The following is a 56,639-nucleotide window of genomic DNA, read 5'->3' as shown; positions in this document are numbered from 1 at the left end:
CCGCCGCCGCGATCCGACCTAGAGATGGAGAACCCGTCAGCAACCGTAGGACCACAAGGCGCACGAAGCACGAGACACCCCATCAAGACCATTAGACCCGCGCCGCCCAACGAAGTAGGGATCGATCCAAGGACCGAGGGCCGCGCACGCGCGGCGGCGCCGGCCGGTCGCCGCCGCGCCGCCTCCATGTCTCCGCCACCGGCCGCGCACCGTCGCCCGTCGCCACCACTCAGCGGCCAAGAACCCAGCACCGGGCCATCAGGTACAGGGGATTGCCGCACAGCAGGCCACAGACGCTTTGTGTTACCGAAGAGGCCGGATCGCGGCGGCGGTTCCCCGCGGGCTACCTCGCTACCGTGGCCGTTGCCCCGTGGCTGGGGCGGTCGGCTCCACGACTTTAGCCAGCCACTTTGGGGCGAGCCTCGAAGATCATGGCCCCAACGTCGTGCTTTACGGGCAGGTCCACAGACTGCCCGACTCGCGATGAGCTTACGGGGCCATGATCACTCGCCCCAAAGCAGCTCCCGGCCAAAGTCGCTCCGCCGACCTCGACATGGCTCAGGGCGCCCGACTGTCAGTGGTGCCGGGTATCCTGAGAGATTCGCCTTAGAGCCAACTCCACTACTACATATAGGGGTTGCTACCTGCGAGTAGCACAACTGGTAGTGGTGCGCCGTCAACTTCGACAGTTGCTGATGGTCCGTCTGAGGTGCTTCACTTAGATCGTCAAACCCAAGCAGGCCCCACTCGGGGCTCGACTTGAGGTCGGGCTGCCGCGTGAGGCCTAGTGCGTTGGTCGCGCTCTGGGACCCTACAACTTCCCCTCCTTGACTCCAAGGTGGGGGGTCAGGCAGTCCGCCTCGGAAACGGAAATTTAATGTCCGGACAGGCGAACTCCCGCGATGTGGTACGTCGCGACGACGGAACGTGGGCCGTCACCAAGCCGGGATCTGAGCGTGCCAGCGCGGTAACCGGCACCCAGGCCGAGGCCGTCCAGCGCGGATCTCAGATCCTCACGAACGACGGGGGCGGGGAGCTCCGCATCCATGGCACGGACGGTCGCGTCCGGGATCAGCGCACCATCAGCCCGGGCAACGACCCGCACCCCCCGAAGGGCTGATCTCGGTGGCTCACTTCTGGATCAACCATGATGTGCCTGGCGGCCAAGAGCATCAGGTCCATGCCCACTCCTACGTAGTCGAGGGCGAGTATGTGCACTTCCTCGATGAGGCGAAGCGCAAGGTGATGAGTATCCGTAAGGAGCGAGCACACCTCATCGAGCGTAACGAGGGATAGCCCACGGGCCCCCTACGTGTCCGCATACGTGGGACCGTAGGGGGCGCCACGGGGAACAGAGGACAGAACATGTGAGGCAACTATGAGCGAGCAGCGGCCGACCATCGATGTCAATCAGTTCGACAAGCTTTGCGCAGAGATCCGCCGCGTCGTCGACGAAGGGGCGGACGGGTTGAGCGGAGAACAGTGCTTTGAGAGTGCTCTCAACATCTGCGAGGCACTTGGGATCGGCGTCTTCGTGGACGGTGCCGGTGCCTGGCATCAGTTCCGGGCAGCAGGAAGATCACCGGACCCGAACGTTAATACCTCTCGGAAGTGGTGACTGCTGTACCGCAGCGAAGTACAGCAACCTCCCCGACGGTTAGCAGCCATTGGCGTTCTCCGCAGCTTGGCTGACCAGCCCAGCAGACCTCAGCGACCGCACTGCCCATAGTTCGCATCGAGGGGCGCAACCGACAGCTGCTGACATGAGTCGAAGGAGCTCGCGTATGAGCCTCTGGCGTGACTGTGATGGCGCCCCTGACACCGCCGATCAGTCTCATCCGTAGAAGTTCACGCCCGTTCAGGGCCGTGTCGGCAGAAGGCGACACTCAGGATCTGAACGGGCCTGAACCACCAGGAACAGAAACCAGCAGAGTTGGAAAGCGTGTTGGGGGCAACCCCTCACGAGTTCGAATCTCGCACCTCCACCGCCTGACCTCGCAAAACCATGGACCCTCCCTGGAAGGTTCCGAATCAGGGCGGAGGCCTTTCTGATGACGGAGCGCGACGGGACCGGGCCGCACCTGGAGGGCACAACACCTTCCCGCGCGTTCAGCAGCAACCAACGCCAGCAAACGGCATTTTTCCTGGTCAGCAGCATTGCTTGACAGTCTCCGCAGATGATGCCCGAAGGGGCGGCACCTCCGCACAAGGTGCCGCCCCTTCGTCTTTCGTGCGCCGGGGCCGCGATCCACCGGTGAGGGTGGGATGGCGGACTACAGCCCCGGAGTTCTACAGTCCGGCCCGCAGGTGGGCCGGAGCCATTCAGCCCCGCCCTACCGGTGGTCACTCCCCTGCGAAGACGACGCCGCCCGCCCCGCCTCCAGCCGTGCCACCGGAATCCGGAACGGGGAACAGGACACGTAGTCGAGTCCCACCTCGTGGAAGAAGTGGACCGACTCCGGGTCGCCGCCGTGCTCGCCGCAGACGCCGAGCTTCAGGTCGGGCCGGGTCTCGCGGCCGGCCTTCACCGCGGACTTGACCAGGGAGCCCACGCCGTCGCGGTCGATCGTCTCGAAGGGGCTGACGCCGAAGATGCCCTTCTCCAGGTAGGCGGTGAAGAACGAGGCCTCCACGTCGTCCCGGCTGAAGCCCCACACCGTCTGGGTCAGGTCGTTCGTGCCGAAGGAGAAGAACTCCGCCGCCTCCGCGATCTGACCGGCGGTCAGCGCGGCTCGCGGCAGCTCGATCATCGTGCCGATGGACAGCTTCAGGTCCGTACCGGTCGCGGCCTGGACCTCCGCGATGACCTGGTCGGCCTCCTCGCGCACGATCTCCAGCTCCTGGACCGTGCCCACCAGCGGGATCATGATCTCCGCGCGCGGGTCGGCCTTGGCGGCCTTCCGCTCGGCGACGGCCTCGGCGATCGCCCGTACCTGCATGGTGAAGAGACCGGGGATCACCAGACCCAGGCGTACACCGCGCAGACCCAGCATCGGGTTCTGCTCGTGCAGGCGGTGCACGGCCTGGAGGAGCCGCAGGTCGTTCTCGTTGGAGTCCTTGCGGGACTCGGCGAGCGCGACGCGGACCGACAGCTCGGTGATGTCCGGCAGGAACTCGTGCAGCGGCGGGTCCAGGAGGCGGACGGTGACCGGAAGGCCGTCCATGGCCGAGAACAGCTCCACGAAGTCCTGCTTCTGGAGCGGCAGGAGTGCCTTCAGCGACTCCTCGCGCTCGGCCTCCGTGTCCGCGAGGATCAGGCGCTCGACCAGCTCCCGACGGTCGCCGAGGAACATGTGCTCCGTACGGCACAGACCGATGCCCTGGGCGCCGAAGCGGCGGGCGCGCAGCGCGTCCTCGGCGTTGTCCGCGTTGGCGCGCACCCGCAGGCGGCGCTTGCGGTCGGCGAACGCCATGATCCGGTGCACGGCCTCGACCAGTTCGTCGGCGTCGTTGGCGCCCGCGTGCATCCGGCCCTCGAAGTACTCCACGACGGGAGACGGGACGACCGGGACCTCGCCCAGGTACACCTTGCCACTCGAACCGTCGATCGAGATCACGTCGCCCTCTTCGACCACGTGTCCGCCCGGCACCGTCATCCGGCGCCGCTTGGTGTCGACCTCCAGCTCCTCCGCGCCGCACACACAGGTCTTGCCCATGCCGCGTGCGACCACGGCCGCGTGGGAGGTCTTGCCGCCGCGGGAGGTGAGGATGCCCTCGGCCGCGATCATGCCGTCCAGGTCGTCGGGATTCGTCTCCCGGCGGACCAGGATGACCTTCTCGCCCGAACGCGACCACTTCACGGCCGTGTACGAGTCGAAGACCGCCTTGCCGACCGCCGCACCCGGCGAGGCGGCGATGCCCCGGCCGACCTGCGACACCTTCGCCTCGTCGTCGAAGCGCGGGAACATCAGCTGGGCGAGCTGGGCGCCGTTGACGCGCTGGAGCGCCTCGGCCTCGTCGATGAGCCCCTGGTCCACCAGCTGCGTGGCGATACGGAAGGCCGCGCCCGCCGTCCTCTTGCCCACCCGCGTCTGGAGCATCCACAGCTGCCCGCGCTCGATGGTGAACTCGATGTCGCAGAGGTCCTTGTAGTGGTTCTCCAGCGTCGCCATGATCTTCATGAGCTGGTCGTACGACTTCTTGTCGATCTGCTCCAGCTCGGCGAGCGGGACCGTGTTGCGGATGCCCGCGACCACGTCCTCGCCCTGCGCGTTCTGCAGGTAGTCGCCGTAGACGCCCTGGTGGCCGCTGGCCGGGTCGCGGGTGAAGGCGACACCCGTGCCGGAGTCGGGGCCGAGGTTGCCGAAGACCATCGAGCAGACGTTGACCGCCGTGCCGAGGTCGCCCGGGATGCGCTCCTGGCGGCGGTAGAGCTTGGCCCGGTCGGTGTTCCAGGAGTCGAAGACCGCGTGGATGGCGAGGTCCATCTGCTCGCGCGGGTCCTGCGGGAAGTCCCGCCCGGCCTCGGTCTTGACGATCTTCTTGAACTTGGTGACGAGCTTCTTGAGGTCGGCCGCTTCGAGGTCCGTGTCGACGGTGACCTTCTTGGCGTCCTTGGCCGCCTCCAGCGCGTCCTCGAAGAGCTCTCCCTCGACGCCGAGGACCGTCTTGCCGAACATCTGGATCAGCCTGCGGTACGAGTCCCACGCGAAGCGGTCGTCCCCGGCCTGCTTGGCGAGGCCCTGCACGGACTTGTCGGAGAGGCCGATGTTCAGGACGGTGTCCATCATGCCCGGCATGGAGAACTTCGCCCCGGAACGGACCGAGACGAGGAGCGGGTCGTCGGCCTGACCGAGCTTCTTGCCCATCTTCGCTTCGAGGGCGTCGAGGTGTGCACTCACCTCGTCACGCAGTGCCGCCGGCTCGTCGCCACTGTCGAGGTAGGTCTTGCAGGCCTCGGTGGTGATGGTGAAGCCGGGAGGGACGGGGAGGCCGAGGTTGGTCATCTCAGCGAGGTTGGCACCCTTGCCACCAAGGAGATCCTTGAGGTCCTTGTTGCCCTCGGTGAAGTCGTAAACGAACTTCACGCCCGCGACGCCGCTGTCGCCGGTCTCAGCTACGTGGGGATCTTTGTTTTCCGACACGGGTCTCGACTCCTCGAGGACGCGGTGGCTGCCCTGACGTCGGGGAACATACCCAGATCGAAGGCGCCTGGGTACGTCCACTTGCGCGTCATACGGCCGTAACCACTCGTCCGCCAGCAGATCGAAAGTCAAGGAGAGGTAAGCCGGGCGACCCGACAGCGTTCACCTCTTGAACGCGCCAGCGCCCCCAGACCCGGAATATCGCTCACATGAGCGACACTCGGCACGCCTGAGTTCACGCCGTAAATGATCAAAGGGTGGCACTCAGTGCCACCCTTTGAGAAGTGCAGCCGCTCAAGATCCGCTCATCTGAGCGAAACCCCGATCAGGCGTGGCGAGAATCACGCAGTTTCCGGCGCCCGGATTTCACCATGCGGACCGGTACGGAGACGGAAACGTGACCGTCACACGCTCATGGCGAGTGACCGGCGGGTGACCAGCGAGTCACCGTCACACGCCCATGGCCAGCAGCCGCTCCTCGACCCGTTCGGGCGCGTACAGATGCTCCACGACCATCGCACCGGCCCCGACCAGACCCGCCCGCTCGCCGAGCCGCGAGGTGACGACGTCCAGGTGGGCGGTGGAGCGGGGCAGGGCCCGCTGGTAGAGGAGCTCGCGGACGCCGGTCAGGAACGCCGTCCCGGCCAGGTCTCCGGCGATCATCAGGACGCCGGGGTTGAGCAGCGTCACCACGGTCGCCAGTACGTCACCGACATGCCGGCCGGCCTCCCTCGCGAGCGCGGCCGCGCCGGGATGCCCGGAGGCCAGCAGGTCGCGCACATCTGAGCCCGACGCGGCCGGAACGCCCGTCTCCGCCAGCCGGCGCGCGACCGCGCCACCGCTCGCGACGGCGGCGAGGCACCCGAACGACCCGCATCTGCACAGCGCGTCGGCGCCCTCCGGGACCCGGATGTGCCCGATGTCCCCGGCGCCGCCGTCGATGCCCCGGTAGATCGAACCGCCGACGACCACACCGGCGCCGATACCGGTGGAGACCTTCACCAGCACGAACGCCGAGCAGTCGGGGTGGCCGGTGCGCTGTTCCCCGTACGCCATGAGGTTGGCGTCGTTGTCGACGAGGACCGGGACGGCGCCGGCGCCCGTGTGCTCGGTGAAGGCGCGGGTGAGACGGCCCCGTATGTCGTAGCCGTCCCAGCCGGGCATGATCGGCGGCTGGACGACACGGCCGGTCTCGCTGTCCACGGGCCCCGGCACGGCGAGCCCGATGCCGCACACCTCGTGCGCCTGATGCCCGGCCTTCTCCAGGAGCTCGGCGAACCAGCGGCCGAGCTCGCCGAGGACGGCGTCCGGGCCCTCCTCGATCAGCAGCGACCCCGTGTGCTCGGCCAGCAGCTCACCGGTCAGGGACAGCACGGCGGCGCGGGCGTGCCGGGTGTCGAGGTCGGCGGTGAGGACGACGGCGTGTGAGTCGTCGAACTCCAGGCTGACCGAGGGGCGGCCGCCGAGCGGTGAGTCCACCGGGCCCGCGGCGCCCTCACGGAGCCAGCCGGCCCGGAACAGCCGGTCGAGCCGCTGCCCGACCGTGGCCCGCGACAGCCCGGTGACCTGCTGCAAGGCCCCGCGCGTGGTCGCGCGCCCGCTGCGCACCAGCTCCAGCAGGTCGCCGGAACTCGCCTGGCTCCCGGTCCTCCCGGCTCGTGTCGCCATCCCGCTACTCCCTGTGGTTCCGGTCATACGGACCCCTTGCGCTCACCAACTCTGCATTACATATTGAGTTTTGCGTGTTAAATAGACGTAACCCTACGGTAGCTACTGCCGAACTGGTCGGCCGCATGTCTTCGGGGAGACCTGAGTGGACCGCACAACCCAGCTCACCGCCCGTCGCACCGGGATCGTGGATCCCGTACGCACCGCGACCTCACCGCCGTTTTCCGGCCATGGTGAGATCGACCCTTCCAGGGTGGCCGTATACGATCCGGTCCGCCCGGCGGGATCACTGCATCTCAGGGCGGCCGAGGTACTGCACGGCAACTGGACCGGCACGTCCACGGTGCCCTCCCGCGGTCTGTACCCGCACCAGTGGTCCTGGGACTCCGCGTTCATCGCGATCGGCCTGCGCCATCTGTCGCCGCTGCGGGCGCAGGTCGAGCTGGAGACGCTGCTCGACGCGCAGTGGGGCGACGGCCGGATTCCGCACATCGTGTTCAACCCCTCCGTCCCCCTCGACGCGTACTTCCCGAGCCCCGACTTCTGGCGCTCCTCGACCGCGGGGCGCGCTGCGGGCGCCCCGCGCACCGTACAGACGTCGGGCATCGTGCAGCCACCGGTGCACGCGCTCGCGGCCTGGCTGGTGCACGTCTCCGACCCGGGTCTGTCCCGGGCGCGGTCCTTCCTGTCCCGGATCTACCCGCGGCTGGCGGCCTGGCACCGCTATCTGCTGCACCGCCGGGACCTGGGCGGCGGGGGCCTCGCCTCGGTGGTCCACCCCTGGGAGCAGGGCATGGACAACGCGCCGAGCTGGGACGCCCCGCTGTCCCGTGTGACGCCCGCCCCGGCCCGCTCCTTCCGCCGCGCGGACCTCGACCACGGCGCCGCGGAGGACCGGCCGACGGACCTGGACTACGGACGGTACGTACGGCTGGCGACGGACTACCGGGACGGGGAGTACGCGGACGGCACCGCCGGCACCGACGGCTTCGCGGTGGAGGACCCGGCCTTCAACGCGCTGCTGATCGCCTCCGAGCACGCCCTGGCGCGGATCGCGCGGGAGCTGGGCGCGACGGGCACGGCCCGGCACGCGCGCGCGGAGCGGCTGACCGCGGCGCTCGTCGACCGGCTGTGGGACCCGGCCGAGGGCATGTTCTTCTGCCGGGACGTGCGCACGGACGAGCTGATCCCCGAGCGCGGCGTCTCCGGCCTCGTCCCGCTGCTGCTCCCCTCGCTCCCCCGCGACACGGCCGCCACGCTCGTACGGACGCTGTACGGGCCGCACTTCGGGCTCGGCGGATCGACCCGGCTCGTCCCGAGCTACGACCTGACCGGGCACGCCTTCGATCCGCACCGGTACTGGCGCGGTCCGGCCTGGTTCAACACCAACTGGCTGGTGGAGCGCGGGCTCAGGCTGCACGGGGAGCACGCGCGCGCGCAGAAGCTGCGGGGCGCGCTGCTGGAGACGGCGGACACGTCCGGGTTCGCGGAGTACGTGGATCCGTACACCGGCGAGGCCTGCGGAGCGCTCGGTTTCAGCTGGACCGCGGCGCTGACGCTGGACCTGCTGCACGAGGCACCCGAAGCGGTGCACAGCACGACGGAAGAGTTCGGCAAGGGCGCCAAGGGAGGGGACCGGCGATGACGGACCGGCATCATCTGCTCGTGCACGGTGGGACGTTCGCGGCCGTGGGCGACGGCGGGGACATCAACGGAGTGCGCGGCGCCAGTTCGCCCCACGGGCTGTTCGTGCGCGACGCCCGGCATCTGAGCCGCTGGCAGCTGACCGTCGACGGGGCGGTGCCCGAGGCGCTGACGCCCGTCGCGGACGGCGACACGGCCCGCTGTGTGCTCGTACCGCGCGGCGGCCGGCAGGAACCGCCCGCGTACACGATCTTCCGTGAACAGGCCGTGGCGGACGGCGCGTTCGTCGAGTCCCTGCGCGTCACCAGCAACCGTCCGGCGCCGACGACGGTCCGGATCGCGGTCACCGCGGACGCCGACTTCACGGACCAGTTCGAGCTGCGCTCGGACCACCGTACGTACACGAAGATCGGCGTGGTCCGCTCCCGCCAGGTCCTCGACGACGGCGTGGAGTTCACCTACCAGCGCGGGGAGTGGCGGTCCAGTACGACCGTGACCTCCGAGCCCGCGCCGGACGGCGTGGAGGAGACCGGCACGGGCGCGCGTCGCCTGGTGTGGACCCTCGAACTCCAGCCGCACGAATCGGCCGAACTGGCCCTCCGGGTGGCGGCGCGCCCGCACGGTATGCCGCACCCGGAGGTGCCCTCCTCCCCGGCTGCCGCCAACGCCCGACTCCTCGCGCTGGAAGGGGAGTTCGCGGAGGGCGTGCCCTTCCCGACGGGCTGGCCCGAGCTGGCCGCGGCCTGTGCGCGGGGCCTGTCCGACCTGGCCGTGCTCCAGGTGCCCGCAACGGGCCCCGACGGAGAGGAACTTCGCGTCCCGGCGGCCGGAGTGCCGTGGTTCCTGACCCTGTTGGGCCGCGACGCCCTCCTCACCTCCCTCTTCGCGCTCCCCTACCGCCCCCAACTGGCCGCCGCCACCCTGCCCGCGCTCGCCGCCGCCCAGGCGACCGAGGTCGGCGTGGGCACGGTCGCCCAGCCCGGCAAGATCGTGCACGAGATGCGGCACGGCGAGCTGGCCCACTTCGGGCAGGTGCCGTACGGGCGTTATTACGGTTCGGTCGACGCGACCCCGCTCTTCCTGGTCCTCCTCGGCGCGTACGTCGAGCAGACGGGGGATGTGGCGCTGGCCCGCCGCCTTGAGTCCAACGCCCGGGCGGCGATCGGCTGGATGCTGGACCACGGCGGGCTGACCTCGCGCGGGTATCTCGTCTACCGCGCGGACGAGGGCGGCCTCGCCAACCAGAACTGGAAGGACTCCCCCGGCGCCATCTGCTCCGGCGACGGCTCGCGGCCGACCGGCCCCGTGATGGCCGCGGGCGCGCAGGGGTACGCGTACGACGCGTTGCGCCGGACCGCGCACCTGGCCCGGACGGTATGGGACGACGAGGTGTACGCGGCGCTGCTGGAGCAGGCCGCGGCGGATCTCCGCGACCGGTTCCAGCGGGACTTCTGGATGCCGGACCACTCCTTCCCGGCGCTCGCCCTCGACGGCGACGGCAACCACGTCGACGCGCTCGCGTCCGACGCGGGGCATCTGCTCTGGTCCGGGCTGCTGGACAAGGAGTACGGGGAGTTGGTGGGGCGGCGGTTGCTGGAGCCGGACTTCTTCTCCGGGTGGGGTGTCCGCACGGTCGCCTCGGGCCAGCCCGCGTACCATCCGCTGTCCTACCACCGGGGTTCGGTGTGGCCCCACGACAACGCACTGATCACGCTGGGGCTGGCGCGGTACGGGCTCCACGACGAGGCCCGCACGGTCGCCCACGCACTGGTGGACGCGGCGACGGCGGCGGGGCACCGGCTGCCGGAGGTGCTCGCGGGGTACGGCCGCGACACCCACGCGGAGCCGGTGCCGTACCCGCACGCGTGCGTCCGTGAATCGCGGTCGGCTGCGGCGCCGTTGGCGTTGCTCACGGCGGTAGGAGGCGCGTGAGGTCGGTGGGCGAGTGCGGGTGGGTGGGGTGCTGGTTGCGCAGTTCCCCGCGCCCCTGAAAACCGGGGCGCGGGGAACTGCGCGAGCAACCCCAACCCACCCGCGCCAATCCCTCAACCCCCGGAGGTATCCAGCTCCGCGTCCTCGCTGATGCCCGCGCAGTCGTACGGGTCCTTGAGCCAACCGTCCGGCAGGACAACCCTGTTGTTGCCGGACGTACGCCCGCGGGGCCCATCGGCGCCGGCCGGCCACGGCTGGTCCAGCTCCAACTCCTCCAGCCCCTCGGAGAGTTCGGCCAGTGACGAGGTGATCGCAAGGCGCTTGCGCATCTCGGAGCCGACCGCGAAACCCTTCAGGTACCAGGCCACGTGCTTGCGGAAGTCGATGACTCCGCGCGCCTCGTCACCGATCCACTCCCCGAGGAGGGTCGCGTGGCGGACCATGACGCCCGCGACCTCACGAAGAGTCGGCCGGGCGTAGTCACCCCCGCGCCCCTCGAACGCCGCCACCAGATCGCCGAAGAGCCACGGCCGCCCCAGGCAGCCACGGCCGACGACCACGCCGTCGCAGCCCGTCTCCCGGACCATCCGCAGCGCGTCGTCGGCGGACCAGATGTCACCGTTGCCGAGAACGGGAATCTCCGGCACATGCTCCTTGAGCCGGGCGATGGCCTCCCAGTCGGCGGTACCGCCGTAGTGCTGGGCGGCTGTACGGCCGTGCAGCGCGATCGACGTCACGCCCTCCTCGACGGCGATACGCCCGGCGTCGAGGTACGTGATGTGGTCGTCGTCGATGCCCTTGCGCATCTTCATCGTGACGGGGAGGTCACCCGCCCCGGACACCGCCTCGCGGAGGATCGCCCGCAGCAGGTGCCGCTTGTACGGCAGCGCGGACCCGCCGCCCTTCCGCGTGACCTTCGGGACCGGGCAGCCGAAGTTCAGGTCGATGTGGTCGGCGAGACCCTCCTCCGCGATCATGCGGACGGCCTTGCCGACGGTCGCGGGGTCGACCCCGTACAACTGGATCGACCGCGGGGTCTCCGACGCGTCGAAGTGGATCAGCTGCATCGTCTTCTCGTTGCGCTCGACCAGCGCCCGAGTCGTGATCATCTCGCTGACGAACAGGCCCTTGCCCCCGCTGAACTCCCTGCACAGCGTGCGGAACGGCGCGTTCGTGATCCCGGCCATGGGCGCGAGGACGACGGGCGGCTGGACGGTGTGCGGACCGATCCGCAGGGCGGAGTTCACCGTGGATGTGGGCGTGGACATTCCCCCATTGTCGCGTACGCCGACCGGTGCCACGAAAGTCGCCCGTGACTGCGGTCGGCAGGCCCTCGGCCCGCCAACCCCGTTCATTAGTTAGGCACACTACCGAAACGGGCGTACCCTGGTCGGCATGCCCGAGCTCAGCCACCGTCGTCGCATGCTGGTGCTCGCGATCTGCTGTATGAGCCTGCTGATCGTGAGCCTCGACGTCACCATCCTCAATGTCGCCCTGCCCGCCATGCAGAAGGACCTGGACGCGAGCCTGGCGGGCATGCAGTGGACGATCGACGCGTACACCCTGGTGCTCGCCTCGCTCCTGATGCTCGCCGGTTCGACGGCGGACCGTATCGGCCGCAAGCGGGTCTTCATGGCGGGCCTGGTCGTCTTCACGATCGGCTCGGTCCTCTGCTCGCTGGCGCCCAACCTCGAATCGCTCGTCGTCTTCCGCATGATCCAGGCGGTCGGCGGCTCGATGCTCAACCCGGTCGCGATGTCGATCATCACCAACACCTTCACGGACCCGCGCGAGCGTGCCCGCGCGATCGGGGTCTGGGGCGGTGTCGTCGGCATATCGATGGCCGCGGGCCCGCTGGTCGGCGGCCTCCTCGTGGACTCGGTCGGCTGGCGCTCGATCTTCTGGATCAACCTGCCGGTGGGCCTGACCGCGCTCCTGCTCACACTCCGGTACGTGCCCGAGTCCCGCGCCCCGAAGGCCCGCCGCCCGGACCCGGTCGGCCAGTTCCTGGTGATCGCGCTGCTCGCCTCCCTCACGTACGCGATCATCGAGGCGCCCTCCTCCGCCATCGGCCAGACCCTCGCCTTCGGCGGTATCGCGCTGGCCGCGCTCGTCACCCTTCTCCGGTACGAGCCCCGCCGCGACGAACCCCTCATCGACCTGCGCTTCTTCCGCTCGGCTCCGTTCAGCGGGGCCACGGTCGTGGCGATCAGCGCGTTCGCGGCGCTCGGCGGCTTCCTCTTCCTCTCGACGCTCTACCTCCAGAACGTGCGCGGCCTGGACGCCCTCCACGCGGGCCTGTGGATGCTGCCCATGGCGGTCATGACCTTCGTCTGCGCGCCCCTGTCGGGCCGGCTGGTCGGGAACCGCGGTCCCCGGCTGCCGCTGCTCATCGCGGGGACGGCGATGACCGCGAGCGGTGTGCTCTTCGCCGGTTTCGAGGCCGAGACGGAGAACGTGACCCTCGTCATCGGGTACTTCCTCTTCGGCCTCGGCTTCGGTTTCGTCAACGCCCCCATCACCAACACCGCCGTCTCCGGCATGCCCCGCGCCCAGGCCGGGGTGGCCGCCGCGGTCGCCTCCACGAGCCGCCAGATCGGCCAGACGCTGGGCGTCGCCGTGATCGGCGCGGTCCTCGCCTCCGGCGTCGGTTCCTCCTCCTACCGGGACACCTTCGTCTCGGCGGCCCGCCCCGCCTGGTGGATCATCGCCGCGTGCGGTCTGGCGGTGCTGGTCCTCGGTGCCCTCACCAGTGGGCCCTGGGCCCGACGAACGGCCGAGCGCACAGCCCGACGACTGGAGTCGCCCGAGATCAAGGAGTCGGCGGGGGTTGTTTGAGGGTGCGGGCCGCTCTTTTAGGGGCGCGGGGAACTGCGCACTCAGCCCCCACCCACCTGCACCAAAATCTCAACCCCGCTCCACAGCAATCGCGTGCAGCTTCTCCAGCCGCTCCCGCGACTCCTCGTCCGCCGGTGCGTACGTGACCATCCGTGGCCCCTCGCCGGGACCGAGCCACAGGTCGGTGTGGACCAGGGTCAACCGCCCGACGTACTGGTTGTCGAAGAACTTGGTCTTGCTGCGCGAGCCGACGACCTCGTGCCGCTCCCACACCTCGCGGAACTGCTCCGACTCCGCCCGCAGCCGCTTGAGCAGCATCTTCCAGGCGGGGTCGGCGAGATGCCCGGCCATCGAGGCGCGGAACTTGGCGGCCATCAGCCGGATCGACTCGTCGAGCATCACGATCGACGAACGCCACTGCTCGTTCGTGGTGATGAGGAGCATGCAGTTGCGGTCCTCGGCCGGAACCTCGTCGAGGTCGCAGAGCAGACGGCCGTACGTGCGGTTGTACGCGAGGACGTCGTACCGGCTGTTCTGGATGCAGGCAGGCAGAGGTTCCAGCTGCTCCAGCGTCTGCAACAGCGCCGGAGTGATCGTCGGGCAGCGCGAGGCCGGGGTGGGGTCGACGGCACCGGCCAGCTGGAAGAGGTGGGCGCGCTCGTTCTGGTCGAGCATCAGCGTGCGGGCGAGGGCGTCGAGGACCTGGACGGAGACCTGGATGTCGCGGGCCTGTTCGAGCCACGTGTACCAGGTGACGCCGACCGCGGAGAGGTGCGCGACCTCCTCCCGGCGCAGACCGGGCGTGCGCCTGCGGCGGCCGCGGGGCAGGCCCACCTGCTCGGGCGTGAGGTGCTCGCGACGGTGCCGCAGGAAGGCGGCGAGCTCGTGGCGCCGGATGTCGGACTCGCGCGAGGCCCGGCTCTCCGACTCACGCGCGCCCTCCGGCTCACGCGCGGGCGCACCCGAGGTCCCCGGAGCCTGGGCCTCGCGCCCCCGCACCCCGGTCGCCCCGTTCTCCCGTACCGCCGTTTCCTCGGCCATGGTCGTCATGCCTCCAGCGTGCCGCCGCCCGGACCCTGTTTCCAGGTACTCCTTGTAACAGGATAAAGAGACTCTGGTACCAGTCTGAGAGGGGGAGCACTCTCGACAGCGTGACCGAAACCCTCGCTTCCCGTACCGCTCGCTCGCCCGTCGCCCCGCCCGTACTCGGTGGGCTCGGGCTGTTCACCGTGCTGCTCGGCGCGGCCCTGCCCCTCATCGACTTCTTCATCGTGAACGTCGCCCTGCCCACGATCGGCCACGACCTGGCCGCGGGCGACGCGGTCCTGGAACTCGTCGTCGCCGGTTACGGAGTCGCGTACGCCGTGCTCCTCGTCCTCGGCGGCCGGCTCGGCGACATGTTCGGCCGGCGCCGGCTCTTCCTCGGCGGAATGATCGCCTTCGGGCTGACCTCGCTGGCCTGCGGCCTGGCGCCGAGCGCCTGGACGCTCGTCGCGGCGCGCGTCGCACAGGGCGCGGCCTCGGCGGCGATGCTCCCGCAGGTCCTCGCCACCATCCAGTCGGCGACCGCGGGCCCGCGCCGCGCCAAGGCGATGGGCCTGTACGGCGCCACGGCCGGGCTCTCCATGGTGGCCGGGCAGATCCTCGGCGGCGTCCTCGTCGCGGCGGACATCGCGGGCACCGGCTGGCGCGCGGTCTTCCTGGTGAACGTGCCGGTCGTACTGGTGGGCCTCTTCCTGGCCGCCAAGGCCGTGCCCGAGACCCGCTCGCAACACCCGGCGCCGGTGGACGGCCCCGGAACGGCCCTGCTGGCCATCGCCCTGGTGTCCCTGCTCGCCCCGCTGACCGAGGGCCGGGCGGCGGGCTGGCCCCTGTGGACGTGGCTGTCCCTGGCGGTGTTCCCGGTCGCGGCGACGGCCTTCTATCTCGTCGAGCGGCGGGCGGAGCGTCTGGGCCGCACCCCGCTGGTCCCGCCGAGCCTGTTCTCGAACCTCCCCCTGCGCCGGGGTCTGGTGATGATCCTCCCCTTCTCGATCGGCTTCAGCGGCTTCATGTTCGTCATCGCGGTGGCGCTGCAGCAGGGAGTCGCCCTGAGCCCGGTCCGCGCGGGCCTCACCCTGGCCCCGATGGCGGTGTCCTTCTTCGTGGTCTCGCTCCTGGGCCCGCGGCTGGTGGCCAGGTGGGGCACGCGGGTGGTGACCGCGGGCGGCCTGGTCCAGGCGGTCGGTGTGGCCGTCCTCGCCCTCACGGTGTGGAGCTCCTGGCCCCACGTCGGCGGTCTCGAACTCTGGCCCGGCGTGATCATCGCGGGCGCCGGTCAGGCCCTCCAACTGCCCATCCTCTTCCGCGTGATCCTCTCCGAGGTGCCCCCGGCCCGCGCCGGCGTGGGCAGCGGCGTCATGATCACCGCCCAGCAGTCCGCCCTGGCCCTGGGTGTGGCCACCCTCGGCACCCTCTTCCTCACCCTCACCCCGGGTCACGGCATGCGGGACGCCCTGGTCACGACGCTTCTCGTCCAGCTCGCCGGGGTCGTACTGACCACGGCGCTGAGCCTGCGACTGCCTCGCGCCATCGCATAGGACCACGGAGCAGTGCACGGAACAGTGCGCGGAATTCGCACACAACTCACCACTGTTGTGTCCCTGTTGATGTTGTTCTTGCTGCACACTCCTTAGGGCCCGCAAGCGGAGCGCGACCACCAGGAGGCGTCATGCTGCAGATCAACACCAGCAAGGTGAGCCGCTGGGACCAGCACGGCCGCGAGCACATCGTCCGAGTCCAACGCTCGGGCGTGCAGCGGACGATCAGATGCGACACCTGCGGCTGGCGGAAGGCCGCCCAGTTCCTGCCCTGGCTCAAGGCCGAGGAGCATCTCGCGGAAGCGCATCAGGCGACAGTGGATCCGTCGGAGGCCTGAGGGAGCACCGACCGGGCACGGTCACAGCGCGGCGCGGCGGGGGTCTTACCAAGACCCCCGCCGCGCCGCGCTCCCGTCTGTTCGGGGCAACATCCAAGCTCTGGTCTCAGCCCTGGTTCAGCGGCAGCGCGACATCCACCACCTGCCGCCCGTGCGGGAACGAGCCCAGCGAACTCAGCTTCCCCGTCAGCAGGTTGACCCGGAACGACTTGTTGCCCGTCACGGCGTACCCGGTGTTGGTCCCGTTCCGCGCCGAACTGTAGATGTCGAACCCGGAGTTCAGGGGCGCGTCCACACCCAGCTTGCCCGTCGGCGCGAGGTTGCCCGCGTTGGCGGGCGACTGCACCGACACCTGGTCCAGCGCTGTGTCGAGGTCGAACAGGGTGGTGGCCGTCGTCGCGTCGAGGTCGTTGTTCGTGTACGCGGCCCCGGTCACACCGAGTGCGGTGGCACCCGGGTTCGGAGGCACCGGCGGGTTGGTGAGGGTGCCGTCGACGGCGGTGGTGCCGGGAGCCGGTGCGCCCGCCGGGTCGTCGAGGTTGTGGCGGAGGTTCTGGCCGGTGTCGCTGATGACCCGGAGCCGGTTGGCGGCCGGGTTGAAGTCGACGCCGAAGGCCTTGCCCTGGAGGGCCACGCTGAGCTGCGAGACCTTGGTGGCGCGGGCGCCCGCCTCACGGATCGTGTAGATGCCACCCTGGTCCCCGACTGCGTACAGCTTTCGGTTCTGGACGCGGTAGTCGATGCCGACCAGCGTCCGGTCGCCCTTGAGTCCGTCGATCTTGCCGAGCGGCACCGCGGCTCCGGGCCGGTCGACGCGGAAGAGGACGAGCCGCTGGTCCGCCGTGAGCCCGACGGCCCGCAGCCCACTGGGCGCGAGTGCCTCCGGCAGAGCGCCCCCACCACCCTTGGCCTCGATCCCGGCCCCGGAGGTCCCCTTCTCCGCCGACCCGCCGAGCGCCCCGGCGCCGACGGCACCGACCGTCCCGAGCGCCACCGCCATCGCCAGTACGCCCATGACTGCTTGCTTGCGCATCCGTACCCCCGTGAAGGTGCCGGCCCGCCCCCTGCGGACCGTCTGCCCCTCCTTCGGAACCCCCGGCCCCCTGGATTGCAAAAACCCCGGTTCCATTACATCCGTTACGGACGTGACAGAACCGGGGCATTTGAATGGAGCCCGCGCCCCTTCTTCCTCAGGGGCGCGGACCCCTCCGCTTCAGGGCCGCGGCAACCTACTGCTTTTAGGGGCGCGGGGAACTGCGCAACCAGCCACGACGAACCCGCAGTCGGCAGCGAACACCAGCCACGCAGACGCCCACCCGCAAAGCAGCCGGCAGCTAGCAGCCGATGAGGCGGCTGGCCAGGTACCCCTCGATCTGGTCCAGCGACACGCGTTCCTGCTTCATCGAGTCCCGCTCACGAACAGTCACAGCGTTGTCGTCGAGCGTGTCGAAGTCCACGGTCACACAGAACGGCGTACCGATCTCGTCCTGCCGCCGGTAACGACGACCGATGGCCCCGGCGTCATCGAAGTCGATGTTCCAGTTCTGACGAAGCGCGGAGGCGAGCCCCTTCGCCTTCGGCGACAGCTCGGGGTTCCGCGACAGCGGGAGCACCGCGACCTTCACCGGCGAAAGACGGGGGTCGAGCCGCAGAACGGTCCGCTTCTCCATCTTCCCCTTGGCGTTGGGCGCCTCGTCCTCGACGTAGGCGTCCAGGAGGAACGCCAGCATCGCGCGGCCGACACCGGCCGCGGGCTCGATGACGTACGGAGTCCAGCGCTCGCCGGCCTCCTGGTCGAAGTAGGAGAGGTCCTGGCCGGAGGCCTTGGAGTGGGCGGAGAGGTCGTAGTCCGTGCGGTTGGCGACGCCCTCCAGCTCACCCCACTCGTTGCCGCCGAACTGGAAGCGGTACTCGATGTCGGCGGTGCGCTTGGAGTAGTGCGAGAGCTTCTCGGCCGGGTGGTCGTACCAGCGCATGTTCTCCTCGCGGAGGCCCAGGCCGGTGTACCAGTTCCAGCGCTCCTGCATCCAGAACTCCTGCCACTTCTCGTCCTCGCCCGGCTTGACGAAGAACTCCATCTCCATCTGCTCGAACTCGCGGGTGCGGAAGATGAAGTTGCCGGGCGTGATCTCGTTGCGGAAGGACTTGCCCATCTGCGCGATGCCGAACGGCGGCTTCTTGCGCGAGGTCTGCTGGACCTGGGCGAAGTTGGTGAAAATACCCTGCGCGGTCTCGGGGCGCAGGTAGGCGACGGAGCCACTGTCCTGAGTGGGGCCCAGGTGCGTGGAGAGCAGGCCGGAGAACTGCTTGGGCTCGGTGAACTGGCCCTTGTTGCCGCAGTGCGGGCAGTTGACGTCCGCGAGGCCGTTCTCGGGCTGCTTGCCGTGCTTGGCCTCGTACGCCTCTTCAAGGTGGTCGGCGCGGAAGCGCTTGTGACACGAGGTGCACTCGGTGAGCGGGTCGGTGAAGGTGGCGACGTGACCGGAGGCCACCCAGACCTCCGTCGCCAGGATCACGGACGAGTCGATACCGACGACGTCCTCGCGCGACGTCACCATGTAGCGCCACCACTGACGCTTGATGTTCTCCTTGAGCTCGACACCCAGCGGCCCGTAGTCCCAGGCGGCTCGCTGGCCGCCGTAGATCTCACTGCACGGGTAGACGAAGCCACGGCGCTTGCTCAGGCTGACGATGGTGTCGATCTTGTCGGCGGCCACGGTGCTCTCTTCATTACGACGACGGGCGACGAAGCGGTTGCTTCACAGCGATTGCTTCAGAGCGAATGCTTCAGATTACCGGCGGCCCCTGCCCCCGGATCAAATCGGTTGGGGTCCTGGCCGGACACCGTTCCCCGGAGTGCCGTCGCACCCCTCCCATACCGGGATGAAGCCCAGATCACAAGACGCGTTATTGACAATCGTTTCCAGACTTGTTGAAAATGGGTGTCATGAACGTACGACGACGTCTTGTAACCGGCACCGCGGTCGCCGCGGCCACCGCCCTGGGTCTCGGGCTCCTCTCCGCCTGCTCGTCCGAGTCCGACGCGGCCGACGGCAACAGCGGGAAGCTCGACGTCGTGGCGTCGTTCTACCCGTTGCAGTTCATAGCCGAGCGAATAGGCGGCGACCACGTCAGCGTGAGCACGCTGACCGAGCCCGGCCAGGAGCCGCACGACCTGGAGATCAGCGCCAAGCAGACCGCGCAGCTCCAGGAGTCGGACGTGGCCCTCTACCTGAAGAACCTCCAGCCCTCCGTCGACGACGCGATCGCCCAGTCCGAGATCAAGACGAAGATCGACGCGGCCGGCCTCACCAGCCTGGAGAAGCACGGCAACGAGGTCGGCGGCCACGCGGCCGAGCACGACGACCACGAGGGCGAGGAAGGCACCGGCGAGGACCCGCACATCTGGCTCGACCCCGTGAAGTACGCCGAGGTCGCCGAGGGTGTGGGCAAGGCCTTCGAGAAGGCCGACCCGGACAACGCGGCGGACTACAAGAAGAACACCACCGCCCTGGTGAAGAAGCTGGACGCCCTCAACACGCAGTTCGAGGACGGCCTCAAGAACACGAGGACGAAGGTCTTCATCACCACGCACGCCGCCTTCGGCTATCTCGCCGAGCGCTACGGCCTCACCGAGGAGGCCATCAACGGCCTGGACCCGGAGAACGAGCCCAGCGCCAACCGCGTCAAGGACCTTGAGAAGATGGCCAAGGCCGACGGCGTCTCCACGGTCTTCTACGAGACCCTCGTCAGTGACAAGACCGCGAAGACCATCGCCGCGGACGCGAACCTCAAGACCGATGTGCTCGACCCGATCGAGGGCATCACGGAGAAGTCCCGCGGTGACGACTACTTCCAGGTGATGGAGTCCAACCTCAAGGCGCTGCAGTCGGCACTGGGCGCGAAATGACCAACCCCCGGAGGGTGGCGGCATGAAGGACGGCGGCATGAGGGACGAGCCCGGCGCATCGGCCGTCATATCCCTGCGCGGTGTGACGGCCGAGCTCGGCTCACGCCCCGTCCTGCGCGGTATCGACCTCACCGTGAACCGCGGTGAGGTCGTCGCGCTGCTCGGCGCCAACGGCTCCGGCAAGTCGACGGCCGTCCGTACTGTCATCGGCCAGGTGCCGGTCTCCAGCGGCGAGATCGAGCTGTTCGGCACCCCGCGGCGCCGCTTCCGCGACTGGTCGCGCGTGGGTTACGTACCGCAGCGCACGACCGCCGCCGGCGGGGTGCCCGCGACGGTGACCGAGGTGGTGTCCTCCGGGCGGCTGTCCCGTGCCCGCTTCGGTGTCCTGCGCAGGGCCGACCGCGAGGCGGTCCAGCGTGCCATCGCCCTGGTCGGCCTCGCGGACCGTGCCAAGGACTCGGTGAACGCGCTGTCCGGCGGGCAGCACCAGCGCGTACTCATCGCCCGTGCCCTCGCCGCCGGGCCCGAGCTGCTGATCATGGACGAGCCGATGGCGGGTGTGGACCTGGCCAGCCAGGAGGTCCTCGCGGAGACCCTGCGCGAGCAGGTCGCCCAGGGCGCCTCCGTCCTCCTCGTCCTGCACGAACTGGGCCCGCTGGAGCCGCTGATCAACCGCGCGGTCGTGCTGCGCGACGGCTGCGTCATGCACGACGGCCCGCCTCCGCAAGCGCTCGGCCAGCACGCGCTGCCCGGCCACGACCACGTACATCCCCACGCGGCTCACGACGCCGAACCGATCCGGACGGGACTGCTGAGCTGATCGCCATGAACCTCGAAATCCTCGACTACGCCTTCATGCAGCGGGCCCTGCTCGCCGCCGTCCTCGTCGGCATCACCGCGCCCGCCGTCGGCATCTACCTCGTGCAGCGCCGCCAGGCCCTGCTCGGCGACGGCATCGGCCATGTCGCGATGACCGGCGTCGGCCTCGGCTTCCTGCTCTCCTGGTCCCCGGTGTGGATGGCCACGGCCGTCTCCGTGGTCGGCGCGATCCTGATGGAACTGATCCGCTGGTACGGCAAGACGCGCGGCGACATCGCGCTGGCGATGCTCTTCTACGGGGGCATGGCGGGCGGCGTGATGTTCATCAACCTCGCGCCCGGCGGCTCCAACGCCAACCTGACCTCGTATCTCTTCGGCTCGCTCTCCACGGTCTCCGAGGAGGACGTGACGGCGATCTGTCTGCTCGCGGCCTTCGTCGTCCTCGTCACGGTCGGGCTGCGCCGGCAGCTGTTCGCGGTGAGCCAGGACGAGGAGTTCGCGCGGGTCACCGGGCTGCCGGTGCGCGCCCTGAACCTGCTCACGGCGGTCACCGCGGCGGTCACCGTCACGGTCGCCATGCGGGTCGTCGGCCTGCTGCTGGTCTCCGCGCTGATGGTGGTGCCGGTGGCCGCCGCGCAGCAGCTCAGCCGCAGTTTCGCCGCCACGTTCGCGATCGCGGTGGCGATCGGGGTGAGCGTGACCATCGGCGGCACGGTGACCTCGTACTACCAGGACGTACCGCCCGGCGCGACGATCGTCCTGCTGACCATCGGCGTGTTCATCCTGCTCACGGCGTTGGCCACACCACTGGCCCGGCGCAGGGCACGGGCCGCCGCGCAGGCCGCGGCCCAGGAGGCCGGCGATCCGGCGGAGTGCGCGATTCCGGCCACGCGCACCCCCACCGGAAAGGTCGGCGTCTGACTGCGCCCCGTCCGGGCTGGCACAATGGCCCGGCAAGCCGCAGACGTTTGGAGGCAACGGTGACGACCGCTGGACCGCCCGTTCGGGGCCGTTCCACCCGGCAGCGTGCCGCCGTGGCGGCGGCGCTCGACGAGGTGGACGAGTTCCGCAGCGCCCAGGACCTGCACGACATGCTCAAGCACAAGGGCGACTCCGTCGGGCTGACCACGGTGTACCGCACGCTGCAGTCCCTTGCCGACGCCGGCGAGGTCGATGTCCTGCGCACATCGGACGGTGAGTCCGTGTACCGCCGCTGTGAGAGCGGCGACCACCATCACCACCTCGTGTGCCGCGTCTGTGGCAAGGCCGTCGAGGTGGAGGGGCCGGCCGTGGAGAAGTGGGCGGAGGCCATCGCGGCGGAGCACGGCTATGTGAGCGTGGCCCACACGGTGGAGATCTTCGGCACCTGCGCGGAGTGCGCTGCGCGCGCCAAGGGGTAGTACGGCGGGGGTTCGTTTCCGGGTGCGGGCCGGTGGGGGTTGTTCGCGCAGTTCCCCGCGCCCCTTAAAGGGGCGCGGGGAACTGCGCAATCTTTTAGCCCGGCAGGGACGGCGCGGACTTCAGGGGCGCGGGGAACTGCGCAATCTTTTGGGGGCGCGGGGAACTGCGCGATCAGCCCACACCGGGCCGCAGCTTCAATGGATCGCTCAGGCCGCTCAGGCCCCTTCGGGGCGGCCCCGCATGCCCTCTTCCATCGCCAGCAGGTCCTCGTTCGGGACCGCTCCGCCGAAGCGGCGGTCGCGGGAGGCGTACTCCACGCACGCACGCCACAGGTCGCGGCGGTCGAAGTCGGGCCACAGGACGTCCTGGAAGACCATCTCGGCGTAACTGGACTGCCAGATCAGGTAGTTGGAGGTGCGCTGCTCGCCGCTGGGGCGCAGGAACAGGTCGACGTCCGGCATGTCCGGGTAGTAGAGGTACTTCTGGATGGTCTTCTCGGTGACCTTGGCCGGATCGAGCTTCCCGGCGGCGACATCCGCGGCCAGCGCCTTCGCCGCGTCGGCGAGTTCGGCGCGACCGCCGTAGTTGACGCAGAAGTACAACGTCATCGCGTCGTTCTTCTGCGTCTGCTCCTGGGCGACCTGGAGCTCCTGGACGACCGACTTCCACAGCTTGGGCATGCGGCCGACCCAGCGGATCCGGATGCCGAGCTCGTCCATCTCGTCACGGCGGCGCCGGATGACGTCCTTGTTGAAGTTCATCAGGAAGCGGACCTCCTCGGGCGACCGCTTCCAGTTCTCCGTCGAGAACGCGTACAGCGAGAGGTTCTTGACGCCCAGCTCCAGACAGCCCTTGAGGACGTCCATGACGACGCCCTCGCCGACCCGGTGCCCCTCGGTGCGCGGCAGCCCGCGCTCCTTGGCCCAGCGGCCGTTCCCGTCCATCACGCACGCCACGTGGTTCGGGATCAGCTCGCCGGGCAGCTTGGGCGAGCGGGCGCCGGACGGGTGCGGCTCCGGCGTCTTGTACTCGCGGCGCTGGCGCCCCAGGATCCCGCGTACCACCATGTGCTTCTCGTCTCCTCTTACGTGACGTGTCTCGCGTGACGTGTCTTGCGTGACGTGCCTATGGGTACTTCTCTGCTTGCCTATTTCTCTACGTAACGCAGTGAGCGCAGTCCGCGCTCCAGGTGCCAGTGCAGATAGGCCGACACCAGACCGCTGCCCTCCCGGACGTACCGCGACTCGCACGCGTCCGCGGTCGCCCAGTCCCCCGTCAGCAGCGCGGCGAGCAGTTCGAGGGCCCCCGCCGAGGGTACGACGCTGCCGGGCACCCGGCAGTCGACGCAGACGGAACCTCCCGCGGCGACCGAGAAGAACCGATTCGGTCCCGGCATGCCGCACTTCGCGCAGTCGCCGAAGCTCGGCGCGTAGCCGTTCACGGCGAGGGAGCGCAGCAGGAAGGCGTCGAGGATGAGGTGCGGCTCGTGCTCGCCCTGCGCGAGCGTCCGCAGCCCGCCCACCAGCAGCAGATACTGCTGCACGGCCGGCTCGCCCTCGTGGTCGGTGAACCGCTCGGCGGTCTCCAGCATGGCCGTCCCGGCGGTGTACCGCGCGTAGTCGGCGACGATCCCGCCACCGTACGGAGCGATCGTCTCGCTCTGCGTGCACAGCGGCAGCCCGCGGCCGATCAGCTCGCTCCCGCGTGCGAAGAACTGCACGTCGACATGGGAGAAGGGTTCGAGCCGCGCCCCGAACTTCGACTTGGTCCGCCGGACACCCCGCGCGACGGCCCGCACACGCCCGTGACCGCGAGTGAGCAACGTGATGATGCGGTCCGCCTCACCCAGCTTCTGGGTGCGCAGGACAACGCCGTCGTCGCGGAACAGGCTCATGGGCCCATTCTCGCGTACGGAGTCAGCGGGTGTGGTCGGGGTGGCTGATCGCGTGCCAGGGCGCCATGTTCCACGGGCTGGCCCGGTTCGCGGGGTCCAGCAGGGACTTCAGATGGGCGTCCGAGACGGCCTGCGGGGCGGCTGCGTCCGGGGTGCCCCGCAGATTGTCCCGCCAGACCATCCTGCCGAGCAGATAGTGCTCGGCGTACTCGTTCCAGGAGGCGTACGACCTCACCACCGCCGGCACGATGTTCTTCAGCGCGGTCCACGCGTCGGCCTCGCCGAGCATCCCGCACGCGAAGCCCCGGCGGGTGATGTCGACGTACAGACCCGCGTCCCACGCCAGGGGCTCGACGCCGAGCCGCAGCCGGGCGCCTGCGCGGTAGCCGGTCCGGGCGAGGCCGTCGAGCCGGCCGACCAGTTCCGCGCGTGAGGTGATCTCCCACTGGTCGGCCAGCCAGCGCCCGGCCTTGTCGTCGTCGATGCGGGTGAACGGGTACAGGGTCGTCCGCGAGGCATCCCGGTCACGGTTCACCGGCGCGCTGAGCGACACCATCCACAGCTGGTGCATGGTGAGCGGGACGGGGTACTTGCGCACGGCCTTCCGCCTGCGACGTTTCCATATCCATAGCGCCATGGCGCAGCACCCTATGACAGGCTCCTCCGGGCGTTTCAGGGGACCTCGCCGCGGCTGCGTGCGTTGGCGTACGCGGTCGCCGCGCTGAGACGTTCCGCCGCGGTGGCTCCCCGGACGGTGTCCGGTGCGCAGTCCCACTCCTTGCCGCCGCCGTACGGCCTCAGCTGTACGTAGGGTCCCTCGTGCCCCATCACCACGCCCACCCTTCCCGTCCTCGTGTCGACGACGTACGTCCCGACCTTCGGCTTCATCCCAGCACCGCCGCGAGTCGCGCCGCCGTCTCGACGGAACACCGCCCCAATTCGACGAGCGGACAAGGGGCCTCCCGCGCCAAACTTGCCGGGTCGATCCCCAGTGTCGGCAACTTAATTCCTGCCGTTGCCAGTGCCGCGCGCAATTCCTTCACCGTTTCCTCCGCTTGTTCGACACACGCCGCCGAGTGCTGTGCGCCGTGGCCGATCCCGTCAGCCTTCACGGTGTTCCCCTTTCCAATTGGGTTTCACGCTTTTCATCTCCACGGTGACGCCTGCCGCTTAGACTTTGGAAGACCTCTACGCTCAGCAACGTCGGTGCAGTACACGGCAGTACGAGGGGGCTTGGCCATGGCCAACGGTTCGCGGCAGGCTGCTTGGGAGTTCTTCGGCACGGAGCTGAAGAGGCGTCGCGAGGATGCCGGGTTAACCCAAGTGGACTTGGGTCATCGCGTTTTTGTGTCGGGCGGCTACATCGGGCAATTCGAACAGGCCATTCGGAAACCACAGTTGGATGTGGCGAAGCGGATCGACGAGGTCCTACAAACCGATGGCTTTTTCGAGCGCACGTGGCGAAAGCTCATCGATGACCGGCGGTATGCGGAGTATTTCGCGACGGTTGTGGAGTTGGAGCGGCTGGCCACGAGGATCTGCGAGTTCGCGCCCATGGTGATCCCGGGCTTGCTGCAGACGGCCGCGTACGCACGAGCGGTCACCGTTGCCGCCAACCCGTTCGTCACGGACGAGTACGTGGAGGAAAAGGTCGCTGCTCGGTTGGAGCGGGCCCTCATCCTCAAGGACGCTACAAGGCCCGAGTATTGGGTGATCCTGCATGAGAACGCGCTGCAGGTACCGGTGGGTGGTCCCGCTGTCATGGCTGAACAGCTGGCGCACATCACCACGCTGGCAGGCGAGCGGAAGGTTCCGGTGCTGGTGCTGCCGCGCGCTGAGGGAGCGTGCGCCTCCATGGCCGGGGACTTGAGGCTCATGGAGTTCGAGGACGCGCCGCCAACCGCCTATACAGAGACGTCGTTTTCGGGAGACTTGCTGGACGACCCGGCGGTGGTGAAGCGAGTACAGCGCGCATACGATCTGCTCAGGGCCGCCGCTCTGTCGCCGAAGGCGTCCCTGGCCCTGGTCGAATCGGCGGCTGAGGACTACAGACGATGCGCGAGTACGACCTGAGCAACGCCTGCTGGCGCAAGAGCACCTACAGCAACGGCGAGGGCGGCAACTGCGTGGAAGTCGCCTACGACTTCATAGGCGCCGCCCACTGGCGCAAGAGCACCTACAGCGGCGGTGACGGCGGGGAGGACTGCCTCGAAGTCGCCGACGGAGTCCCCGGTGTCGTGCCCGTGCGAGACAGCAAGGTCGTGGACGGGCCCGTTCTGCTGGTCGGCGCCACGGCCTGGAGGCACTTCATCGGAACCGTCGCGGTGTGACGCGTACCGCCCGAAGAGCGGGCGGTACGTCCGCGTTCCTGTACGGAGTTCCTGTGGGAGACGGGTCGCCGGGGTAGCTCAGGACACGTCAGCCGACCTTGCGCAGCTCCCCGTCGTCAAAGACCGCAACCAGGACCAGGCTGCCCCCAACGCCTCGACGTACCGAGCCATGACGTCCGTCCCGGACACCTAGCCACTCTCGATCTGCGAGATCCGCCCCTTGCTCACGCCCATACGCTCGGCCACCTGAGCCTGGGTGAACCCGCGCTCCTGCCGCATGTCGACCAGTCGCCAGGCCCGGGCCTCGGCGAGCATCCGCTGAGCGCCTTCCAAGAACGCGTCCCGACCGCCCGACAGCTCCTCCGCCCGCTCACGATGTCCGCTGGCCGACCACCTGACGTCTCCGCTCACTTCTCCGACTCCTTCTTTCGGTCAGCCACGTATTCCGCATACCGGGCCTCGGCCAACGGGACCGCTTCGTCGTACCAGGCGTTCCAGTTACCGGACTTGCCCCCAGCCATTGAGACTGTGCAAGGCCGAACCCTTGATCCGGTCGGCCAATGGCCTGCCCTCGGCGGGTCCGTGACAGGCGAGGATCCAGATCGCCTGATTAGCATTTACTGAACTTGCTGGAGAAGGAGCTGCAAGCGGAACTCCGGGAGTTCACCCGTCCGAGCCAGTTCGATCGGGAGCGAACAGCGCTTCGCCCCGCCAGAACCTGGCGGGGCTGGACAGCGCCGGGCACGTGTCGGTGGCGGCGTCGCGGCCCCCTCCCCCGCGCGGGGCCGCGCCGGTGCCGGACTCGGACCGCCCGGCGCTGTCACCACCCAGAGTGCGGGGTGGACGAGTGCGGGACAACGCTTTCGAATCTCGTCTAAAAGCACAGGCGCGCCAACAGCACCGAGCGTGGTGACATGACGGTGGGACCACGTGGCCCGGGAAGGGAGCTGTGGTGGAGTCGAGGGTTCGGCTGGGTCGGGTCGATCAGCTGAGGGTCGAGGTCGCGTACCGGCCGGGGACCACGATCGTCTCCCTGCTGGTCGATGCCCTGGGCGGCCGCCCGCAGGGTGTACTCCCGCACGTACGGCGAACCGTCCGCGCCGGACTGCCACGGGACGCAGCCCAGTTGCTGCCCCCGCTGTTCGTCCCCGGGGTGTCGCCCATCCCGGACTGGCTGTCGATGGACACGGCCGGCTCGGACCAGGAGATCCGCGAAGCGCTGGCGCGGATGCGTGACCTGTCGGCCGACACCGTGCTGGAGGGGATCGACTTCACGTTCGGCGGGCGGATACCGGCCCGGTGGGAGCCGGCGCTGCGCGACCCCCGTCGACTCGCGGCGGCCTTCGCGGACGCGCTGGACGCCGTCCGGACGACGTGCGCGCCGGCGCTGCGGCGGACGCGGGCCGTCTACGAACGGGAGGCCGAGCGCGTGGGGATCGCCGCGGTGACGGGGCAGATCGAGGTCGTCCTGTCCCAGCTCAATGCGCTGTGGAGGCTGGACGGCGACGATCTCGTCTACAACGGCGGCCGGATCGGCGACCATGTCCTCGGCGACCGGCGCTTCCTCCTGGTCCCCCTGCTGTCCGGCACCAACGCCTCCATCTTCAGCCTCGACACCCAGGACAGCGTCTCGCTCGGCTACCCGGCCCGAGGCCTGGCGCTCGCCTGGAACGGGCAGGAGCCCCCGGCGGAGTCCCGCGACGCGCTGAGCCACGTCGCCGGCCGGGTCCGGGCGAGGATCCTCCGCTACCTGGCCCACGGCCCGACCGTGAGCGAAACGGCCGCCCACCTCAACTGCGCTCCCGCAACCGTCACTTACCACTGCCACCAACTGGAGGACGCCGGCCTCCTCGTCCGCGAACGCCGAGGCCAGTCCGTCAGAATGAGCCTCACCCCACGCGGCGAGGCGCTCGTCGAGCTCCTGACCTAGCAGGACTCCGTTACCGCTGGGGCCGCTCGGCGCGGGCCGGTTTTATTCGGTTGCCGCTTCGCGCGTCCGAACCTCACCATGGGCGGGACACCGGGAGCTGCCCGGTGCTCCACGAGAGGAGGCACGACTGTGACCACGACTGTCGTCGGCCTGTCCGCAGACCGCCTCTCTCTCGCCTCATGGAGCACCTCCAGCGATGTCTCACGACGATCTCTCGCAGCACCCTCAGCACCCGGCACTTCCTGACGACCCGGCATTTCCCGACGGCTTCGTCACCGACCCCTACCGGCGCATCCCGCCGCCCGACGACCTGGGCGACGTCGACGACCGGTTCGTCTTCGAGTTCCGTTCCTACGACGACCTCGGGGACGGCCAGCGCTGGTCGACCTGGCTCAGCGTGGAACCTCTCTGCCGAGGCCCCGAGCCGCTCCCTGACTGGGTGGTGACCTCGCAGGGCGCGATCGACACCGAGCTCGGCGTCCTCAAGACCGGCAAGGAAGCCGACGTCCACCTCGTCGAGCGCGCCGACCCGCGAGACCCCGCCGGCGGCGGCGTGGTCATGGCGGCCAAGCGGTACCGCTCTCCCGAGCACCGGACCTTCCACCGCTCCGCGTCCTACACCGAGGGCCGCTCGATGAAGCGCTCACGTGACGAGCGGGCCATCAAGCGGAAGAGCACCTTCGGCCGGCAGGTCGCGGCCGGCGAGTGGGCGGTGTCCGAGTGGGGTGCGCTGGTGCGCCTCTGGAACCTCGGACTGCCCGTGCCCTACCCGGTCCAGATCGACGGCACGGAGATCCTGATGGAGTGGATCACCGTCGTCGACGAGGACGGGGCCGTCCAGACCGCGCCCCGGCTCGCCCAGACCCGGCCCTCACCCGAACTGCTGGCGTCGTACTTCGAGCAGCTCACCGATGCGCTGGCGACGATGGTGCAGAACGGCCTCGTGCACGGCGACCTCTCGGCGTACAACATCCTGGCCGCGGGCGAGCGGCTGGTCGTCATCGACCTGCCCCAGATCGTCGACCTGGTCGGCAACCTCAACGGGATGACCTTCCTCCAGCGCGACTGCGCCAACATCTGCGGCTGGTTCCGCTCACGGGGCCTCGACGTCGACGAGCACGCGCTGTTCGCGGAGCTGATGGCACACGCCTTCTGAACCGGGCGGGCGGCCGGCCGACCAGTCGGCCGACCGACACGACGAAGTGCGGGCAGTCGGGGTTCACCGTCACCGGGATCGCCCCTACTGCCCGCACCTGTTTGGGTGCGACTAGCTCAGCACGACGCGGCGCACCAGGCAGCGAACCTCTTGAAGGCGACCGTGGCGCTGGGGCCCCACACTCCGTCGTACGGGCCGGGGTAGCCGTAGTCCGCCTCCAGGAACAGCAGCAAGGCCCGGTCGGTGCTGCCGCCGGGGATTCCGTTGATCGGGCCGGGGTACCCCCAGTCCGCCTGGAGGAAGCGCTGTATCGCCTTCCAGCTCTCGGTGCCCAACTGGCCGTTGAGCGGGCCGGGATAGCCCCAGTTGTCCATCAGCCAGCACTGGACGTTCCTGGCCTCCCCCGTGGACAGACCGTGGTTGTCCACCGCGAGCGGGCTGACGGCCTCGGCGCTCGCAGCCGCCTCCGTGGTCGGCTTCGTGGCCACCTCGGTAGCCGCGAAACCGCTGCTCGCCCCCGCAAGGCTGCCGGCGAGGATCCCGGCGACCGCGGTGGCGCCGACTAACGTTCTCGTCAAGGTCCGCATGTGTTTCCCCCTTTTCGGATTTCCGACTGGTACGAACCCATGTTCCCGGACCCTCGCCGTCGCTGTCATGCTCATACAAGCCTGCTGACACAACGCAGGTCGGAGCTCACGATCACGAGGGAAAGGCTCTGCTTCCCCGGCCGAAAGCGAACGCGTGGAAGCTCAGGACCGCGACGAGTTGAACCCCCGCGGCTGTCAGGAGCGCGGTCGGCAGTGAGTGCGTGGCGAGCGGGCCCGCGACCGCCGCGCCGAGCGCGAAGCCGGTGATCTTGAGGCTGGCGCCTGTCGTGAAGACCTGGCTGCGCAGGCGTTCCGGTGACTCCCGGTGCCGGATCGCCAACAACGCGGCGAGTTGCGGGCCTTCACCCGCGCCCGCCGTCAGGGCCGCCGCGATGACCAGCATCGGGTGGCCCGTCGCGGACACCACGAGCGCGACCGCCAGGAGCAGCGTGCTGCCCCAGATGATCGTGTCCGGCGCGATGGCACGGGGACGGCGTGCCAGTACGGCGTTGGCGGCGAGGGCCGCGACCGCCGTGCAGGACAGGAACAGCGTGCCGTCGGCGGCCGACCCGAAGGCCCTCTCACCGAGCAGCGGGGTGCAGGTGATCAGCATGCCCAGGCCCGTGCAGGAGACGACCGAGGCGAGGGTGGCCCGGGCCAGCGGTCGGGAGCGGGTGATACAGCGGATACCGGCGACGAGGTCGCCGGTCACGGACAAGGACGGGGACGCGGAGGCGGAGGCGGAGGCGGAGGCGGAGGCAGACGGGGACTCGGATTCGGATTCGGATTCGGATTCGGATTCGGATTCGGATTCGGATTCGGATTCGGATTCGGATTCGGATTCGGATTCGGACTGCGGGACCTTGCCCCGATCCCAGCCCGGGTCGCGGTGCCGATCCCGGCCCCGGACGCGGCCCCGGACGCGGCCCCGGTCGCGGCCCCGGTCGCGGCCCCGGTCGCGGCCCCGGTCGCGGTCCAGCTCGCGGTCCCGGTCGCCGTGCCGATCCCGGCCCCGGCCGCGACCCCCCGGCAGCGTCCACGCCGCAGGCAGAGCCAAGGCGATCAGCGCCACCGAAGCCACCACAGCAGCCGGTGCCCCGAGGAGATGCGCGAGCGCTCCCGCAAGCGCCGGGCCGACCAGACCCGCCAGGCTGAACGTCATCGCGTCGAGCGCGTTCGCACGCGGCAGCCGCTCGCGGGGTACGACCCCGGGGAGTTGGGCGGTCCAGCCGCCGGAGAGGGCCGGCCCGAGGAGCCCCGTGAACACCGCGATCAGGACCGTGAGTTCGAAGGGAAGACGGCCGAGGCTCAGAAGGATAGCCACCAGGCCCGTCCCGTAGAGGGCGAGGGCCCGGGCCAGCAGGCGGCCCGGCCTCGGTGACCTGTCGAGGAGCACTCCGAGCAGCGGGCCGCCGACCGCCGCCGAGACCGTGACGCCCGCGAGCAGCGCCGACGCCTCCGTGGCCGACCCTCCGACCTCGTAGCCCGCCAGCAACAGCGCGGGACCGGACATCTCGTCCCCCGCCCGCGCCGCTGCCGCCCCGGCAAGGAATGACCCCATCGCGTAACGCCTCTTCATCGGAACGACGTTACGTACGTAACTCAAACATGCGCAATATGCGTTACATTCGGCCCATGGCAACCCTCTCCGACGACTGGTCGACCCGGCACTCCGTCCTGGCCAACGCCCGGCGCACCGCGGCCCTGATCAACGTCCTGTCCGGTACAGGCGACCGGCAGCCACAGCCCAAAGCAGCAGCCGATGCGGTCGCCGAAGTGCTGCGGGAGTACGGCGAGTCGGAGCCCGTCGAACTCGCCGCGGACGATGTCGTACGGATGCGTGCGGCCGCTCTCCTCCTCCGTGAGGTCTTCGCCGCCGAGGACGTCGACGCCGCCGCGGCGGCCCTCAACCGCCTGCTGGCGGAACAGACCGGACCGCTGCGACTCACCTCGCACGGCGGCAGCACTCCGTGGCACCCCCACCTCGACAGCCACGACGACGCCCCCTGGGACGAGTGGTTCCTGACGTCGTCCTGTCTGGCGCTGACCGTCCTCCTCTGGGACCACCAGCGCCCGCCAGGCGGCCTCTGCGCCTCCCCCGCCTGCCGGAACGTCTACATCACCTCGGGCCAGGGCCCCGCCCGCCGTTACTGCTCTCGCCGCTGCGCCACACGTGAACGCGTCGCGGCCCACCGCCGGGGACAGCGGACGACGGAGACCGGTTCCGGTAGCTCGTAGTACGCGGGCCTTCAGTCGCAGACCGGAAAGTACCGCCGGGGCGTGACCCCCACGATCCGTCGGAACGCCGCCACGAACGAACTGGCGGAGGCGTATCCCACGCGCCGGGCCACCGTCTCCGTCGTCAGGCCCTCGGCGAGGAGCGGCATCGCGATCTGCATGCGCAGGCGTTCGCGCCACTGGCCGAAGGCGAGGCCCGTCTCGGCGACGAAGAGCCGGGCCAGCGTACGGGCGCTCGCGCCGACCTCCCTGCCCCAGGCCTCCAACGCGCGCCCGTCGGCGGGGTGTTGGGCGAGTGCCCGGGCCACCGCCCGTGTCCGGGGATCCCGGGGCTCGGTCACGGACACGCTCGTCACCGGTACGGGACGCAGTACGTCGAGGAGTACGGCCTCGGCCCGCGAACGGGCGTCCGGGGCGAGGTCCCTGCGCACGAGGTGGTCGACGAGTGCCCTGAGCAGCGGGTCCACGCCCACCACCGTGGGCTCGGTCCACGTGATCTCCGGACACGCCGCCGGGTTCACGTACGGACTCCGCATGACGGCGTCGCCCTCCGCCTCGGTCGTATGGGCCAGCCCGGCGGGGATCCACAGCGCCAGCGACGGCGGCAGCAGCCAGGCGCCGCGCTCGCTGGTCACCCGCAGCAACCCCTTTGCGGCCCAGGCCAGTTGGTGGAACGTGTGCCAGTGCCGGCCGAACGCGCTGCCCCTCGGCATCGCGAAGTGCCCGATGAAGATCGCGGTGGCGGCCGGCTGCCCGAACGACTGTCCACCCGACCGCCCGAACGGCTGCCCGTCCGGCTGTCCGTCTGGCGACATGAGACGGCAGCGTAGCCCGTGTCGGACACCGCCGCCCCGCTCGTACCGTCGTCTCATGCCGATGAACCGAGCACACCGCCGACTGTGCAGCTCCGAGAAGTGGGCCCTGACGACCAGGGACCACATCCTCCCCTGGACCCTGAAGGACGTGCCCCTCGGTGACGACGTACTGGAGATCGGTCCGGGCTACGGCGCGAATCTGCGCGTCCTGATCGAACAGGTCCCCCGTGTCACCGCCGTCGAGATCGACGAGGGCACCGCCGCCCTGCTGGAAGGGAAGTGGGGCGACCGGGCCACGATCCTGCACGCCGACGGAGCCGCGATGCCGCTGCCGGACGAGAGCTTCTCCTCCGTCGTCTGCTTCGTGATGCTCCACCATGTGCCGACGGCCGCCCAGCAGGACCGGATCTTCGCGGAGGCACACCGCGTGCTGCGCCCCGGCGGTGTCTTCGCCGGGTGCGACAGCCAGCCGAGCCTCCGGTTCCGGGTGCTGCACTTCCGGGACACGATGAACACGGTGGATCCGGCCGGCCTTCCGGACCGTCTCGCGAAGGCGGGCTTCGCGGACGTGTCGGTGGACCGGCACCCCGACTCCGGTGCCGTCCGCTTCCGCGCCACCCGCCCGTGAACCCCCCGCCCGTGAACCCGGCCGGCCACGGACCGCTCAGCAGCCCGCCCGGCCGTAGTGCCGGGCCACCGCGTGGAAGGCCTCCTTCGGCTCCCAGTGCCAGTCCGAACTCGGGTCGTCGGGGCGGTCCTTGATGGGCTTGACGATGGCGTACGAGGCCATGTCGAGGTCGTAGAGCGGCTTGTCGGGGCGGTGCGGAGCATCGGCCGTGATGAACTCGAACGTCATCGCCGCGTGCAGGTTCATCGACTCGAAGACGTCGAGGAGATCGGTGAGGTACGCGGCCTGTACGCGTTCACTGCGGACCACGTTCCCCTTGATCTCCGGGGGTGTCTTGCCGTAGTCGACGATGTTCCAGCCCATCCCGCCCTGTTCCGGGGCGCCGACGAACGTACAGGTACCGAACTCGGTGATGGCGAGCGGCTTGCCCCAGCGCAGGAACTTCCTCAACTCACGTACGTAGCTGGCTCGTTGCGGGAAGTACGAGTAGTAGTCGATCCCCACGATGTCGAAGAGGTTCCAGTCGACGTTCTCGAAGGTCGGGTCCTGCATGGCGGCGTAACTGAGCCTGCCGCGGAACACGGAACGCCCCACCGCCGCCGCCTTCGCGGTGAACGCGGCCAGCCGCTTCTGCAGCTTCGCCAGATCGAAGTTGCCCTTCTCCAGGTTGTCGATCCGCTCGAAGACGTCGGCCCCCGGCACGATCCCCGGCACGAACAGCCAGAACTCGCAGCCCACGGCGAGGGTGACCCGGGCGCCCTGCTTCCGCAGCCGTTCCCCGTGCCGGCCCGTCTCCGCCAGGTGTTCCAGGATCTCCCGCTCCGGCACGTCCCCCAGCGTCGGCTGCAGCCAGACGTGCAGCCCGCGCTCGGCGACCTCGCTCGCCGTGGCGTTCAGCCGCTCGACCCCGTCCCCGGTGACCTCGACGGTGTCGGCGTGCAGGTCGTCCGCGATCGCCCGGACGTCGCCGCGCATCCTCCGCTCGCTCCACGCCGTCCCCGGGGTCTCCCCCGCCCCGACGGTGTAGACGACGCCTCGGTGCGTGAGCCCGCGCGAGCTGCCGCCGCCCGCTGCTCGCGGCGCCGGAGAGGGTGACCGGGACGGGGGCGTCGAGGCCGACGTCCCGGCGGCCGGCAGCACCGCCGCCGCTCCGACCCCCATGACCGCCGCTGCCGCCATGAACCGCGCCCTGCTGATCCCTGCGCTCTTGCCCTTGCCGTTCCCCACGTTCCCGGCCTTGCCGTTCCCCGTGTTCTCCATGCCGCCAGTCTGTTGAGCCGGGGCACTTCCGGCTGTCGGCCGATGGTCTACGGCGCCCCTACCAAGGGATGAGTGTCCACCGCCGGAAGTGGCCCTGAGCCGTCCCACCCCTCAAGCAGAGCGGCCCGTTCCCGTCATGAACCGGGCCCCGCTCCCTCCTCGAACCGACGTACGTACGTCCGCTGCCACGGCGTCTCCACGGCGTGGCGGTCGTAGTTCCGTCGTACGAACTCCACGGCCTCCTCGGGCGGCACGCCGTCCAGGACGGCGAGGCAGGCCAGTGCCGTGCCGGTCCGGCCGCGGCCTCCCCCGCAGGCAACCTCGACACGCTCGCCGGAGTCCGCGGCCCGCCCCCAGGTCTCCGTGAGGACCTTCCGAGCGTCCACCCGATCCCGGGGCAGCCAGAAGTCCGGCCACCTCAACCACCGTGTGTCCCAAGGGACTTCGGGCGGCCGTTTGCCGAGGAGATAGAGGCCGTACGTCGGCGGGACCGCCGAGGGGTCGACCCCGTGCCGCAGCCCCCGGCCCCGCACCAGCCGCCCGGACGGCAGCCGCAGGACACCGGCCGCCCCCTCGTCCCATCCCCCGCTCATCCGACCCCCCGCGACTCCTGCGCGGCCCTGGCCTCGATACCGCGGAAATGATCCGCCATCGCCTTCTGGGCCCCCTCCACGTCTCCCGCTCTCAAGGCGACGACGATGTCACGATGGCGGCGGACGGTCACGTCGGGCGTCGGATCGTCCGTCCAGCCCCGCACACCTGCGACCCGCCGGAACACGGTCCAGAAGGCGCCCAACAGCTGGGGCACCAGGGCGTTTCCGAGTGACGCGTACAACAACTCATGGAATTCCCGGTCGAGTTCGGGGAACGGACGGCCCGCCCGGCCCGCGTCCTCCATCCGTTCCACCACGGCCTCCAGCCGCGCCAGCTCCGCGTCCGAGAGCCTGCCCGCGACCCGCCGGACGAGCCCCTCCTCCAGCACCTCCCTGATCTGGAGTATCTCGGCCAACGCGCCCGTGTCGTCGCCCTGTTGGGCCAGCGTGCGGAAGGTGAGCCCGTCGACGAGCGGGGTCAGTGACGCCTCGCCGACATAGGTGCCGTAGCCGTGCCTGATCTCCACGATGTCGAGGGCCTGGAGCGCCTTGAGGGCCTCACGGACCGAGTTGCGGCTGACGCCGAGGGACTCCATCAGTTCGGCCTCGGTGGGCAGGGGCGCGCCGGCCCGGAGCCTGCGGTCGAGGATCAGCTGCATGACCTCGCGCTGGATCTGACTGCTCACCCGCGGCTCACGGACCGAGCGCGCCCGGGGGACGGAGTTCCTGGTGCCGGTGGTCTTGGGGCCGGCATCGCTCGGGCCGTCCATGCGAGGGCCGCCGTTCCCGGGGCCGTCCTTGCGTGGGCTGTCGTTCCTGGAGTCGTCGGATACGCGCCGCTCAGACATGCGCCGCATCGTACGCGCGCCGGACATCCCACGTCCCACCTCCCGACAGGATCGGCCGTCAATCAGCGATTGACCGTCCGTCAACTCCGCGCGTTCCAGGGCGACATTGGTTGCACCTCTGGAAGAAACGGCATTCGTGCGCGCTCCCTTGACCACCCCCACGCGCCCTCTTATGGTCACGCTGCACCTATGACGTAGGACGTCGTATCTCCCACCCCTTGCTGGAGGAACCGTGCGCGACGCGACCCACGCACCGGCGCTGCACCGCCGGTCGTTCCTGAAGTACTCCGGCGCGCTGGGCGCCGCCGCCGCGATCAGTTCGACGCTCTCCGCCTGCTCGTCGGGACCGGAGTCCACGAACGAGACGGGAGGCGGGGGCGAGGGCGCCGACCGGACGCTCACCGCGGTCATCGGCTACGGCAACGACCAGAGCTGGGACCCGCTGATGACGGCCTCCGCCTTCGCGATGGCCGGCAACCACCACATCTACGAGGGGCTGCTGGACACCGACCCGATCAGCCGTGAGCCGTACGCGGCGCTCGCGACGGCCGTTCCGGCGGATCTCCAGGCGACGACCTGGAAGTTCACGCTGCGCGAGGGCGCGAAGTGGCACGACGGACAGCCCGTCACCGCCGACGACGTGGTCTTCACCTATGAGCGCGTACTGGATCCGAAGACGACGACGCTCGCCAAGAACTTCTTCGCGTCCTGGCTGAAGGAGGTGAGGAAGGTCGACGAGAAGTCGGTGGAACTCGTTCTCAAGTTCCCCTTCCCCGACGGGGCCCAGCGGCTCACCCTCGCCAAGATCATGCCGAAGCACGTGTTCTCGAAGGCGGGTGCGCTGGACGAGGCCACGACGGGAAAGGCGGTCGGCTCCGGCCCGTACCGGCAGGCCGCCCACCACCCGAAGTCCAATACCACCTTCGAGGCGTTCGCGGACTACAACGGCCCCCGCAAGGCCGCGTTCAAGAAGATGAACTGGCTGACGATCGTGGACGCCGCGCCGCGCGTCGCGAAGATCTCGGGTTCGAGCGCGGGCGCGCAGATCTCCGACAACATTCCGTACGCCAATATCTCCCAGCTCGAAAAGGGCGGCCTGAAGGTCGAGGGCGGGGCGGGGATGAACCACATCTTCCTCCTCTTCAACACCGCCCACAAACCCTTCGACGACGTACGGGTGCGGCAGGCGCTGCACTACGCCATCGACAAGGAGAAGATGATCCAGGCCGCGCTGCGCGGTCACGGAAAGGCCGCGTCGTCGTATCTCAACGAGGGGAATCCGACGTACCGGAAGGCGAAGACCGTCTACGACTACGACCCGGACAAGGCCAAGGCGCTCCTGAAGGAGGCCGGGGTCAGCGGGCTCACGGTCAGTCTGATGGCGGTCAACGTGAGCTGGATCGTGGACTGCCTGCCGACCATCAAGGCCTCCTGGGACGCCATCGGCGTCAAGACGACCCTCGAACCGCAGGAAACCGCCGCGCTGTTCACGAAGCTCGACCAGAAGAAGGACTTCCAGGTCGTCGCCGCCGCGTCCAATCCGAACCAGTTCGGTCTCGACGCGGATCTGATCATGCATTACAACTACGGGCCCGGCAACACCTGGATGCGGTATGCCCGCTGGGAGAACAACTCCGTGGCGAAGGATCTGTTCAAGCGGATGGACCAGGCCACGCAGGAGCCGGATGTCGAGAAGAAGAAGACGATGACGCAGGAGTACATCGACATCGTCGCGGAGAACGCCGTGATTTATCCGGTGGTGCACAACGAGTTGATCACCGCGTGGGACGCGAAGGACCTTTCGGGTATTCGGCCCCAGCCGTACCCGGGGATAAACGTACTCCAGGCGAAGTGGGTGTAAGGACCCCTGAAGGGGTCGGCCGGTTTGGACGCGAGGAGAGAATTCACCCGTGATCGCGATCGTCAGAATTGTGGGGCGGCGGATCGTCCTGCTCGTGCCGTTGATGCTCGGGATCATCCTGTTCGTGTTCGTCGTGATGCGGTTCTCGGACAGTGATCCGGCGTCCGCGTACTTCCAGGGCGCGAACCCGACCGAGCAGCAACTGCACGACTTCAGGGAGCGCAACGGGCTGCTGGATCCGTTCCCGGTGCGGTACTTCGACTTCGTCGGGGACCTGATCCGGGGTGACATGGGAGTCAGCGCGCTGACGCGGGCCCCGGTCGTCGACCAGGTCACCACCGCGCTGCCGCTCACGATGCAGCTGACCTTCCTGGGCCTCGGCATCGCGGTGGTGCTGTCGCTGATCGGCGGGGTCACCGCGGCGATCTACCGGGACCGGTTCCCGGACCAGCTGATCCGGGTCGTCTCGCTGACCGGTGTCGCGGCGCCCGGTTTCTGGCTGGCGCTGCTGATGATCCAGTACCTGGCCGTGGACCTGGGCTGGTTCCCGACCAGCGGATACGTCAATCCCGCGGACTCGTTCACCGGGTGGCTGAAGACGATGACGCTGCCCGCGCTGGCGCTCTCGCTGCCGGTCGCCGCCCAGCTCACCCGGATCGTGCGCACGGCGGTGGTGGAGGAGCTGGACAAGGACTACGTACGGACGGCGATCGGCAGCGGGCTGCCGCCGGTGGTCGTGGTCGGGCGGAACGTGCTGCGCAACGCCCTGATGAACCCGCTGACCGTCCTGGGTCTGCGGGTCGGCTATCTGCTCGGCGGTGCGGTCGTCATCGAGACGATCTTCAATCTGCCGGGGATGGGAAAGCTCATGATCGACGCCGTGAAGAACGGTGATCCGGCCGTCGTGCAGGGCGGTGTGCTCACGATCGCCTTCGGGTTCGTGGTCGTGAACCTCGTCATCGACATCCTCTATCTGCTGGTCAACCCGCGCCTGAGGAGTGCCGAAGCATGATGCTGATGTACCGGAAGCGGCTGGCGGAGAAGCTCTCCCTGCCCGGCATCCGCCTCAGGGGCTTCAAGCGCCTCCCCCTGATCTCGCGGATCGCGGTGGTGGTCATCGGGGTCGTCGTCCTCACCGCCCTGCTCGCCCCGCTGATCGCCCCGCACGACCCGCTCGACCAGGTGCCCCTGGTCGACAACGGCCACGGTGAGGGCGCGCCGTCCGGCGAGCACTGGATGGGGCAGGACAGCCTGGGCCGCGACATCCTCAGCAGGCTGATGTACGGGGCCCGTTGGTCCCTGGCGATCGGGCTCGGCGCCACCGGACTCGCGCTCGTCGTGGGCGCGCTGATCGGCGCGATCGCGGCGACCTCGCGCAAGGCGGTCGACGAGACGCTGATGCGCTGCCTCGACATCGTGATGGCCTTCCCGGGCATCGCGCTCGCGGCCGTCTTCGTCGCCGTGTTCGGCGGCAGCATCCCGATCCTCATCGGCGCGATCGCCTTCCTCTACATGCCGCCGATGGCACGGGTCGTACGGGCCAACGTGATGGACCAGTACGGCGAGGACTATGTGACGGCCGAGCGGGTGATAGGAGCGCGTACCCCGCACATCGTGTGGCGGCACGTGGCCATCAACTGTGCCGCTCCGGTCCTCGTGTTCTGCACCGTGCAGGTCGCCGAGGCGATCGTCTTCGAGGCGTCGCTGTCCTTCATCGGCGCGGGTGTGCGGCCGCCGGACCCGTCCTGGGGCAGTGTCATCGCGGACGGCAAGAACATGGTGCTGACCGGCGGCTGGTGGGCGACCGTCTTCCCGGGGCTGCTGATGCTGGTCACCGTGCTGTCGCTGAACATCCTCTCCGAGGGCGTCTCGGACGCGTGGGCGGCGCCGGCCGCGCGGGACGTCGAGGCGCGCGAGGAGGAGGACCGGCTTGAGGCGCCCGAGCCCGGCAGCGGCAAGGTCCTCGAACTGCCGGGACTGATGGAGGCGGCCCAGCGGCTGCGCACCCGGGCACGGCCTCTTCCCGAGGGGCAACCGGTGCTGAGCGTGGAGAACCTGGCCATCGGATTCGATGCCCGCCACGGGGGTGTGGACATCGTCGACGGCATCAGTTTCGACGTACAGCCCGGTGAAGTCCTGGGCCTGGTGGGCGAGTCGGGCTGCGGCAAGTCGCTGACCGCGCTCGCCGTGATGGGCCTGGAGCCGAAGGGCGCCCGGGTGCGCGGCCATGTGCGGTTCAACCAGCGGCAGTTGGTGGGCGAGCCGATGAGCGTACGCCGCAAGCTCCTGGGCCACGAGATGGCGATGATCTACCAGGACGCCCTCTCCTCCCTGAACCCGGCGATGACAATCCGCGCCCAGCTCAAGCAAGTTGTGAGGAGGGGCGGCACGCGCACGGGCACCGAACTCCTCGAACTGGTCGGCCTGGACCCGGAACGCACCCTGCGCAGCTACCCGCACGAACTGTCCGGCGGCCAGCGCCAGCGCGTCCTCATCGCCATGGCGCTCTCCCGCGACCCGAAGCTGATCGTCGCCGACGAACCGACGACCGCCCTCGACGTCACCGTGCAGGCGCAGATCATAGAGCTGCTGCTGCGGCTGCGCGCCGAACTCGACTTCGCGCTGATCCTCGTCTCGCACGACCTGGCCCTCATCGCGGACGTCACCGACCGGGTGGTCGTGATGTACGGCGGCCAGATCGTGGAGTCGGGCGTGACGGCGGACCTCGTCGAATCCCCCTCCCACCACTACACCCGCGGGCTGCTGGGCAGCGTCCTGTCCCTTGAGTCGGCGGCCGAGCGGATGACGCAGATCAAGGGCGTCGTACCGTCGCCCGCCGACTTCCCCGCGGGCTGCCGGTTCGCCGACCGCTGCCCGATGGTGACGGACGTGTGCCGTACGACGGCTCCCCGGCTGACGGGCCCGCCCCGCCGCCACGAGGTGGCCTGCCACCACCCGGCGATCGCCCTGACGGCGACCCCGACCGGACCGGCCGAAGCAACGGGACCGACCGGATCAGCCGGACCGACCGAGCCGACGGAAGCGAGGCCGTGAGGTGATCCAGCTTGTCGATGGCCATGAAGTGAGCCGCCCCGAGAGCCCACTCGTGGTGGTGTCCGACGCGCACGTCGTCCACAAGGCGCGCACCGGCGGCCTGTTCTCACGCGACCGGGTGTACGCCCTCACCGGCGCCGATCTCACCATCGCGCCCGGCGAGACGGTGGGCGTCGTCGGCGAGTCCGGCTGCGGCAAGTCGACGCTCGCCAAGGTCCTGGTGGGGGTGCAGAAACCGACGTCCGGCACGGTGTCCTTCCGGGGCAGCGACCTGTGGACGATGCCGCCGGCCGAACGGCGGGTCACGGTGGGCGCCGGCACCGGCATGATCTTCCAGGACCCGTCGACCGCCCTGAACCGCCGGCTGACGGTACGGCAGATCCTGCGCGACCCCCTCGACGTGCACAGGCGGGGAACGGCCCCGCAACGGGAGGAGCGGGTAAGGGAGTTGATGTCCCTGGTGGGCCTGCCCAAGGCACTGGCGGACGGACTGCCCGGACAGCTGTCGGGCGGCCAGCGCCAACGGGTCGCCATCGCACGCGCGTTGGCCCTCGACCCGGACCTGGTGGTGGCGGACGAGCCGACGAGCGCGCTGGACGTGTCGGTCCGCGCCCAGATCCTCAACCTCCTCCTCGACCTGAAGGAACGGCTGGGCCTGGCCCTGGTCTTCGTCTCCCACGACATCCAGACCGTACGGAGGATGAGCGACCGGGTCATCACGATGTACCTCGGCCGGATCGTCGAGGAGTCCCCGGCCGACGAGGTGACGGACGGGTCCCGGCACCCGTACACACGAGCCCTCTTCTCGGCGACACCGGGGCTGCTGGACCCGATCGACCCGATCCCGCTGGTGGGCCCCGTACCGTCGGCCACCCGCCCGCCCAGCGGCTGCCCCTTCCGCACCCGCTGCTGGAAGGCGGACTCGGTCTGCGCCGGGACGATGCCGGACTTCGCGGCCGCTTCGAGTCCCGGGCACCGGTTTCGGTGCCACCATCCTGTGGAGGACGGCCAGTCGACACGCGACCTGGTCGCACAGGCCGTCACCACCGTTCCGGAGGCCACCGCCATGGCCGAGATGCCCAGGGAGCCCTAATGCCCATGCCCGCCCCGCTGACCGGTGTCGTCCCGCCCGTCTGCACGCCCCTGACACCGGACCGTGAGGTGGACGTCCCGTCGTTGCTGAGGCTGGTGGACCACTTGGTGGGGGGCGGGGTGGACGGCCTGTTCGTCCTGGGTTCCTCGTCGGAGGCGGCGTACTTGACGGACCGTCACCGTCGGCTGGTCGTCGAGTCGGTGGTGAGCCATGTGTCCGGCCAACTCCCCGTACTCGCCGGGGTCATCGACATGACGACCCCGCGCGTCCTCGGCCACGTCCGGTACGTGACGGAGGCGGGCGCCGACGCGGTGGTCGCGACGGCCCCCTTCTACACCCGCACGCACCCGGCGGAGATCGCCCGCCACTTCCGGTTGATCGCCGCCCACTCCCCGGTACCGGTCTTCGCGTACGACCTCCCGGTCGCCGTCCACTCCAAGCTGGGCACCGAGTCGGTGCTGGAGCTGGCGGCGGAGGGGGTGCTGGCCGGGCTCAAGGACTCCAGCGGGGACGAGGGAGGCTTCCGGGCCGTCGTGACCGGGGCCCGTGCCCATCCCGGAATCTCCGGGTTCTCGGTGCTCACCGGGTCCGAGCTCGTCGTGGACAGTGCGTTGGCGATGGGCGCGGACGGGGCGGTGCCGGGGCTCGCGAACGTCGACCCGCACGCGTACGTACGCCTGTACCGCCTCTGCCGTGAGGGGGACTGGGAGCGGGCCAGGGCCGAGCAGGAGCGGTTGTGCTCGTTGTTCGGGATGGTGCGGGTGGGGGATGCGGGGCGGATGGGTGGCAGCTCGTCCGCCCTCGGCGCCTTCAAGGCGGCCCTGCACCTGAGGGGCATCATCGCCTGCCCCGCCACCGCCGAGCCACAGGTCCCCCTGTCCCCGGAGGAGACCGAAGGGGTGGGGAAGTTCTTGGCGGGGGCGGGCTTGTTGTAGGACAAGCACCGGGCGCTTCGCCCGGGTCACGCCGCGGCGTAGTCGGCGAGTGAGGGCTCCAGGAGGCCGAAGGCGCTGTCCGCCTCCGCGATGACGGCGGCGGAGATCCGGGCGTTGTCCTGGCCGGCGAGCGTGAGTTCCTGGATGCGCCGGAACAGGGTGCGGTGCACGGCGCCGAGCAGGGCGGCGGCGGTGCGGGGGGTGATGTCGTCGCGGGTCGCGCCGGTGGCCTCGGCCAGGGCGTCGACCAGGGCCGCCTCGCGCAGGTCGTGCAGGTCGCGCAGGCGGGCGGAGAGGGTGGGGCTGTCGGCGATCATGCGGGCGAAGTCGGGGCCGGAGAACCCGGCGACCGGTTCGGCGGCCGTCGCCGCGTCGGTGAAGGCGCGCCGCAGTGCCGCCAGGGCGGACTCGCCGGTCCGGCGATCGGCCACGGTGCCCGCCAACGAGGCGATGAAGGCGTCCTGGTGATCCATGGCCAGGTCTTCCTTGCGCGGGAAGTAGTTGGTCACCGTCTTCTTGGCGACCCGTGCGGCGGCGGCGATCTCGGCGATGGTGGTCTGCTCGAAGCCCTGGGCCATGAACAGGCGGGTGGCGTGGTCGGAGATGAGCTGCCGGGTCTCCTGCTTCTTCGATTCCCGCAGGCCGACAGGGGGCGCGAACGAGCTGGCGTCGGTAGTCATGGGGCAATCTTACACTCGTAGCATTTTTATGTTGACACCCTCGTGTGCACTGGGCTAACTTTACGTCCGTCGCAAGTTTTCCACGGAGCTAAGAACTGAGGGGAACCACCTTGCAGATCACCGTTTCCACCGTGTCGCTCACCGTCGACGACGTCGCCGCCTCCCAGCGGTTCTTCACGACCCACCTGGGCTACACCGAACAGGCCGCCGCCGACGGCTTCGCCTCCCTGACCCGCCAGGACGCCGCGGTCGACATCGTCCTGCTCGCCCGGGGCAACGAGATCCTGCCGGCCGACCAGCGCGACCAGCACGCCTCCGGCCTGATCATCGCCTTCACCGCCTCCGACATCCAGGACGAGGAGAAGCGCCTGCGGGCCGAGGGCGTCGACATCACCATGCCGCTGCGCGAAGAGCCCTGGGGCGAACGCCTCTTCCAGATCACCGACCCCAACGGCGTGATCGTCCAGTTCGTCGAGTGGGCAGCACCGGCAGCCCCCTGATCCCACAACTGCGCGAGCAGCGGCCCGCCCCGTACGGCGCGGCCGTGGTGGAGGGCAGGGGCGGCGGGGGCGAAGAAGCCCCCTACCCCCTCAGCTCGCTCACCGGCACCCGCCGGAACTCGATCGACTCGTACATCCCCGTGGCCCCTGTCTCGTACAGGACCCCGACCCGGTCGGAACCCAGTTGCACGAGGTCGGAGTACGCGGCCGGCCGCGTGGACAGGGTCCTCGCCTTGGTGAAGGAGTGCCCGGCGTCCGCGCTGCGCCAGACCGCCATGGACTGTCGGACCGTGGGCACGGACGGCCCGGAGAAGAGCAACGGAGCCCCCACCCCCCGGCCACCGCCCGTCAACTGCAGAACACTGCCCTGAACCACCGGCACGTCATTGAGCGTCGGCTGAACCAGATAGGGCCGGTCGAGCGTCACCCCCCCGTCACTGGAGTAGCTGTCGAGCCGGTTCCCCACACTACTCCCGTGCTGATCCCGCGCACTGAAGTACAGCCGCCCGTCGGGCAGTTGGGCCACGGCGTTCTCGTTCGCGTTGTCGACCCCGTCGTACGACTCGTCCACGAACCCGACCCGCCACGTCACCCCACCGTCATCGCTGTAGATCGCGTGCGCCCCGTAGTACTTGGCCTCCTGCCCGGTGTCGGCGGAGCCGGCCGCCGGCGAGGCCGAGTGGTTGGAGGGCACGACGAGCCGCCCGGCGTACGGCCCCCGGGTCAGAGCCACCGCGTGCCCGGGCCCGGTGGCATACCACCGCCACCCCGGCAGCTTCACCGCCCCGGTGATGTCCCGGGGCGCGCTGAAGCGACGCCCGTCGTCCCGGCTCGTCTGCACGAAGACCCGTCGGCTCTGCTCGGCGGTGACCTCCCCGCGCATGATCTGCGCCTCGGTCACAGCACCGCTGTTGTAGGACGTGAGGAGGACGACCTTCCCGGTCCGGGGGTCGACGACGGGCGCCGGATTGCCGCGTGTGTCCCCCTTCCCGGCCGCGACGACGGACAGCGGCCCCCAGGTGCAGCCACCGTCGAAGGACCGTCTGAGGACGACGTCGATGTTCCCGGTGTCCCCGGCACCGTCGCGTCTGCCCTCGGCGAAGGCGAGCACGGCACCCGTCCGGGTCGTGACGGTGGCGGGGATGCGGTAGGTGTCGTACCCGTTCTGCCCGGCCGCGTACGGAACGGAGGAGACACACCCCCGCGACGGTCGTTCCGCGGCGAACGCGGTACCGGTGGACACGAATCCGGAGGCGAGTCCGACGGTGAGCCCCGCGACACCGGCAAGGGCGATCGGACGAAGACGACGACGCGTGGAAGCCACGGTTTCTCCTGAGAACGCACAGAGACGGACGTGAGACAGCGGACGTGAGACAGCGGACACGGGACACAGGACGTGGGGGGAACATAGGACGTGGGATGTCCCCGTGAAGGGTGAAACTAGTGCGCACCACGGGACAGAGCAATGCCCGTGCAACCAAAGGCAGTTGAGGGGCGCCCGAACTCGGACGAACTCAGACAGTCCCGGGTATCACAAGCCCCGACTCGTACGCCACGATCACCAGCTGCGCCCGGTCCCGCGCCCCCAACTTGCCCATGATCCGGCTGACATGGGTCTTCGCGGTCAGCGGACTGAGCCCCAGCGCGTCGGCGATCTCGGAGTTGTTGAGACCGCGCGCGACCAGTGCGAGCACCTGCCGTTCCCGCTCGGACAGCCCGCTCGGCCCGCCGACCGCGGACGTCGTCGCGGTGTCCGGCGCGCGCAGGAAGCGGGCGATGAGCCGCGAGGTGGGACCGGGCGAGAGGAGGGACTCCCCCGCGGCCACCGTCCGGATGGCGTCGAGGAGTTCGGCCGGCCTGATGTCCTTCACGAGGAAGCCGGACGCCCCGGCCCGCAGTGCCTCGACGATGTGCTCGTCGGTGTCGTACGTCGTCAGGACGAGCACCTTCACACCCGCGAGATCCTCGTCGGCGGCGATGAGCCGGGTCGCCTCGATCCCGTCCAGGTCGGGCATGCGGATGTCCATCACGATGAGATCGGCCCGCGCCGACCGGGCCAGCGCCACGGCCTCCCGCCCGGTCCCCGCCTCGGCGACGACCTCCATGTCCCCGGCCGACGAGACGAGCATCGCGAAGGAGGCCCGTACGAGGTTCTGGTCGTCGGCGAGCAGTACGCGGATCGTCATCGAGCCTCGTCCTTCCGGGACAGCGGCAGTGTGGCGGTCACCTCGAAGCCCTCGGCGGGCCCCGGTCCGGCGTCCAGTGTGCCGCCCACGCTACGGGCCCGCTCCCGCATTCCGACGAGCCCGAACCCCGGCGTGCCGTCGGACGGATCCGCCCCGCCGCCCGTGTCCGCGTCCCCGCCCGTCCCGTCGTCCGTGACACTCACCCGCAGGGCGCCGTCCGCGGTCCACAGGCCCACCCGCACGGTGAGGTCCTCGCGGCCACCGTGGCGTACGGCGTTGGTGAGCGCCTCCTGCACGATCCGGTACGCGGCGGCGCCCACGGAGGGCGGTATGCCGTCCGCGCGGACGGACAGTTCGACCTTGGCCCCGGACACCCGGCCGGACTCCGCGAGACCGGCCAGTCCGTCGATCCCGGGCAGCGGCCCCCGCATGTCCTCGGCCCCGGAAACGGACCCGGAACCGGCTCCCGTTCCCAGGTCTCCGCCCATTCCCACGACCGCGTCGTGCGCCCGCAGCACCTCCAGGGTCGTACGCAGCTCACCCCGGGCGGTCCGGCAGGTCCCCGCGATGTCGTCCAGCGCCTGGGCGACGGCCTTGCGGTCGAGGCGCTCGGGGTCGGCGGTGAGGACGTGGGCCGCCACGGACGTCTGCACGCCGATGAGCGTGATGCTGTGGGCGAGCAGGTCGTGCAGGTCCCGGGCGATCCGCAGCCGTTCCTCGGCGACGCGGCGCCTGGCCTCCTCCTCGCGGGTGCGTTCGGCGCGCTCGGCCCGGTCGACGATGGAGGCGACGTACCGGCGGTAGAACCGGACGTCGATTCCGATGAACAGGATCGCGATGATCCAGCCGGAGATCCGCAGGAACTCCAGCGCCCCCTTCGGATTGGTGAGGCCGTTGATGATCACTGTCGGGCCGAGGACGGCGACACCGGTGAGCAGCGTGCGGCGTACGGTGCCGGTCGCCGCGACCGTGTAGAGCGCCAGGAGGGTCGCGGGGATGGGCAGGGCGTGGTTGTTGTCGAGGGCGTGGTACGGAGCCACGCAGGCCGCCACCCCGAGCAGGGCCACCACCGGACTGCGCCGCCGCCACACGAGGGGCACGTGCCCGGCGAGCAGCAGCGTCCAGCCGAGCGGGTCGGGCCAGGTCCCTTCGCCGCCCATCAGGGCGATGGCGACGGCGAGCACGGCGACGCCCATCGCGAGGACCGCGTCGTTGCGGGTGCGGTGCGGCGCGGTCAGCGGTTCGCGGTTGATGGCGGACATGACGCGCTCGACACGACGGGACCGCCCGCCGCCGACCGCCGTCTCCGCTGCCGACCGGTCGCGTACCCCTGTGGTCGTTCCCCGTTCTTCCACGGCTCCATCTTCCGGTACTCGTGCGGGCACCCGGGCGCCTCTCCGGGAGGAGAGGCGCCCGGGTGAGCCCGTCGTGTCAGGGCGCACCGACGGGTTCCGCCTGCCGTGGCGGCCCGGCCGGTTCGGCCGGCTCGGGCTCCCGCGAGAGCACGCCCGGCCACCACACCTTCCGGCCCAGGGCGACACTGGCGCTGGTCACCAGGTACGTCCGTACGAGGAAGGTGTCGAGCAGGACGCCGACGGCGATCACGAAGCCGAGCTGGACCAGCTGCACCAGGCCCATGTTCGTCAGCACGGCGAAGGTCGCGGCGAGGACGAGTCCGGCGGAGGCGATGACGCCGCCGGTGGTGCGCAGCGCGGTGAGCGCCGCTGCGGCCGGTTCCACTCCCGCCAGGGACTCCTCCCTCATCCGGTGCATGAGGAAGATGCCGTAGTCGACGCCCAGGGCGACGAGGAACACGAAGGACAGCAGGCCGAGCCCCGGATCGGTGCCCTCGAAGCCGAGGAGCGGTCCGAAGACCAGCCCGCCGATCCCGAGGGAGGCGCCCCACACCGCGACGACCGCGACCACCAGGAGCAGCGGTGCGACCAGACTCCGCAGCAGCCCGATCAGGATGAGCATCACGGAGACGAGGACGAGCGGCACGACGATCTTCGTGTCCCGGGCGTTGGTGTCCTCCAGGTCGATCTGCTGGGCGCTGGCCCCGCCGACGTAGGAGCCCTTCAGTTCGTCCCGCAGGGACTTGATGGTTGCGGTCTCACCCGCCGACTGGGGTGCGCTCTTGGCGAAGACGGAGATCTCGGTCCAGCCGTCTCCCGTACGCCCCTTCTCCGCGCTGTCGACTCCCGGAGTGCCGCGTACGGCCGCGAGGGTCTCGTCGGCGCGGCCCTGCGGGGTGACCACGTCGATGGGCTGGCTGCCGCTCTCGGGATAGGACTTGGCCAGGGTCTCCATCGCGACGACGGCCTCCGGCTTGTCGACGAAGGAGTCCTCCTGCTTGACGGGTCCCGGCAGGTTGAGCGAGCCCAGGGCGAGGGCGCCGAGCAGTACGGCACCGCTCGCGAGCACGGTCAGCGGCCTGCGTCCGGCCGAGCTGCCCATCGCCGAGAACAGGCTCCGGCGCTGCTTGGGCTCGCTCCCGAAGGCCGGCACGAGCGGCCAGAACACCCGGCGTCCGACCAGTACGAGGATGGCGGGGAGCAGGGTCAGCATCGCGATCAGCGCGCACAGCACGCCGACCGTACCGAGCGGGCCCATGCCCCGGCTGCTGTTGAGATCGGCGGCGAGCAGGCACAGCAGTCCGACGGCGACGGTGCCGGAGGAGGCGAGCACGGCGGGCCCGCAGCCGCGCAGGGCGGCGACCATGGCGTCGTACGGTCGCTCGATGCGCCGCAGTTCCTCCCGGTAGCGTGAGACGAGCAGCAGCGCGTAGTCCGTGCCCGCCCCGAACACGAGGATCGTCATCACGCCCGAGCTCTGCCCCGAGACGGTCGTGCCGAAGGCCTGGTTGAGGCCGTAGGCGACACCCATCGACATGTAGTCGGCGATCCCGGCGACGACGAGGGGCACGAGCCACAGCACGGGGCTGCGGTAGATCAGGATCAGCAGGATCGCGACGACGGCGACGGTGGTGTAGAGCAGCGGTCCGCCGAGCGAGTTGTAGACCTCGGCGGCGTCGGTGGCCAGCGCGCCGGTGCCGCCCACCTCGACGCTCAACCCGCCTTCGCCCTGGGCGACTTCGCGGACGTCGTTGACGAGTTCGTCCCGCAGTTCCTCGTTCGTCCCGGGCTCGTTGCTGGCGACCGGGTACATCAGGGTCGTGCCGTCCTTGGACGGAACCCCCTTCGGAGCACCGCCGATCAGCTCGTGCTGCCGGGCGATCTCCGCGACCTGCCCGGCGGCGGTCTCCCGGTCGGCGGCGCTGAGCCCGCCGTCCCGGTGGTAGACGAGCACCATCTCGGTGGTCTCGCCGCCGGGCAACTTCTCCTGGATCTCCGCCACTTGCGTCGAGTCGGCGCTCGCCGGCAGGTAGTCGGTGACGCGGTCGTGCTGCACGTCGGCGAGCTTCGCCGCGAACGGTCCGACGAGCGCGAGCACGGCAATCCACAGCCCGAGCACCGCCCATGGAACGGCTCGCCTGCGTCCCGACCCCAGCCTCGTCGTAGCGGTTGTCTCTCCGGCCCCCATTGACCGATCTCCCTCCGGGTGACGTCTGCTTCGGTCCCCAGACTTCCGTCGAAGACCACGGCTTTCGTCGGGCGGGAGGGCGAGGCGGGTTGTACTGCCGGGGGCGGCGACGAGGACGGACTACTCCCCCGGGAGTAGCCCAGGGCGCGCCCCTCAAGGGGCGCGGGGAACTGCGCACCCAGCCCCTACCGACCCGCAGGAATCACTCACCCCCCGCCCGGAGGGCACGGCGCCCGCCGGAAGGGCGCGAGGGGCCCGGGCTCCACCCGGGGCTCACGACGGCGTACGCGCCGCCGTGAGCAACCGCGTCACATCATCCGCGGGGATCGTCAGCGCGGCGCCCACCGTCGCGAGGGTCTCGCGTTCGGCAGGTGTGTACGGCCCGTCGGCGAGAGCGATACGGGCGCCCTGGAGGAGGATGGCCTCCCGGCCGCCGGGGGCAAGGTGGGGAGCCAGCGGGTCCAGGGCCTCGTGGAGCTCTATGGCCAGACCGGGCCCGCAGGGTTCGCCGAAGATCCGGCCGGTGTCGGCGGCGAGCGCCTCGACGAGGGCCGCGAGCTGCTCCTCGGTGCAGTCGTCGAAACCGGCCGAGCGGACGGCGCTCGCGGCGGTCTCCAGGGACGTACGGGCGCAGGTGCCGCCGGCGGCCAGGACGGCGAGGGCGACGGTGTGGACGGCGTCGCGGAGCATCGCCGAGAAGCGGGTCGTGGTGGGGTGGTCGAGGACGTCCGCGCTGTAGTGCTGACCGCAGGCCGCGCACTCGACGACGGGACCCGTCTCGCCGCGCGGGAGGACCGGGACGCCGAGGCAGGTGAAGCGGCGGCGGCCGGTGAGGCGCTGGTAGTTGCGGTCGCCTCCGCAGCCGGGGCAGAAGAACTCGCCGTCGCCGACGGTGGTCCACGCCGTGCGGGTTCCGAGGATGCGCGAAACGCCCATGGAGCCGGCGCGGACAAACCGGCCGTTTCGTCCCCGTCCTGGCAGCACGTCGCACCTCCGTAACGCCGCGGCAACATCGCCGCGTTGGCGTGATGTTAGCCACATTGTTGAGGAAGAGTCAGTACCCAGGGCGAGACCACTCTGTGACATGGCTTGATACACGCCGCGGTCCCGCCCGCCTGTGAGGCGGACGGGACCGGAGAAACGCAGGTGAACGGCCTTATCGGGTCGCGCGGTTGACCGCGGAGACCACGGCCTTCAGTGAGGCGCGTGTCGTATTCGCGTCGATGCCGATTCCCCACAGCACCTTGTCGCCGATCGCGACCTCGATGTACGAGGCGGCCTGCGCGGACGCGCCCTCGCTCATCGTGTGCTCCTGGTAGTCGAGCAGCCGGGCGTCGATCCCGATGCCCTGCAGGGCATGGAAGAACGCCGAGATCGGGCCGTTTCCGGTACCGACCAGAACGGTCTCGGTGCCGTCCACCTCGGCCTCGACGGTGAGCGTGTCGACGCCGTCACGGTCGGTCGTGGACTGGCCGTTGCTGACCTGGATACGGCCCCAGGGGTTCTGGGCGTTCGGCAGGTACTCGTCCTGGAAGACCGCCCAGATGTCCTTGCCGGTGACCTCGCCGCCCTCGGCGTCGGTCTTCGCCTGGATGATCTTCGAGAACTCGATCTGCATCCGCCGCGGCAGGTCCAGCTTGTGGTCGTTCTTCAGGACGTACGCGATACCGCCCTTGCCGGACTGCGAGTTGACCCGGATGACGGCCTCGTACGAGCGCCCGACGTCCTTCGGGTCGATCGGCAGATACGGAACGGCCCACTCGATGTCGTCGACGGTGACGCCCTTCGCAACCGCGTCGGCCTCCATGGCGTCGAAGCCCTTCTTGATGGCGTCCTGGTGGGAGCCGGAGAAGGAGGTGTAGACCAGGTCGCCCACGTACGGGTGGCGCGGGTGGACCTCCATCTGGTTGCAGTACTCGGCGGTGCGCCGCACCTCGTCGATGTCCGAGAAGTCGATCTGCGGGTCCACACCCTGGGAGAACAGGTTCATGCCCAGCGTGACCAGGTCGACGTTGCCGGTCCGCTCGCCCTGCCCGAACAGACAGCCCTCGATACGGTCGGCCCCGGCCATCAGCGCCAGCTCGGCCGCCGCGACGGCCGTACCCCGGTCGTTGTGCGGGTGGACGGACAGGCAGACGTACTCACGGCGGGACAGGTTGCGGCTCATCCACTCGAAGCGGTCCGCGTGCGTCGACGGGGTCGAACGCTCCACCGTGGCAGGCAGGTTGAGGATGATCTCGCGGCCCGGACCCGGCTGCCAGACGTCCATGACCGCCTCGCAGACCTCCAGGGCGAAGTCCAGCTCGGTGTCCGTGAAGATCTCGGGGCTGTACTGGTAACCGAAGGTCGTCTCCGGGCCCAGCAGCTTCTCCGCGTACTCCACGACCAGCCGCGTGCCGTCGACGGCGATCTGCTTGATGTCGTCCCTGGAGCCACGGAAGACGACCCGGCGGAAGACCGGGGCCGTGGCGTTGTACAGGTGGACGGTGGCGCGCTTGGCGCCCTTCAGCGACTCGACGGTCCGCTCGATCAGGTCCTCGCGGGCCTGGGTCAGTACGGAGATCGTGACGTCGTCCGGGATCGCGCCCTCGTCCTCGATGATCGAGCGCACGAACGCGAAGTCGGTCTCGCCGGAGGCGGGGAATCCGACCTCGATCTCCTTGTAGCCCATCTTCACCAGCAGGTCGAACATCTCGCGCTTGCGCGCGGGCGACATGGGGTCGATCAGGGCCTGGTTGCCGTCACGCAGGTCGGTGGAGAGCCAGCGGGGGGCGACGGTGACCCGGTTGTCCGGCCACGTACGGTCGGCGATGTCGACCTGGTCGTACGGGCGGTACTTGTGGATCGGCATGGAGGTGGGCTGCTGGCGGTTCGCCATGATGCGAGGGGCTCCTCTTGGTCCGCTTGATCCTCGGAGAGAATCCGAGGGACGGCCGACGGCGCAACGCCGAACTCCGCGGGGAGGGGGTCGGCCTCGACTACAGGCCCTCGCCGCGGCAGCTAAGGAGAAGCAGCCCGAAACGCATGATGCTCCGCATGTTAGCCGAGCCAAGCCCCACGCGAGGGTTCGTATCAGTATGCGGGACGCGAGGGAATTACTGCACAAAAGGTGCAGAAGGTCACACAGACCCACGGTTGCGCGCCCCTTCAGGGGCGCGGGGAACTGTGCGAGTAGCCACACACAGCCCGCAGCCGTACCACAAAGAGTCACCCCCACGGCGCCCGTATCCCCGCATTTCACCAATCATGGTTGCGGCTGGTGACACGTAAATCACACAGTGCAATGGTGCGGGTCATGACGACAAACGGGGGCTACGAGCCCGTCTTCTGCACCATCGTTCCGCCCCACGTCCTCGACACCCTGGCCCAGGCCGAGGACCCCGCCCTCGCGGGCAAGGCGCGCCGCACCCTGGAGCGCGACGCCTTCGAGCGCACCCACCGCCGCCTGACCACGGTCATCGGCGCGCCCACCCTGGCCCCGCCGAAGGGCGCCGCCGAGGACAAGCCGAACCGCACGATCCACGACGCGAAGCACAAGCAGGACCTGCCCGGCAAAAAGGTCCGCGGCGAGGGCGACAAGCCCGGCAAGGACGCCACGGTCAACCGCGCGTACGCGGGCCTGGGCGCGACCTTCGAGCTGTTCCAGAAGGCGTACGAACGGAACTCGATCAACGCCGAGGGGCTGCCGCTCAACGCGACCGTGCACTTCGGCGAGGACTACAACAACGCCTTCTGGAACGGCGAGCAGATGGTCTTCGGCGACGGTGACGGCGAGATCTTCCTCGACTTCACCATCCCGGTCGACGTCATCGGCCACGAGCTGGCCCACGGCGTCACGCAGTACACGGCGAACCTCACGTACTTCGGCCAGCCGGGTGCCCTGAACGAGCACTTCTCGGACGTCTTCGGCGCGCTCATCAAGCAGTACACGCTCGGCCAGACCGCCGCCGAGGCCGACTGGCTGATCGGCGCGGGCCTGCTGGCCCCGCGCGTCACGGGCACGGCCCTGCGCTCGATGAAGGCCCCCGGCACGGCGTACGACGACGACGTGCTCGGCAAGGACCCGCAGCCCGCCACCATGGACGACTACGTCCAGACGGGCCGCGACAACGGCGGCGTCCACATCAACTCCGGCATCCCCAACCACGCCTTCTACCTCGCCGCGACCGCGCTCGGCGGGCACGCGTGGGAGCGCGCGGGACGGATCTGGTACGACGTGCTGACCGGCGGCGAGATGGGCTCGAAGGCCGACTTCACGGACTTCGCGACGCTGACCGTGGCCAAGGCCCGCGCTTCGTTCGGCGAGGGCGACGAGCTGCAGGCCGTGACGAAGGCGTGGGAGCAGGTCGGGGTACGGACCGTGTGACCGTGGCCCGGGCCTCCGTTTCGTAGTGGAGCCGTTTCGTACTAGACAGGACCCATGCGTATTCAGGTGAGGCGCACGGGCGGATTCGCGGGCATCGAGCGGTACGCCGAGGTGGAGACCTCGGGACGCGTCGACGCCCAGGAGTGGCACGCCCTGGCCGAACAGGCGATCACGTCCGGCCGGGGCACGCCTCCCATCGGGGTTCCGGACGGCTTCAGCTACCAGATCACCGTCAACGGCAGGACGGTGTACTGCGCGGACCCCCGCTTGACGGAGGAACAGCGAAAGCTGATCTCAAGAGTCCTGAAGGAGGGCGCGTAATAGGGGCGTGTAAAAAAGAAGGCCGCGGGGGGCGCCCCGCCGGAACAAGTAACGGCCACTTCACCCAACCCCGTTGACTTCGCTCACGGCCGCTACAGATGATCGCGCGCATGGCGAACACGGCGACGAACCCGATACCCCAGTTCCCGGCCGGCTTCCTCTGGGGCGTGTCCACCTCGGCCCACCAGATCGAGGGCGCTGCGGACAAGCGCGACCCCTCGGTCTGGGACGCCTTCACGGCCGAACCGGGGCACATCAAGGACAACTCCACCGCGGCGGTGGCCTGCGACCACTACCACCGCTACCCGGAGGACGTCGCGCTCCTGCGCGGCCTCGGCGTGGACGCGTACCGCTTCTCGATCTCCTGGCCGCGGGTGAACTCCCCCGGCGGCCTGGACTTCTACGACCGCCTGGTGGACGAGCTGACCGCGGCGGGCGTCCGCCCCGTCCCGACCCTCTTCCACTGGGATCTGCCGGTGTCGGTCGAGGAGGCGGGCGGCTGGCTGAACCGGGACACGGCCGAGCGCTTCGCCGAGTACGCCGCCCTGGTGGCCGACCGGCTCGGTGACCGTATCAGCAAGTGGATCACCCTCAACGAGCCTGCCGAACACACCCTGTTGGGCCACGCCCTGGGTGCCCACGCGCCGGGCAAGCAGCTCCTCTTCGACTCACTGCCCGTCGCCCACCACCAGCTGTTGGGCCACGGCCTTGCCGTACGGGCCCTGCGCGCGGCCGGAGTCGCGGACATCGGCATCGCCAACTCGCACGGACCGACCTGGCCCGCGTCCCAGGAACCGGAGGACCTGGAGGCGGCGGCCTTCTACGACATCCTCCTCAACCGGCTGTTCGCGGACCCGGTGCTGACGGGCCAGTACCCGGAGGGCCTCGGCGAGTTGATGCCCGGCGACGTCGAGGCCGACCTGAAGGTCGTCTCGGAGCCGATCGACTGGTACGGGATCAACTACTACGCCCCGACGAGGGTGGGCGCGCCCCAGGGCTCGGAGATCGAGTTCGGCGGACTGACGATGCCCGCCGAACTCCCCTTCTCCGTAAGGGAGATCGAGGGCTACCCGGTCACGGACTTCGGCTGGCCGGTGGTCCCTCAGGCGCTCGCGGAGCTGCTGGTGGACTTCCACAGGCGGTACGGCGACCGGCTTCCGCCCATCGTCATCACGGAGAACGGCTGCTCGTACGAGGGACTCGACGACCAGGACCGGATCACGTACCTGGACGGTCATCTGCGGGCGCTGCACCGGGCGTCGGAGCAGGGCGTGGACGTCCGCGGCTACTTCGTGTGGTCGCTCCTCGACAACTTCGAGTGGGCGGAGGGGTACGCGCGCCGCTTCGGCCTCGTCCACGTGGACTTCGACACGCTGAAGCGAACGCCGAAAGCGTCGTACGGCTGGCTGAGGGACGTAATCCAAACTCAGGGAGGGTGAGCCGGGGAGTTTCTCGCCCCCGCCGCCCCTACCCTCCCCCACTCTCGGCTTCGCTCGAGCGGGGGGACCCCCATCGTCCCTTTCGGGGGCTCCGCCCCCGAACCCCCGCTCCTCAAACGCCGGAGGGGCTGATTTTCAGCCCGTCCGGCGTTTGAGGACGAGGCCGTTC

At 69.7% G+C, this 56,639-nt stretch carries 51 protein-coding genes; 26 read left to right on the top strand and 25 right to left on the bottom strand.

Going from position 1 to position 56,639, the window contains the following annotated elements:
- Positions 1-877: 877 nt before the first annotated feature.
- On the top strand, positions 878-1,120 hold the full coding sequence (locus tag ACZ5VQ_RS16225; protein ID WP_469105420.1) for a DUF2188 domain-containing protein: 243 nt from the start codon (positions 878-880) through the stop codon (positions 1,118-1,120).
- Positions 1,121-1,378: 258 nt separating this feature from the next.
- Positions 1,379-1,618 carry a hypothetical protein gene (locus ACZ5VQ_RS16220; RefSeq protein ID WP_469105419.1) on the top strand — a complete coding sequence of 80 codons (240 nt, stop codon included), beginning with the start codon at positions 1,379-1,381 and terminating at the stop codon, positions 1,616-1,618.
- A 715-nt stretch (positions 1,619-2,333) separates the two neighbouring features.
- Here the strand turns inward: ACZ5VQ_RS16220 and ppdK are convergent.
- Together ppdK and ACZ5VQ_RS16210 are read right to left on the bottom strand one after the other, a co-directional pair.
- The gene (gene ppdK, locus ACZ5VQ_RS16215; protein WP_469105418.1) at positions 2,334-5,084 is read right to left on the bottom strand and encodes a pyruvate, phosphate dikinase; all 2,751 of its coding nucleotides are present in this window, start codon (positions 5,082-5,084) and stop codon (positions 2,334-2,336) included.
- Between the two features lie 450 nt (positions 5,085-5,534).
- Positions 5,535-6,752, bottom strand: a complete 1,218-nt coding sequence (locus ACZ5VQ_RS16210; protein WP_469105417.1) for an ROK family protein — start codon at positions 6,750-6,752, stop codon at positions 5,535-5,537.
- Between the two features lie 238 nt (positions 6,753-6,990).
- On the opposite strand from ACZ5VQ_RS16210, the gene ACZ5VQ_RS16205 reads away from it, so the two are divergent.
- Complete coding sequence (locus ACZ5VQ_RS16205; RefSeq protein ID WP_469105801.1) at positions 6,991-8,397, top strand: MGH1-like glycoside hydrolase domain-containing protein; 1,407 nt, start codon at positions 6,991-6,993, stop codon at positions 8,395-8,397.
- A complete protein-coding gene (locus tag ACZ5VQ_RS16200; RefSeq protein ID WP_469105416.1) occupies positions 8,394-10,328 on the top strand; it encodes an amylo-alpha-1,6-glucosidase in 1,935 nt (644 codons plus the stop codon). Before ACZ5VQ_RS16205 ends, ACZ5VQ_RS16200 begins: the two co-directional genes overlap by 4 nt.
- Before the next feature lie 113 nt (positions 10,329-10,441).
- On the opposite strand, the gene dusB is transcribed toward ACZ5VQ_RS16200, so the two are convergent.
- The gene (dusB, locus tag ACZ5VQ_RS16195; RefSeq protein WP_469105415.1) at positions 10,442-11,596 is read right to left on the bottom strand and encodes a tRNA dihydrouridine synthase DusB; all 1,155 of its coding nucleotides are present in this window, start codon (positions 11,594-11,596) and stop codon (positions 10,442-10,444) included.
- Between the two features lie 127 nt (positions 11,597-11,723).
- Here dusB and ACZ5VQ_RS16190 point away from each other — a divergent pair, with 127 nt between their 5' ends.
- Positions 11,724-13,166: an MFS transporter gene (locus ACZ5VQ_RS16190; RefSeq protein WP_469105414.1), complete on the top strand. Its 1,443-nt coding sequence runs from the start codon at positions 11,724-11,726 to the stop codon at positions 13,164-13,166.
- A 69-nt stretch (positions 13,167-13,235) separates the two neighbouring features.
- Here the strand turns inward: ACZ5VQ_RS16190 and ACZ5VQ_RS16185 are convergent, their stop codons facing one another.
- Positions 13,236-14,216, bottom strand: a complete 981-nt coding sequence (locus ACZ5VQ_RS16185; protein WP_469105413.1) for a helix-turn-helix transcriptional regulator — start codon at positions 14,214-14,216, stop codon at positions 13,236-13,238.
- Positions 14,217-14,317: 101 nt separating this feature from the next.
- Here ACZ5VQ_RS16185 and ACZ5VQ_RS16180 point away from each other — a divergent pair, with 101 nt between their 5' ends.
- Both ACZ5VQ_RS16180 and ACZ5VQ_RS16175 read left to right on the top strand, forming a co-directional pair.
- A complete protein-coding gene (locus ACZ5VQ_RS16180) occupies positions 14,318-15,745 on the top strand; it encodes an MFS transporter (protein WP_469105412.1) in 1,428 nt (475 codons plus the stop codon).
- A 131-nt stretch (positions 15,746-15,876) separates the two neighbouring features.
- A complete protein-coding gene (locus ACZ5VQ_RS16175) occupies positions 15,877-16,083 on the top strand; it encodes a hypothetical protein (RefSeq protein ID WP_055616036.1) in 207 nt (68 codons plus the stop codon).
- Positions 16,084-16,189: 106 nt separating this feature from the next.
- On the opposite strand, the gene ACZ5VQ_RS16170 is transcribed toward ACZ5VQ_RS16175, so the two are convergent.
- Both ACZ5VQ_RS16170 and ACZ5VQ_RS16165 read right to left on the bottom strand, forming a co-directional pair.
- Complete coding sequence (locus ACZ5VQ_RS16170; protein WP_469105411.1) at positions 16,190-17,116, bottom strand: DUF4394 domain-containing protein; 927 nt, start codon at positions 17,114-17,116, stop codon at positions 16,190-16,192.
- 301 nt (positions 17,117-17,417) lie between these two features.
- The gene (locus ACZ5VQ_RS16165) at positions 17,418-18,800 is read right to left on the bottom strand and encodes a glycine--tRNA ligase (protein WP_200398274.1); all 1,383 of its coding nucleotides are present in this window, start codon (positions 18,798-18,800) and stop codon (positions 17,418-17,420) included.
- Positions 18,801-19,030: 230 nt separating this feature from the next.
- Between ACZ5VQ_RS16165 and ACZ5VQ_RS16160 the strand changes: the two genes are divergently transcribed.
- From ACZ5VQ_RS16160 to ACZ5VQ_RS16145, 4 genes are read left to right on the top strand one after another with little or no spacing between them, the layout of a single operon-like run.
- Positions 19,031-19,993 (top strand): metal ABC transporter substrate-binding protein, encoded by a 963-nt coding sequence (locus tag ACZ5VQ_RS16160; RefSeq protein ID WP_469105410.1) that lies wholly within the window; start codon positions 19,031-19,033, stop codon positions 19,991-19,993.
- A gap of 37 nt (positions 19,994-20,030) precedes the next feature.
- Complete coding sequence (locus ACZ5VQ_RS16155) at positions 20,031-20,813, top strand: metal ABC transporter ATP-binding protein (RefSeq protein ID WP_469105409.1); 783 nt, start codon at positions 20,031-20,033, stop codon at positions 20,811-20,813.
- A gap of 5 nt (positions 20,814-20,818) precedes the next feature.
- The gene (locus ACZ5VQ_RS16150; RefSeq protein ID WP_190227970.1) at positions 20,819-21,733 is read left to right on the top strand and encodes a metal ABC transporter permease; all 915 of its coding nucleotides are present in this window, start codon (positions 20,819-20,821) and stop codon (positions 21,731-21,733) included.
- A 59-nt stretch (positions 21,734-21,792) separates the two neighbouring features.
- Positions 21,793-22,212, top strand: a complete 420-nt coding sequence (locus ACZ5VQ_RS16145; RefSeq protein ID WP_055613414.1) for a Fur family transcriptional regulator — start codon at positions 21,793-21,795, stop codon at positions 22,210-22,212.
- 216 nt (positions 22,213-22,428) lie between these two features.
- Here ACZ5VQ_RS16145 and ACZ5VQ_RS16140 read toward each other — a convergent pair whose 3' ends face one another.
- The 5 genes from ACZ5VQ_RS16140 to ACZ5VQ_RS16120 form a co-directional block, all read right to left on the bottom strand.
- Complete coding sequence (locus ACZ5VQ_RS16140; RefSeq protein WP_398889508.1) at positions 22,429-23,280, bottom strand: isoprenyl transferase; 852 nt, start codon at positions 23,278-23,280, stop codon at positions 22,429-22,431.
- Between the two features lie 80 nt (positions 23,281-23,360).
- Positions 23,361-24,107 carry a DNA repair protein RecO gene (recO, locus tag ACZ5VQ_RS16135; RefSeq protein WP_055613416.1) on the bottom strand — a complete coding sequence of 249 codons (747 nt, stop codon included), beginning with the start codon at positions 24,105-24,107 and terminating at the stop codon, positions 23,361-23,363.
- 22 nt (positions 24,108-24,129) lie between these two features.
- The gene (locus tag ACZ5VQ_RS16130) at positions 24,130-24,744 is read right to left on the bottom strand and encodes a DUF1266 domain-containing protein (RefSeq protein ID WP_469105408.1); all 615 of its coding nucleotides are present in this window, start codon (positions 24,742-24,744) and stop codon (positions 24,130-24,132) included.
- Between the two features lie 35 nt (positions 24,745-24,779).
- Positions 24,780-24,995, bottom strand: a complete 216-nt coding sequence (locus ACZ5VQ_RS16125) for a hypothetical protein (protein WP_055613418.1) — start codon at positions 24,993-24,995, stop codon at positions 24,780-24,782.
- Positions 24,992-25,219, bottom strand: a complete 228-nt coding sequence (locus ACZ5VQ_RS16120; RefSeq protein WP_189838536.1) for a hypothetical protein — start codon at positions 25,217-25,219, stop codon at positions 24,992-24,994. The genes ACZ5VQ_RS16125 and ACZ5VQ_RS16120 overlap by 4 nt, the downstream gene beginning before the upstream one ends.
- Before the next feature lie 127 nt (positions 25,220-25,346).
- Here ACZ5VQ_RS16120 and ACZ5VQ_RS16115 point away from each other — a divergent pair, with 127 nt between their 5' ends.
- Positions 25,347-26,180, top strand: a complete 834-nt coding sequence (locus ACZ5VQ_RS16115) for a helix-turn-helix domain-containing protein (protein WP_469105407.1) — start codon at positions 25,347-25,349, stop codon at positions 26,178-26,180.
- Positions 26,162-26,437: a DUF397 domain-containing protein gene (locus ACZ5VQ_RS16110; RefSeq protein WP_469105406.1), complete on the top strand. Its 276-nt coding sequence runs from the start codon at positions 26,162-26,164 to the stop codon at positions 26,435-26,437. Before ACZ5VQ_RS16115 ends, ACZ5VQ_RS16110 begins: the two co-directional genes overlap by 19 nt.
- Positions 26,438-26,626: 189 nt before the next feature.
- Here the strand turns inward: ACZ5VQ_RS16110 and ACZ5VQ_RS16105 are convergent, their stop codons facing one another.
- Positions 26,627-26,848 carry a helix-turn-helix domain-containing protein gene (locus ACZ5VQ_RS16105; RefSeq protein ID WP_469105405.1) on the bottom strand — a complete coding sequence of 74 codons (222 nt, stop codon included), beginning with the start codon at positions 26,846-26,848 and terminating at the stop codon, positions 26,627-26,629.
- Positions 26,849-27,389: 541 nt separating this feature from the next.
- Here ACZ5VQ_RS16105 and ACZ5VQ_RS16100 point away from each other — a divergent pair.
- The gene (locus ACZ5VQ_RS16100) at positions 27,390-28,367 is read left to right on the top strand and encodes an ArsR/SmtB family transcription factor (protein WP_469105404.1); all 978 of its coding nucleotides are present in this window, start codon (positions 27,390-27,392) and stop codon (positions 28,365-28,367) included.
- Positions 28,368-28,563: 196 nt separating this feature from the next.
- Positions 28,564-29,523: a serine protein kinase RIO gene (locus tag ACZ5VQ_RS16095; protein WP_469105403.1), complete on the top strand. Its 960-nt coding sequence runs from the start codon at positions 28,564-28,566 to the stop codon at positions 29,521-29,523.
- Between the two features lie 116 nt (positions 29,524-29,639).
- Here ACZ5VQ_RS16095 and ACZ5VQ_RS16090 read toward each other — a convergent pair whose 3' ends face one another.
- A complete protein-coding gene (locus ACZ5VQ_RS16090) occupies positions 29,640-30,110 on the bottom strand; it encodes a peptidoglycan-binding protein (protein ID WP_469105402.1) in 471 nt (156 codons plus the stop codon).
- A gap of 112 nt (positions 30,111-30,222) precedes the next feature.
- Positions 30,223-31,689, bottom strand: coding sequence for an MFS transporter (locus ACZ5VQ_RS16085; RefSeq protein ID WP_469105401.1), 1,467 nt, complete (start codon positions 31,687-31,689; stop codon positions 30,223-30,225).
- A gap of 56 nt (positions 31,690-31,745) precedes the next feature.
- Here ACZ5VQ_RS16085 and ACZ5VQ_RS16080 point away from each other — a divergent pair, with 56 nt between their 5' ends.
- Positions 31,746-32,348 carry a CGNR zinc finger domain-containing protein gene (locus ACZ5VQ_RS16080; RefSeq protein WP_469105400.1) on the top strand — a complete coding sequence of 201 codons (603 nt, stop codon included), beginning with the start codon at positions 31,746-31,748 and terminating at the stop codon, positions 32,346-32,348.
- Positions 32,349-32,359: 11 nt separating this feature from the next.
- On the opposite strand, the gene ACZ5VQ_RS16075 is transcribed toward ACZ5VQ_RS16080, so the two are convergent.
- Positions 32,360-33,163, bottom strand: coding sequence for an AraC family transcriptional regulator (locus ACZ5VQ_RS16075; RefSeq protein ID WP_469105399.1), 804 nt, complete (start codon positions 33,161-33,163; stop codon positions 32,360-32,362).
- Between the two features lie 55 nt (positions 33,164-33,218).
- Here ACZ5VQ_RS16075 and ACZ5VQ_RS16070 point away from each other — a divergent pair, with 55 nt between their 5' ends.
- Positions 33,219-33,791 carry a class I SAM-dependent methyltransferase gene (locus ACZ5VQ_RS16070; protein WP_469105398.1) on the top strand — a complete coding sequence of 191 codons (573 nt, stop codon included), beginning with the start codon at positions 33,219-33,221 and terminating at the stop codon, positions 33,789-33,791.
- A gap of 36 nt (positions 33,792-33,827) precedes the next feature.
- On the opposite strand, the gene ACZ5VQ_RS16065 is transcribed toward ACZ5VQ_RS16070, so the two are convergent.
- The 3 genes from ACZ5VQ_RS16065 to ACZ5VQ_RS16055 form a co-directional block, all read right to left on the bottom strand.
- Positions 33,828-35,051 (bottom strand): abortive phage infection protein, encoded by a 1,224-nt coding sequence (locus ACZ5VQ_RS16065; RefSeq protein ID WP_469105397.1) that lies wholly within the window; start codon positions 35,049-35,051, stop codon positions 33,828-33,830.
- Between the two features lie 134 nt (positions 35,052-35,185).
- On the bottom strand, positions 35,186-35,644 hold the full coding sequence (locus ACZ5VQ_RS16060; protein ID WP_469105396.1) for a protein-tyrosine phosphatase family protein: 459 nt from the start codon (positions 35,642-35,644) through the stop codon (positions 35,186-35,188).
- On the bottom strand, positions 35,641-36,330 hold the full coding sequence (locus tag ACZ5VQ_RS16055) for a FadR/GntR family transcriptional regulator (RefSeq protein WP_469105800.1): 690 nt from the start codon (positions 36,328-36,330) through the stop codon (positions 35,641-35,643). The genes ACZ5VQ_RS16060 and ACZ5VQ_RS16055 overlap by 4 nt, the downstream gene beginning before the upstream one ends.
- 394 nt (positions 36,331-36,724) lie before the next feature.
- On the opposite strand from ACZ5VQ_RS16055, the gene ACZ5VQ_RS16050 reads away from it, so the two are divergent.
- Genes ACZ5VQ_RS16050 through ACZ5VQ_RS16030 form a run of 5 tightly spaced genes read left to right on the top strand, consistent with a single transcriptional unit; the run spans position 36,725 to position 43,435 of the window.
- Positions 36,725-38,353 carry an ABC transporter substrate-binding protein gene (locus ACZ5VQ_RS16050; RefSeq protein ID WP_469105395.1) on the top strand — a complete coding sequence of 543 codons (1,629 nt, stop codon included), beginning with the start codon at positions 36,725-36,727 and terminating at the stop codon, positions 38,351-38,353.
- Between the two features lie 49 nt (positions 38,354-38,402).
- Complete coding sequence (locus tag ACZ5VQ_RS16045; RefSeq protein ID WP_383944683.1) at positions 38,403-39,365, top strand: ABC transporter permease; 963 nt, start codon at positions 38,403-38,405, stop codon at positions 39,363-39,365.
- Entirely contained in the window at positions 39,365-41,407 is a 2,043-nt protein-coding gene (locus ACZ5VQ_RS16040) for a dipeptide/oligopeptide/nickel ABC transporter permease/ATP-binding protein (protein WP_469105799.1), read from the top strand. Before ACZ5VQ_RS16045 ends, ACZ5VQ_RS16040 begins: the two co-directional genes overlap by 1 nt.
- A 52-nt stretch (positions 41,408-41,459) precedes the next feature.
- Positions 41,460-42,500: an oligopeptide/dipeptide ABC transporter ATP-binding protein gene (locus ACZ5VQ_RS16035; protein ID WP_469105798.1), complete on the top strand. Its 1,041-nt coding sequence runs from the start codon at positions 41,460-41,462 to the stop codon at positions 42,498-42,500.
- The gene (locus tag ACZ5VQ_RS16030) at positions 42,500-43,435 is read left to right on the top strand and encodes a dihydrodipicolinate synthase family protein (RefSeq protein WP_469105394.1); all 936 of its coding nucleotides are present in this window, start codon (positions 42,500-42,502) and stop codon (positions 43,433-43,435) included. Before ACZ5VQ_RS16035 ends, ACZ5VQ_RS16030 begins: the two co-directional genes overlap by 1 nt.
- Positions 43,436-43,461: 26 nt before the next feature.
- On the opposite strand, the gene ACZ5VQ_RS16025 is transcribed toward ACZ5VQ_RS16030, so the two are convergent.
- On the bottom strand, positions 43,462-44,115 hold the full coding sequence (locus tag ACZ5VQ_RS16025; protein ID WP_469105393.1) for a TetR/AcrR family transcriptional regulator: 654 nt from the start codon (positions 44,113-44,115) through the stop codon (positions 43,462-43,464).
- Between the two features lie 110 nt (positions 44,116-44,225).
- On the opposite strand from ACZ5VQ_RS16025, the gene ACZ5VQ_RS16020 reads away from it, so the two are divergent.
- Entirely contained in the window at positions 44,226-44,615 is a 390-nt protein-coding gene (locus tag ACZ5VQ_RS16020; protein ID WP_362087424.1) for a VOC family protein, read from the top strand.
- 82 nt (positions 44,616-44,697) lie between these two features.
- Here the strand turns inward: ACZ5VQ_RS16020 and ACZ5VQ_RS16015 are convergent, their stop codons facing one another.
- The 6 genes from ACZ5VQ_RS16015 to leuA form a co-directional block, all read right to left on the bottom strand.
- Positions 44,698-45,858 (bottom strand): sialidase family protein, encoded by a 1,161-nt coding sequence (locus tag ACZ5VQ_RS16015; protein WP_469105797.1) that lies wholly within the window; start codon positions 45,856-45,858, stop codon positions 44,698-44,700.
- Positions 45,859-46,129: 271 nt separating this feature from the next.
- Positions 46,130-46,801: a response regulator gene (locus ACZ5VQ_RS16010; protein WP_469105392.1), complete on the bottom strand. Its 672-nt coding sequence runs from the start codon at positions 46,799-46,801 to the stop codon at positions 46,130-46,132.
- Entirely contained in the window at positions 46,798-48,156 is a 1,359-nt protein-coding gene (locus tag ACZ5VQ_RS16005) for a sensor histidine kinase (RefSeq protein WP_469105391.1), read from the bottom strand. Before ACZ5VQ_RS16005 ends, ACZ5VQ_RS16010 begins: the two co-directional genes overlap by 4 nt.
- A 76-nt stretch (positions 48,157-48,232) precedes the next feature.
- A complete protein-coding gene (locus ACZ5VQ_RS16000; protein ID WP_469105390.1) occupies positions 48,233-50,344 on the bottom strand; it encodes an MMPL family transporter in 2,112 nt (703 codons plus the stop codon).
- 273 nt (positions 50,345-50,617) lie between these two features.
- Positions 50,618-51,328 (bottom strand): TerB family tellurite resistance protein, encoded by a 711-nt coding sequence (locus ACZ5VQ_RS15995; protein ID WP_469105389.1) that lies wholly within the window; start codon positions 51,326-51,328, stop codon positions 50,618-50,620.
- Positions 51,329-51,500: 172 nt separating this feature from the next.
- A complete protein-coding gene (leuA, locus tag ACZ5VQ_RS15990; protein ID WP_469105388.1) occupies positions 51,501-53,222 on the bottom strand; it encodes a 2-isopropylmalate synthase in 1,722 nt (573 codons plus the stop codon).
- Between the two features lie 417 nt (positions 53,223-53,639).
- Between leuA and ACZ5VQ_RS15985 the strand changes: the two genes are divergently transcribed.
- From ACZ5VQ_RS15985 to ACZ5VQ_RS15975, 3 genes are all read left to right on the top strand, one after another.
- Positions 53,640-54,710, top strand: coding sequence for a M4 family metallopeptidase (locus ACZ5VQ_RS15985; RefSeq protein WP_469105387.1), 1,071 nt, complete (start codon positions 53,640-53,642; stop codon positions 54,708-54,710).
- Positions 54,711-54,764: 54 nt separating this feature from the next.
- Positions 54,765-55,031, top strand: coding sequence for a protealysin inhibitor emfourin (locus ACZ5VQ_RS15980; RefSeq protein WP_143632025.1), 267 nt, complete (start codon positions 54,765-54,767; stop codon positions 55,029-55,031).
- A gap of 98 nt (positions 55,032-55,129) precedes the next feature.
- The gene (locus ACZ5VQ_RS15975) at positions 55,130-56,470 is read left to right on the top strand and encodes a GH1 family beta-glucosidase (protein WP_469105386.1); all 1,341 of its coding nucleotides are present in this window, start codon (positions 55,130-55,132) and stop codon (positions 56,468-56,470) included.
- Positions 56,471-56,639: the final 169 nt, after the last annotated feature.

This window comes from Streptomyces sp. NPDC033178 (genome assembly GCF_055577685.1).
This window is presented reverse-complemented; position numbering and strand designations above follow the sequence as displayed.

Excerpts from the sequence above, each read along its gene's own strand:
- ACZ5VQ_RS16000 (WP_469105390.1), bottom strand. The coding sequence starts at position 50,344 with ATGGGGGCCGGAGAGACAACCGCTACGACGAGGCTGGGGTCGGGACGC.
- ACZ5VQ_RS16175 (WP_055616036.1), top strand. The coding sequence starts at position 15,877 with ATGCTGCAGATCAACACCAGCAAGGTGAGCCGCTGGGACCAGCACGGC.
- ACZ5VQ_RS15975 (WP_469105386.1), top strand. The coding sequence starts at position 55,130 with ATGATCGCGCGCATGGCGAACACGGCGACGAACCCGATACCCCAGTTC.
- ACZ5VQ_RS16040 (WP_469105799.1), top strand. The coding sequence starts at position 39,365 with ATGCTGATGTACCGGAAGCGGCTGGCGGAGAAGCTCTCCCTGCCCGGC.
- ACZ5VQ_RS16185 (WP_469105413.1), bottom strand. The coding sequence starts at position 14,216 with ATGACGACCATGGCCGAGGAAACGGCGGTACGGGAGAACGGGGCGACC.
- ACZ5VQ_RS16085 (WP_469105401.1), bottom strand. The coding sequence starts at position 31,689 with ATGAAGAGGCGTTACGCGATGGGGTCATTCCTTGCCGGGGCGGCAGCG.
- ACZ5VQ_RS16200 (WP_469105416.1), top strand. The coding sequence starts at position 8,394 with ATGACGGACCGGCATCATCTGCTCGTGCACGGTGGGACGTTCGCGGCC.
- ACZ5VQ_RS16090 (WP_469105402.1), bottom strand. The coding sequence starts at position 30,110 with ATGCGGACCTTGACGAGAACGTTAGTCGGCGCCACCGCGGTCGCCGGG.
- ACZ5VQ_RS16075 (WP_469105399.1), bottom strand. The coding sequence starts at position 33,163 with ATGTCGCCAGACGGACAGCCGGACGGGCAGCCGTTCGGGCGGTCGGGT.
- ACZ5VQ_RS16010 (WP_469105392.1), bottom strand. The coding sequence starts at position 46,801 with ATGACGATCCGCGTACTGCTCGCCGACGACCAGAACCTCGTACGGGCC.
- ACZ5VQ_RS16080 (WP_469105400.1), top strand. The coding sequence starts at position 31,746 with ATGGCAACCCTCTCCGACGACTGGTCGACCCGGCACTCCGTCCTGGCC.
- ACZ5VQ_RS16110 (WP_469105406.1), top strand. The coding sequence starts at position 26,162 with ATGCGCGAGTACGACCTGAGCAACGCCTGCTGGCGCAAGAGCACCTAC.
- ACZ5VQ_RS16125 (WP_055613418.1), bottom strand. The coding sequence starts at position 24,995 with ATGAAGCCGAAGGTCGGGACGTACGTCGTCGACACGAGGACGGGAAGG.
- ACZ5VQ_RS16070 (WP_469105398.1), top strand. The coding sequence starts at position 33,219 with ATGCCGATGAACCGAGCACACCGCCGACTGTGCAGCTCCGAGAAGTGG.
- recO (WP_055613416.1), bottom strand. The coding sequence starts at position 24,107 with ATGAGCCTGTTCCGCGACGACGGCGTTGTCCTGCGCACCCAGAAGCTG.
- ACZ5VQ_RS16095 (WP_469105403.1), top strand. The coding sequence starts at position 28,564 with ATGTCTCACGACGATCTCTCGCAGCACCCTCAGCACCCGGCACTTCCT.
- ACZ5VQ_RS16060 (WP_469105396.1), bottom strand. The coding sequence starts at position 35,644 with ATGAGCGGGGGATGGGACGAGGGGGCGGCCGGTGTCCTGCGGCTGCCG.
- ACZ5VQ_RS16170 (WP_469105411.1), bottom strand. The coding sequence starts at position 17,116 with ATGCGCAAGCAAGCAGTCATGGGCGTACTGGCGATGGCGGTGGCGCTC.
- ACZ5VQ_RS16130 (WP_469105408.1), bottom strand. The coding sequence starts at position 24,744 with ATGGCGCTATGGATATGGAAACGTCGCAGGCGGAAGGCCGTGCGCAAG.
- ACZ5VQ_RS16150 (WP_190227970.1), top strand. The coding sequence starts at position 20,819 with ATGAACCTCGAAATCCTCGACTACGCCTTCATGCAGCGGGCCCTGCTC.
- ACZ5VQ_RS16220 (WP_469105419.1), top strand. The coding sequence starts at position 1,379 with ATGAGCGAGCAGCGGCCGACCATCGATGTCAATCAGTTCGACAAGCTT.
- ACZ5VQ_RS16115 (WP_469105407.1), top strand. The coding sequence starts at position 25,347 with ATGGCCAACGGTTCGCGGCAGGCTGCTTGGGAGTTCTTCGGCACGGAG.
- ACZ5VQ_RS16160 (WP_469105410.1), top strand. The coding sequence starts at position 19,031 with ATGAACGTACGACGACGTCTTGTAACCGGCACCGCGGTCGCCGCGGCC.
- dusB (WP_469105415.1), bottom strand. The coding sequence starts at position 11,596 with ATGTCCACGCCCACATCCACGGTGAACTCCGCCCTGCGGATCGGTCCG.
- ACZ5VQ_RS15985 (WP_469105387.1), top strand. The coding sequence starts at position 53,640 with ATGACGACAAACGGGGGCTACGAGCCCGTCTTCTGCACCATCGTTCCG.
- ACZ5VQ_RS16225 (WP_469105420.1), top strand. The coding sequence starts at position 878 with ATGTCCGGACAGGCGAACTCCCGCGATGTGGTACGTCGCGACGACGGA.
- ACZ5VQ_RS15980 (WP_143632025.1), top strand. The coding sequence starts at position 54,765 with ATGCGTATTCAGGTGAGGCGCACGGGCGGATTCGCGGGCATCGAGCGG.
- ACZ5VQ_RS16030 (WP_469105394.1), top strand. The coding sequence starts at position 42,500 with ATGCCCATGCCCGCCCCGCTGACCGGTGTCGTCCCGCCCGTCTGCACG.
- ACZ5VQ_RS16065 (WP_469105397.1), bottom strand. The coding sequence starts at position 35,051 with ATGGAGAACACGGGGAACGGCAAGGCCGGGAACGTGGGGAACGGCAAG.
- ACZ5VQ_RS16210 (WP_469105417.1), bottom strand. The coding sequence starts at position 6,752 with ATGGCGACACGAGCCGGGAGGACCGGGAGCCAGGCGAGTTCCGGCGAC.
- ACZ5VQ_RS16155 (WP_469105409.1), top strand. The coding sequence starts at position 20,031 with ATGAGGGACGAGCCCGGCGCATCGGCCGTCATATCCCTGCGCGGTGTG.
- ACZ5VQ_RS16025 (WP_469105393.1), bottom strand. The coding sequence starts at position 44,115 with ATGACTACCGACGCCAGCTCGTTCGCGCCCCCTGTCGGCCTGCGGGAA.
- ACZ5VQ_RS16140 (WP_398889508.1), bottom strand. The coding sequence starts at position 23,280 with ATGGTGGTACGCGGGATCCTGGGGCGCCAGCGCCGCGAGTACAAGACG.
- ACZ5VQ_RS16190 (WP_469105414.1), top strand. The coding sequence starts at position 11,724 with ATGCCCGAGCTCAGCCACCGTCGTCGCATGCTGGTGCTCGCGATCTGC.
- leuA (WP_469105388.1), bottom strand. The coding sequence starts at position 53,222 with ATGGCGAACCGCCAGCAGCCCACCTCCATGCCGATCCACAAGTACCGC.